Below are 57,671 nucleotides of genomic sequence, written 5' to 3'. Positions count from 1 at the left end.
ATCATGCCTTGGGATTAGCTTCTCCATTTTATTCGTTTCATCAAAATTAGCGTTTTTTTTTCATACTCTAAAATTTCATTTATTTTCTTTTTGCTTTCATTTTTAATTTATATATTTGAAAACGAAACATAAACGAAACATTTATGAAACGAAACGAAGAACTCAGTAAATTAACCAATGTAAAGGAATGGGACTTTATAGTCATAGGAGGAGGAGCCAGTGGTTTAGGTTCGGCACTAGATGCAGTAAGCAGAGGATTTAAAACCTTATTGCTTGAATCTCATGATTTTGCAAAAGCAACATCCAGCAGAAGTACAAAATTAGTACATGGTGGAGTAAGATATCTTGCACAGGGAGATGTAGGATTGGTAAAAGAAGCGCTAAAAGAAAGAGGCCTTCTTGCTAAAAATGCAGCCCATATTGTAAAAAATCAATCTTTTATTATTCCCAATTATACCTGGTGGGGAGGAATCTATTATAAAATAGGCTTATCAGTTTATGATTTCCTTGCAGGGAAACTAAGCCTGGGAAAAACGAGATACATCAGCAAATCAAAGACCGTAGAAAAACTTCCAACTATTGAACAAAATCACTTGATGAGTGGTGTTGTTTACCAGGACGGACAGTTTGACGACGCCAGACTTGCTGTGAATTTAACTCAGACCATTATCGAAAAGGGAGGAACCGCAGTCAATTATGTAAAGGTGATCAATCTTCTGAAAGATGGTGCTGATAAAGTAATTGGTGTTGTTGCAGAAGATCAACTGTCCAAGCAGCAATATCAGATTTACGCTAAGGTAGTCATTAATGCAACAGGTGTATTTACCAATGACATCCTTAATATGAATAACCCTAAGCATGGTAAACTTGTTGTTCCAAGCCAGGGAATCCATTTGGTGCTTGATAAATCATTCCTGAAAAGCGATGATGCGATCATGATTCCAAAAACATCAGACGGCAGGGTTTTATTTGTTGTTCCCTGGCACAACAGAGCTTTGGTAGGAACTACAGATACACTTTTAAAGGATGAAAGTTTTGAACCCCGTGCTCTGGAAGAAGAGATCAGCTTTGTTTTAAATACAGCAAGACAGTATTTAGCCAAGAAGCCAACCCGTGAAGATGTAAAATCTGTATTCGCAGGATTACGTCCTCTCGCAGCTCCTAAAGACGGAAGCAAAAGTACAAAAGAGGTTTCCAGAAGCCATAAAGTTATTGCTTCTGAAACAGGGCTTATTTCCATTATCGGTGGAAAATGGACAACTTACCGTAAAATGGCGGAAGATACTATAGATGAAGCAATGAAAGTTCACAGATTAGGAAACACTACATCTAAAACAGAACACCTTTCCATTCATGGTAATGTAAAACCGGAACAGGTAGACCGAAGTAACCATCTTTATGTTTACGGTTCTGATATTCCGGCTATAAAAGCTTTACAGGAAAGCAACCCGCGTTATTCTCAGAAAATACATCCGGATCACCCTTTTACTGTTGCAGAAATTGTATGGGCTATAAGAAACGAGATGGCAGAAACCATTGAGGATATATTATCCAGAAGGGTCCGTTTATTATTCTTAGATGCCAGAGCCGCGATAGACAGCGCTCACACTGTTGCAAAAATAATTGCTGAAGAAAAAGGATATTCTGAAGAATGGACGCAACAACACGAAAATGAATTTATTGATTTAGCAAGAGGATATTTATTAACGCCTTATTCACCTAAAGTTCAATCTTAACTAGTACACTTTTATGAATGAAAAATTAATTCTCGCTTTAGACCAGGGAACAACTTCCTCCAGAGCGATCTTATTCAACCACAGTGGAGAAATTAAATTTGTAGCACAGAAAGATTTCAGACAAATATTCCCGACACCAGGTTGGGTAGAACATGATCCGAATGAAATCTGGTCATCACAAATCTCCGTAGCAGCAGAAACGATAGCGAAAGCAGGTATCTCCGGACTGGAAGTTGCCGCCATCGGTATTACCAATCAACGTGAAACCACTGTTGTATGGGACAAAGAAACCGGCGAACCTATCTATAATGCCATTGTATGGCAGGACCGAAGAACTTCTAAATATTGTGACGAACTAAAAGAACAGGGTCACGCTGAAGTTATTAAAGAAAAAACAGGTCTTGTATTAGATGCTTACTTTTCTGCAACAAAACTAAAATGGATCCTTGATAACGTAGAGGGTGCAAGGGCTAAAGCAGAAGCAGGAAAACTATGTTTTGGAACTGTAGACACATGGCTTGTATGGAAACTTACCCGTGGTAAAATGTTTATCACTGATGTATCCAATGCCAGCAGAACAATGCTTCTGAATATTCATACCCTAGAATGGGATAATGATTTGCTGGAATTATTCAATATTCCCAGAGCTGTTCTTCCCGAAGTAAAACAGAGCAGTGAAATATACGGAGAAACGGCCACTACTTTATTTTCCACCAAAATTCCTATTGCAGGTATTGCAGGTGATCAGCAGGCAGCTTTATTCGGGCAAATGTGCATCACTCCGGGAATGGTAAAAAACACATACGGAACCGGCTGTTTTTTGTTAATGAATACAGGAAAAGAAGCTGTTTCCTCTAAAAACAACCTGCTAACAACCGTAGCCTGGAAAATCAATGGAGAAGTAAATTATGCATTGGAGGGAAGTGTATTTGTGGGAGGTGCAGCCATCCAATGGTTGAGAGACGGTCTTAAAATTATTCGTTCATCTGAAGAAGTGAATGAGCTGGCGGCATCTGTTCAGGACAATGGTGGTGTATATTTTGTTCCTGCCCTTACCGGATTAGGAGCACCACATTGGGATCAGTACGCCCGTGGAACTATTGCAGGCCTCACACGCGGAACAACGGACGGACATATTGCTAGAGCAACACTGGAAGGTATTGCTTTCCAGGTTTATGATATTGTAAAATCTATGGAAGCAGATTCCGGAAGAGCAAGTCTTGAGCTAAGAGTAGATGGAGGAGCCTCAGCAAGTGATCTTCTGATGCAGATTCAGTCTGACTTGTTTGGTTTTAAAATCACAAGACCTCAGACGCTTGAAACTACTGCATTGGGAGCTGCTTATCTGGCAGGCCTTGCTGTAGGATACTGGAAAGATATTGATGAAATACAGTCCCAATGGATCGTGGACAAAGATTTCCATCCCCAGTTGGATAAAGAAAGCGTTGATAAAATGATCCACTTGTGGAAGAAGGCCGTATCACGTTCTCAAAACTGGATAGAAGATTAACCCGCTGACCTTAAAAATACACATATGACACCATTTATCGCAGAATTAATAGGAACAATGCTTCTTATACTCTTGGGCAACGGCGTTGTCGCCAATGTTGTCTTAAAAGAAACTAAAGGAAATAATTCCGGTTGGATTGTAATTACAACAGCATGGGCATTAGCTGTCTTTATCGGCGTCACTGTAGCCGGACCTGTAAGCGGCGCCCATCTGAACCCGGCAGTCACCATTGGTCTTGCCACTGCAGGAAAATTCTCCTGGGATCTGGTTCCATCCTATATAGCCGCTCAAATGATCGGAGGAATGCTTGGAGCCTTCCTGGTTTGGCTGTTCCATAAGGATCATTTTGCTATAACAGAAGATGAACCGGGAATGCTTGCCTGTTTCAGTACAGGACCAGCTATCAGAAAGACTTCTTCCAATCTTATCAGTGAGATCATAGGAACGTTTGTACTGGTATTTGTCATCTTTCATTTTTCGGACCCCAGTATTTCGATTGCTACTGATCCTACAGCAAAAGTAGGCTTAGGTACTGTAGGAGCTCTTCCTGTTACATTTCTTGTCTGGGCAATAGGTTTGTCACTGGGCGGAACTACAGGATATGCGATTAACCCGGCAAGGGATCTTGCCCCAAGAATTATGCATGCTATTCTACCTGTAAAGGGAAGCAGTGATTGGGGATATGCATGGATACCTGTAGCAGGGCCTGTAATAGGAGCTGTGCTTGCCGCTGTTTTATATGGACTCTTAACTTAAAAAATACAGATGATGAAAATTTTAAAAGGAATCTTCCTTCTTGCGTTAGGCTCCGGAAGATTATTTTCTCAGGAAAACACTGAGGCTAAGGAAAGCAGGCTTGATTTCACTGCCAACATTCAGAATAACCATTTATGGAGAGGTTTAATCATTACTGATAAACCTGTTGTAATGGGGAATCTCTCCTATGCCCTGGATGCAGAAAAAAAATGGAAAATAGGAATCTGGGGGGCATCCGCTTTAGCAGATGATAAAGACAATACCCATTATAAAGAAATCAATTATTATGTTCAATATTCTGACGGACGTTTTTATATCGGGCTTTGGGATCTTTATAATTCCAGAAACATTAATACCGCAGTGGCTGCAGATGACATCTTCAGCTATTCACAAAGGAGAACGGCACATATTATCGATTTAAGAACCAACTATACGTTCGGGCCTTCATTCCCTATTAATATTGAAGCAGATATTATGCTTTATGGGGGTGCCAATGCAGGAGAGGTTGTTCTTGAGCCGGACGGAAGTTATAAAAAGAATAAATATTCTACCTATGTTCAGGCAAGTTATCCGGTAATAAAGTCCCAGAAAGTGAATCTGGACGCCTTTGTAGGGGCTGGCTTTGCTCTTAATGATAAAACCTTCCTGTATGGAAATGGTAAAAACAGTTTCGACATCGTTAATATAGGTGTAAAAGCCGGTAAGGTTGTTAAAATTACCGACCATTACAGCCTTCCTGTTTATATGATGGCCATGTGGAATCCTTCTAATAAGTTTGCAAGGATCCAGCTTGCTGCTACAGTTTTTTAACAGGATAGCTGCCACAATACTATAGAATCACTCCTTATGGGGTGATTCTTTGTTATGGATGACAATGACTATCCTGCCAAATTAAACCACCCCGTCAAATCTTTGATTTGCCGCCCTCCAGTGGAGGGGAATAGTTATAAGAATATTATACATAGTAGAAGCATAAGCCTGAGATTAATAATAGCTTTACCTCCAATCACCGGGATTTTACGGTTTATCATTTAAGTAAATATTTTTACTTTTGAAGAAAAAAGAACTATGAAAAAACTTTTCAGTATTATGATTTTGTGTATCAGCATTTTGTCTTTTGCACAGGTAAAAGTTCCTTTTACGGGACATAGAAGTTTTGATATTATGCAGGGCTACAGTGGCACCGGCACGCCTCATTATTATCTGGATGTGAAAAAAAACGGTGATGTCTTTTTTGGGTATGTTCAGGTGAATCAGGCTAACGGAAAGGAAACTACTGAAGAAATAAATGCAGGTAAATATGGGGCAAACAAAGTCATGAAAGTACATTTCAAAAAATTCAAGGAGACCTTCTTTGTGAAATTTGATAAAAATAAAATCTTTATGACCGATGAAAAGGGGAATATTCAGAATCTTGAAGGCTGCTGCTCTTCCAGTGAGAGTATGGATAAGGAAACCTGTACCTGTGAAAGTGAGCTGTATGAATAATGAGATCATATAGTACCACTCCTTTGCAGTGTTTTTTTTAATGGAATGAAAAAAGGCCACCCCGTCAAAAATTCTTTGCATTTTCGCCCCTCATCCAGTGGAGGAGAATGGCTATAAGAATTATTGGGATTTGTTGCGAAGGAAATTTGAGATTATGGCATTTGTCAGAAATAAGGAATCACCGGGGTTTTACGGCCTATTTATTGGTTAAATATCTTTAATTTTGAAAAAATTAACGAATGCTGTCCGGATTGCGGAATGGCTGAGTTGAATTGTGACTATGAAGGTATTTTACATCAATGAAAGTTTTAAAAATCTTATTTATATTTTTTCTTCTTGTTTCATGTAGCAAGAAGGAGCATCATCCTTATACGTTCTATTATTGGAAAACCAATTTGAAACTGAATCAGGAAGAGAAAAAAGTTTTGGAACATGCTTCTGTTCCTTATTTATATACCCGTTTTTTTGATGTTGATAAAATAGGAGGAAAGTTTCAGCCTGTGGCTGTCATCACCAAAGACCAGAGTTTCGAAACCGATAAACAGATTGTACCTACTGTTTTTCTCACGAATCAGACTTTACTGGATATTTCTTCGGAGGAGATAAAATTCCTGGCGGAAAGTATTCATCATTTAGTACAGAAGAAAGCAGAAGAATATCATTTAAAAATCAACAATGAGATTCAGATCGACTGTGACTGGACAGCCGGCACACGTAATGATTACTTTACATTTCTAAAAGAGCTGAAAAGGGTTTCCGGAAAGAATATCACCTGTACTCTGCGTCTTCATCAGGTTAAAGATAAAAAGAAAGCCGGAATTCCGCCGGTAGAAAAAGTATATCTGATGTGCTACTCCACTTCTTCCCCATTAGAAAAATCTGATAAAAACTCGATTCTGGATGTGGCTATATTAAAAAGTTATCTTTCCCGAATGGAAGATTACCCCATCAAAACTATTGAAGTAGCGCTCCCTATTTACTCATGGGGAATTGTTACCAATCATCTGGAAAAGCATAAGCTGATTAATGCACTATCGAAAAAGGATCTGCAAAATGAACATTTTAAAAAGATCTCTGAAAATGAAGCTGAAGTTTTAAAGGACGGTTTTTACTTTGGAAGCTACCTGAATAAAGGTTTTAAAATAAAGGTAGAGGAAATTTCAAGTGAGCAGCTGGAAGATGTCATCCGTTTTCTTGAGAAAAAAATACCTCATTTTAATATTATTTATTATCAATTAGATAGTAAATTTGTGATAGATCGAAAATTTTAAATCATTACCACCGATGAAGGCATTGCATGAGTGCCTGCAAGACTTAAATTATTAATCATTATAAAAAAATTAAAAACACCACTCTACATATGAAAAAGTATATTCTTTCGCTTGCAGTGGCCTCTCTTTTCTATACGAAATCTGATGCCTGCGCCTGGTCAGATCCTGACTATGAATACTTCAATCTTTTTACCCAGAGTATCATTAAAGATAAATCTTATCTACCCTTTCTGCACAACTATTCCAGCAGATTTTATACGGGCTATAAAACCTCATTGATTCCTGATGACAATCTGGAAACATGGAAGAAGTATTTTGGCAACCAGCTTAATCATGCTGAAGCTTATGACCTGGTTTATAAGATCAGTATGAATGACCTCAATGGTCTTAAAAATGGTAATCCTTCTAATCCTCTTCTCCAAAAGCTGGGTTCAGGATTTTACCAGAAGTACCGTGAGGGAATAGATTATTTAATTGAGGCCAAATATCTGGAGCCTTATATGAGCATCAATTATATTGAAAGTGAAAACTCATTTTACTATGACAGAAATGCCGACAGAAAGAATGCAACCGCTCTTGATTACAACAAAACCATTGCTGCTTTAACTTCTTTATACAATGCTGCCAGAAATCCGGAGATTAAACAGCGCTACGGATACCAACTGGTACGTCTCAATCATTATACGAGAAATTATGATGCTTCACTACAGGCATTCAAAACCTATATAGAGCCTATTAAGCTCAAAGGTGCTGTTTATTTTATGGCACTGGATCAAATGGCGGGCGCTCAAAGGGGACTGGAGATGAACAGTGATGCCAACTGGAACTTCTTCCAGGTATTCATGAACACTAAAGACCGTAAGGAATCTTCTTTTGTATCTATGAAGCTTTCGGATACGGCTTCTTTCAGCAATATTATGAAAAGAGCTAATACCAATGAGGAAAAAAACATGGCTTATTTTCTTTTAGGGTATGAGGATTTCAACAATCCTATTCCGGTTATGGAAAAAATGTATGACATCAATCCGGATTCTGAGATTCTGAAGGTAATGGCTGTAAGAAGTATCAATGAGCTGGAAAGAAGTTATCTTCCCACTTATTATTATACCGACGCTGCTTCCGGGAGAGTTTCTGTACAAAGAGGAAAAACAGACACCAAAGCTTCAAATGACAATACAGCAGGTACCACTGCCACAGAGGTAAAAGGGGAAAAGCTTTCTTTCTGGCAAAAGATTGTAAGATTCTTTAAAAACCTTTTCGGAGGTTCTAAGTCTGGGAAAACCGGTGACGAAGCTAAAGCTGGTCAAAGTGATGATGAGCTCTTCAGTAATCCGGACAGGATCCCTTTCTATACCCGGACAGGCTATTATTACGATCAGAAAACACAGGACTTCCTTGATAACCTGGAAAAATTCACAGATAAAACAAAGGAGAAATCTAAGGATGAATACTGGCAGATTGCCAATGCTTACCTTAAGTTTTTGAAAAAAGACTATAAAGCAAGTTCTGAAATTCTTAATGACATAAAAACTACCAATCCCGAGTATCAGGAGGAGATCAAGAGAATGAAAGTTCTGAATGATATTGTTTCCCAGCCCAAAATAGATGCAGCATATGAGGATCATTTAATGAAAGATTATCCTGAATACTTTGTGGAAAAACCAGTGAAGAAAGATACTGCCACCACGGATAATTTCGATTATTATGGGGAAGCACCATCTACTGCTGATTTCCTTAAAGACGTTCTGGCGAACCGCTATTTCCTTCAGGGTGAGGATGGAAAATCATTCCTGATGAATAATAAGCTTTCTGATCTTCAGTACAACCCGAACTCAACCTTGGTAAAAAGTGTGGAGGACTTTTACAGAAAGTCAGATAAAACACAGTTTGAGCAGCAGGTTATTGCCAAAAACATGGACAGTGTAGGTAATATTGATGCATTTTTCAATACCATCTATGGAGACAGAGCCATGAGGCTTGCCGATTTTGATAAGGCTAAATCCTATTACGAAAAAGCACAGAAATTTGCCGGAATCCCAAGAGTCAATTACGACTGGTCAGAAAAAAGCGGACCAACCACTACAGCCAAACAATATACACCTACTGAATATGACGGTTTTGATAATATTTCAAATCTTGTATTTGGCCACAATGTTTGGGAAAGTTTCCAAAGTTCTGATACTGAAAGCATGAAAGCTGAAAACTATACTGATTTTCCTTTCATCAAAACCAGTATGAATAAACTTGAACTTGCTGATGTACTGATTCAGCTTAAAAAGATCGGAAATGGTGCTGATGAAAAAGCTGCCAAAGCCAACCAGCTTATTGGAAATCTACTCTACAACACTTCTATTTTAGGATATTATAGAGAACTCTTCGTCATGGATATCGACAATAGTAATGGCGGAAAGTATAATTTCTGGAATACCGACAGAAAGAACCCTTATAAATATTATTACAAAAACTTTCTGGACACTTCTTATATTGAGCCTGACAATTTTGACCTGGCGATTAATTATTATCAAAAAGCACTGAAGCTTTCCAATAATAAAGAAGAAAAAGCAAGAGTTCTTTTCCAGATGGCTAGTGCTGAGCAAGGGAAATACTATCAATATGAAGCAAAAAACCAGATGGATTATGATTATTCTGATCCTAAGTGGTCTGAAAAATCTGATGCCCACCAAAAAGAACTGGACAATCTGAGAAATCAGAAATACAGAACCTATTTTGCACAATTGAAAACACAGTACTCAGATACTGAAACCTCAAAAGCGCTGATGGGAAGCTGTTCCTATTTCAGTTACTTTATGAGATAACATCACTGCATAAAAAAACCTCTGAATCATCAGAGGTTTTTATTTTATATCGTATGTTTATTTTTTAATAAGCTCACATCATCATTCATGGTCATGAAGTAGACTCCTTTAATTAAGCTGCTAACATTTATCTGACCTTCACCAATTATTCCTTTTGAAATTAGTTACTCCGGAACATTTAGATTCATAGAGTGATTTTTGGGGATACATTTTTTACATTCAGAACATTATCAACAGGATCGGATATATCTGAACTGATTTTATATTCCAGCTTTAGGCCTTACATATTAAAATTAAAAATCTCTAAAAAAATTCACAACATACAATTACTTTATAATCATTTTTATTATTATTTTCACAATATAATTACTAATAATGACTTATTAAACTAAAACCATTAATAAAAAAACCATGAAAGCAACAATTTCAGATAATGAATTTTACGCAGGATTACAACAATTACCCAAGCCCAAGTATCCTTTCCCCGATTCTATACATCCTGACTTTCAACTTCAGCGAGAAGAATATTATGATTGGATTGACAAGGAGTATATTTTTCACAGTAAAGAAGCCCGTGAAAAACACAAGCAACACAACCTGACTGATATTGCAGCACGTGGTTGTCCTTTTTTAAGGAACCTGGCGGAATTGAGGCCATTAGCCAGTTATGCTGCTGATGGGGCCATGATGGACGATTATTTTGATCGCTGCTCCCATGATGAAATGACAGAAATAGCGACTCGTATTATGGCTTTACTCACTGGTGATGATCCTAATGAACCAACTGACAATGGTATATTTCATCAATTCTGGATATTAAGACAGAACGTCATTGCATGTGAAATGCCGGAACGGCACTATAAAAAATTTCTAAAGTCACTGCACGAAGTGCTTATCGGATATGCAGACGAAAGAGTATACTACAGATCAAATACCATCCCTTCTCTGCCTGTTTATTTATTAATTCGCGAAGCGACAAGCGGAGTACAGCCTTTTTGTAAATATGTAGCTATGCAAAAAGATTATCGTCAGCTCCCTGACAGCGTATTGGAGCATTTACACATTCAACGCCTTCATACAATTTGTTCTCTGATGATCGGAATACATAATGATATTATTTCTTTACCAAAAGAACTGCATAGAGAAGAGGATACGATGAATCTGGTGAAAGTATTGCAGCAAGAGCATAAAACGTCAATAAAAGAGGCCTATATGATGGCTCTGGAAGTACATGATAATTATTTAAAGGAATTTTTGATATTGCAGGAACATTTGCCTTCTTTTGGCCAATGGCAGGATATGGTCCGAAATTACGTAGAGGATCTTGGCATTATGGTAGCCGGTGTATATGCCTGGCATACGAATGACACCTCCCGTTATATAAATGGAGGGTATGTAGAAGGTGAATATTCCAGCAAATAATATTATTAAAAAAGGGATCATTCTGATTCCTTTTTTTGCTCTTTCTTCTTCAGCCATTCTTCATGTTTATTTTTGAAAAATTCATGCTTGTAATTCTGATTTCTCTGTGCTGCATCAATAGAATGTGAGGTATGAATATCCGCATCCTTTTTTGCAAACTGAGCCAGATTTTCGTAATAATGGTGGAGCTGGTCCAGATCCACTTCTGTAAGGTCTTCGATATCTACAATTCTGTTGCTGGCTTTTTCGTGGGCAGCTATCAGCTCGTTCAGTTTTATCTGTATGGCTTTAGAATCTTTATTCTGGGCTTTTTGAATAAGGAATACCATTAAAAATGTAATGATAGTAGTTCCTGTGTTGATCACAAGCTGCCAGGTTTCCGAATAGTCGAAAAACGGACCTGTTAATGCCCAGACAATGACCAGAAGCATAGCACCTATAAATGCAACAGGGCTACCTGTAAATTTTACTGCCCCGTTTGAAAACTTTTCAAAAAAATTATTATTCTTGTGGCTCATGATAGAAGTTATTTTACATAATAAATGTATAAAATTAACATGAACCGGGATTAACAAAGTTGAGTTTTCAAATGAGAAGTGGTATCTTTTATTTTGTTTTCTTCAGCCTGTGCCACCAGATCAGAAATCCTGTAACCGGTAAAGAACATCCAATAAGAGATACTACAAAATATAGAATGATACTGGGCAACCCCATGATTTCTCCCGTATGTAAAGGTTTGGCAAGTGCCGTAAACTGTTTATTGAGAGGCTTGGCAGAGAATAATTCCCTGGTTTTAAAAACTCCGGTTTTATCAAATGTCACTTCATCCTGAAGCATCATTCCCAGCAGATTCTGCCTGTTTGTTTTTATGATCACATATCGGGGGTTATCCTTATTAGGCAACTCTACGCTTGTAACGGCAGTATAAGGAAGATACCGGTCCGAAAGCTGTAAAATTGTATCGATGGAAGCTGAAGCTGCATTTTTAAAATTTTTCTTTTCATCCTGCTTCTGAAGCATATCTTCCATAAGCCCGCTGAACGGATCATCCCCACCTTCGTTAGCATCTGAAATATGATCAATTGAAGATCCTCCCAGACTCACAATAAGACCATTTTTCACCCATGGATATGTGATATACAATCCTGTAACAGCAATAAAGAAAATCATCAGGAAGCTGTAAAATCCCAAGGTATTATGAAGGTCGTAATTCAGTCGCTGAAACTTTGCTTTCACCATGACAGTCAGGCCTTGCTTTAAAAACTTCAGCTTTTTGGGAAGCCAGAGGATGAATCCTGAAATCAGCAGCACACAAAATATAAGTACCGAAGCTCCTACCACCTGGCGTCCGGCATTTCCCATCATAAGGTTTCTGTGAATATCAAGTACCACTTCAAAGAAATGGCTCGCTCCTATATCTGCCGACCCAAGAATTTCTCCTGTATACTGATTGTAATAAGTACTTTTATCTAATTGATTCTCCCGATACCCAATAACATAGCTTCTTCCTTTATCATCCGGAATCAGAAGAGAGGTCAGTTCTTTGTTCTGCTGTAATAACTCTGACCGGATCAGATCAGGGCTTTTAATTTTTCCGGAAGCTGAGCTGATATATACTTTTTCTCTGTTCGTAAATTCTATAATCTGGTTTTTGAATGCATACAGACAACCGGTAAGACACATCACAAAAACGATGATACAAGATAAAAGTCCCAACCAAAGATGAATAAGCCACATCAGATATTTAGTGACCGATTCATTCTTTCTTTTTTTCCGGTAAAGGCTTTTAAACAATAACTTCATTTGGACTCATAACAAAAACATTAAGATGGTTGGGTCACCTTAATGTTTTTTAAATTAAAATTGATATGAATGATTGATAATTTTAAAGGGTGACCTGCAAATTAATGTAGCTCAATAACCAGCTATGATAACCTGTATAAGTCTTACAAAAAAGTTCTGTGATACGGGTAGAACTTAGTTCCCCTTCTCCGGACGGGATCCGGATCAAATTATTTTCTTCCTTTAAACTGAACCTCTTTTACGATCTCTTCGAATTTTGTGTAGTGTTCAGGAGTAAGTGTTTTTTGGATTGCTGCTTTTCTCTGTGCATCAAATTTTTCCCAGTATTCTTTAGCTAAATCATTGTTGCCATGATAGACATCGTGGGCATCGTTGAATGCTTTTTCAAATGCATCATTCGCTGCATTTACTACTTTGAATTCGTCTTCGGAAAGCTGTGCCTCTGTTTTTATTCTTTCTAAAAGGGCGTTGTCATATCTTGGTCTTTTTCTGGAGTTTTCATCAACAAATTTGTTGAACTGTTCCATTTGAGGGCCATCCAGAACTTTAGCCATCTCAAGAGACTGCTGTGCTCTCAGCTCTTCATTTTTTATTCCTAAAGCTACACGGTCCATATTTCCTCCCTGAGCTTTTGCAGCCTGGAAGTTCTGCTCCTGAAGATCCTGGTATTTTTTAGTGATCTCGTCAAAGCTTTTCGTCTGATCCGGTGTAAGCTGTATTTCAGTTTTAAACTGGTTGTAATCGATTCCTTTCTTTTTGTCTCCGGAGCATGAAGCCAAAACAGCTCCAATGCTAAGGACAAAAATTAATGATTTTATACTTTTCATAATAATGATTTTGTTGATTAGAATTTATAGTTTACCTGTACTGCAAAATTTCTTGGCTGGATCTGATCAATATATCCACCTCTGAAGTAAGAGCTGTATCCTACACTATCAAAAATATTGTTGAAGAATACTCTTACACCCACTCCATTTTTCAATGAATATCCTATCTGTGCATCTACCGTAGTATATTCCGGCATATCGAAAGGTTTCGTTCCTGCTTCAACACTATTAATATGACCTGCCGTGAATGTCTTTTGAGTCCATTCATCTACCGGACGTTTTCCCACATAGTAAATTCCTGCCCCTATATCTAGTCTCTCTAGTACACCCGTATTAAATTTATAATTCAGCCATGCATTAGCAGTATGCTTTGGTGCATTCATTGGTCTTGAACCATTGATATAAGCAGGGCTATCCTGATATTGAGCATCTAAATATGCCCATCCCGACATTACCTGAAGGTTTGGCAAGATTCTTCCGATAAGCTCTACTTCCAGCCCTTTTCTTCTTAGGTTACCAGCCATTCCATAAAGTATATTATTATCTTGATCTACTACTGGTCTGTAGTTTTTATCTAATATTTGGAAAGCCAAGTTATCAGTCTTAATATCAAATACGGTTACATTAAATCTTAAACGTTCATTAAACCAGTCTGACTTAATTCCTGCTTCCCATTGTTTTGTTTGTGATGCCTCTACGAATCCCCCAGCCTGAAGAATATTATTTACAGATCTTAATGAAGTTGTTGTGGTATAAGATCCAAAAACATTAATATTTTCAACAGGTGAAACAATTAATCCGAAAGATGGATTCCATGTATCAACCACTCTGCTCCCTGAACCATTTAGTCTGCTGTAACGGATTCCCAGGTGAGCTTTTACATATTTACCAATAGCCATTACATCTTGTGCCATAGCCCCTATACTTGGTGTCAATACAGAATTTGTACGTCCTAAACTTTTGTAAACAACATTTACAGGCAGTGTATTCGGAATAGCCCCGTTCACTACATCAAATATATCAAGGGGATTAGCTCCATATGTTGTGTTTCCTATTTTAGTAGGTCTTGCAGTAATTAAATTTTCCGGAGCAATAGAGTTTTTATATGCTTCATACGTTACAGAAGATGTTTCCGTTTCTCTCCAGTCAAATCCAACCTGGAATGTATGATTAATAAAGCCTGTTTTTATCTTTTCACCAATGAAATCCAACTGTAGAACGCGGTTGATATCTAATGATTCTGATTTACCGATTGTACGTTGTCTGATATTATAGTTTGTACCTCCTGTTGGCAATGATACTGATGATGCTTCTCCATCCGAATTACTTACAGAATTTACAAAGGCTGCTCTTACTTTTAGATGATTAGTAAGTTGACGAATTGCCGTAGTCGAAAAGTTGTAAGCTTCTGTCTTAGCATAATCTGACGTGTATCCTAAGAACTTGCCTTTTGGCATATGATATAACGCCTCTACATCTCCGGTAGCCAGATTAATAGTTCCTCGGTCTGGAGTTCGGTTATCATGCAGATAATCCATCTCAACATTGATGTATGTTTTATCATCCGGACGAAATGCTACTGATGGGTTTACATAGATTCTTTCTCCTTTTACATGACTTCTAAATGAATTATTGTTCTGATAAGCTCCATTGAATCTTACTGCAACTTTGCCCTGAGAATCTAGAACTCTTTGGAAATCTACTGTAGGTCTATAAAAATCCCAGCTACCATATCGGAATCCTACATTAGTTTGATCAATAAACTGAGGTCTTTTGGTAACAACATTGATAACTCCTCCTGCTGAACCTAAACCATTTCCTATTCCCTGGCTTACTGCTGCCGAACCTTTAATTACCTGAACATTTTCAACTCCCTGCATATCTGTCATCATTCCTCCAGTACGGAAATCAGAATCCATCTGAACACCATTTTTCAATACAGGAACTCCACGATATCCTCTGATAGACATACTTTCACTTCCTCCGCCATAGCTTGAAAATAAGGTTACACCCGGAACGTTCTTTGCAACATCAGTAACAGTAAGTGCTCCCAATTCTTCAATTGCTTTGTGAGAAATAACAGAAATACTCTGGATCTGATCTCTGGTTTTCAATGGCAATCTTGTGATTGCTTCGAGCCCCGCTGGTTGTTTCTTTTTTTCGCCAAATAATTCTACTTCATCAATTTCTTTTGATTTCTTTATAGAGTCATTCACTTGTTGTGCGCTTACAAAAACCCCACCTAGAACAAGCAGAGAACAGGATAGTACTTTATTCATCTGATAATTTTCTGCAAATTTATTGTTTTTATTCATTCTAAATAAAATGAATCACACTGACATATGTCACCTGCAGAAGACTAACCAATATCAGATCATTAACTAACGTTACACTATTCTTAGAATATACCATAAGATACATTCTATCTTTAATAGTATGACCTCAAATGTATTTTATGGCTATAAAAAATAAAACCTGAAAAAAAATATTTTTTTTTATAAAAGTGAGGTTATAGTATTGAGAGGTTAGCAGCAAAAAAAATCCGTCCCTAAAAAGGAACGGATTGTATAATCATTGCAAAGTATGCAGTTATCACACTTTAATTTCAACGTCTACACCTGAAGGAAGTTCTAATTTCATTAGAGCATCAACAGTTTTAGAAGAAGAAGAGTAGATATCCATCAGTCTCTTGTGAGCTGACAATTGGAACTGCTCTCTTGCTTTCTTGTTTACGTGCGGAGATCTCAACACAGTGAAGATTCTCTTATTCGTTGGCAATGGAATTGGACCGTTTACAACAGCACCAGTAGCCTTTACCGTTTTTACGATTTTCTCAGCAGACTTGTCTACCAAGTTGTAATCGTAAGATTTTAGTTTTATTCTGATTCTTTGTGACATTTCTTTAATTTAAAAATTAACCTTTTGCTTTAGCAATGATTTCTTCAGCAACGTTTTGTGGAGTTGCTTGGTACTTCTCTAATTCCATAGAAGAAGTAGCTCTTCCTGATGAAAGTGTTCTTAGAGTCGTTACATATCCAAACATTTCAGAAAGTGGAACTGAACCTTTGATTACAACGGCACCGTTCTTTTCTTCCTGACCACTGATCGTACCTCTCCTTTTGTTAAGGTCACCAATGATGTTACCCATATATTCTTCCGGAGTTACAACTTCCAGTTTCATAATAGGCTCCATGATTACTGGCTTAGCAGCACGTCCCGCTTCTTTAAATCCTAATTTAGCAGCCATTTCAAAAGAAAGAGCATCAGAATCCACTGCGTGGAAAGATCCGTCTTTAAGAATAACTTTAATACCTTCAACTTCGAAACCAGCCAAAGGACCGTTCTTCATTGCAGCTTTAAAGCCTTTTTCAATTGCAGGAACAAATTCTCTAGGAACGTTACCACCCTTGATCTCATTGATGAATTCTAAACCAATTTTACCTTCGTCTGCAGGTCCTAATTCAAATACGATATCAGCAAATTTACCTTTACCTCCAGATTGTTTTTTGTAAACCTCTCTGTGCTGGGCAACTTTTGTTAAGTTTTCTTTGTATTCTACCTGTGGTTGACCCTGGTTTACTTCAACTTTGAATTCTCTTCTCATACGATCAACAATGATATCCAGGTGAAGCTCACCCATACCAGAGATAATCGTTTGTCCTGAAGCCTCATCAGTTCTAACCGTAAACGTAGGATCTTCTTCAGCTAATTTAGCTAATGCGTTACCCATTTTATCTTGGTCAGCCTTAGTTTTAGGCTCAACAGCGATACCAATTACCGGATCAGGGAAAACCATCGATTCAAGAACGATTGGATTTTTCTCGTCACACATTGTATCACCAGTTTTGATAGATTTAAATCCTACCGCAGCACCAATATCACCAGCTTCAATATATTCTACCGGGTTTTGTTTGTTAGCGTGCATCTGATAGATTCTTGAGATTCTTTCTTTATCTCCTGAACGGGTGTTCAAGATATAAGAACCTGCATCTAGTCTTCCAGAGTATGCTCTGAAGAATGCTAATCTTCCCACGAATGGGTCAGTAGCAATCTTAAATGCTAAAGCCGAGAAAGGCTCGTTTACGTCTGGTTTTCTTGTAATTTCAGCGTCAGTTCTAGGGTCAGTACCTTTGATATCATCTTTATCCAATGGAGAAGGCAAATATTTACATACTGCATCCAACATAAACTGTACTCCTTTATTCTTGAATGAAGAACCACAAGTCATTGGGATAATAGATAAATCGATAGTAGCTTTTCTTAGAGCTTCGTTGATTTCCTCTTCAGAGATTGAATCCGGATCTTCGAAGAATTTCTCCATCAAAGTATCATCGTAGTCAGCAACAGCTTCTACTAATTTCTCTCTATATTCAAGAACTTCATCTTTCATATCTTCAGGAATTGGCACTACTTCGAAAGTAGCTCCTTGTCCTGCTTCATCCCAGATGATCGCTCTGTTTTTAATTAAGTCTACAACCCCTTTGAAATCTTCTTCAGCACCGATTGGTAAAACGATAGGAACTGCGTTTGATCCTAACATAGTCTTAACCTGGTTTACCACGTTAAGGAAGTCAGCACCTTGTCTGTCCATTTTGTTTACGAATCCCATTCTCGCTACTTTGTAGTTGTCAGCAAGTCTCCAGTTTGTTTCAGACTGAGGCTCTACTCCATCTACTGCTGAGAATAAGAATACCAAACCATCCAATACTCTTAAAGATCTGTTTACTTCTACTGTGAAGTCAACGTGTCCCGGTGTATCGATGATGTTGAAGTGATAAGGTTTAGTTTCAGGTAAAGTTTTTCCTTGATCAGTTGGAAAGTTCCAAGAACAAGTAGTAGCAGCAGAAGTAATTGTGATACCTCTTTCAGCTTCCTGCTCCATCCAGTCCATTGTAGAAGCACCATCGTGAACCTCTCCAATTTTGTGGTTTACCCCTGTATAGAATAAAATCCTTTCTGTAGTGGTAGTTTTACCGGCATCAATATGCGCAGCAATACCAATATTTCTTGTAAATTTAAGATCTCTTCCCATTTCAGATTAGAATTTAAAGTGTGAAAACGCTTTGTTAGCTTCCGCCATTTTGTGAGTATCACTCTTTTTCTTGTAAGCAGCACCTTCTTCTCTTGAAGCAGCTACCACTTCGTTAGCTAATTTCAAAGCCATAGACTTATCATTTCTAGCTTTAGAATATTTGATTAACCATTTCATTGCCATAGAAATTTTTCTGTCAGCTCTGATTGGCATAGGGATTTGGAAGTTAGCTCCACCTACTCTTCTAGAACGTACTTCTACGTGAGGCATTACATTTGTAAGTGCATCTTTCCAGATTTCAAGTGCAGTTTTTTCGTTATCTCCTTTTTTAGTTTCTACGATCTCTAATGCATCATAGAAAATTTTGAATGCGATTGACTTCTTACCGTCAAGCATTAAGTTGTTTACGAATCTAGTTACCAATTGATCATTAAATTTCGGATCTGGTAACAACGGTCTTTTTTTCGCTTTTGTCTTTCTCATTGCTTCTGTACCTTATTTAATGATTATTTTTTCTTTCCTTTTGCAGGAGCCGCAGCTGCTTGTCCTGGTTTAGGTCTCTTAGCTCCGTACTTAGATCTTCTCTGAGTTCTTCCATTTACACCAGCGGTGTCTAATGCACCTCTTACGATGTGGTAACGTACTCCCGGTAGGTCTTTCACCCTTCCGCCTCTAACCAATACTATCGAGTGCTCTTGAAGATTATGTCCTTCGCCCGGGATATAGGCATTCACTTCTTTACCGTTAGAAAGTCTTACCCTTGCTACTTTTCTAAGTGCAGAGTTAGGTTTCTTCGGTGTAGTAGTATATACTCTCGTACATACACCACGTCTTTGTGGACAAGAATCAAGGGCAGCCGATTTGCTCTTCTTGGCAAGCGTGGCTCTTCCTTTTCTTACTAATTGTTGAATAGTAGGCATTTAATTGCTTTTTATTTTAGGGTGCAAAAATACTAATATTTTTTTAATTGACAAGTAGTTATATATTTTTATTTGTTTAAAAAAACTTTTTATTTGTTTTTTATACCCCACGGCAACCCTATTGGTTTTCATGTTATTGCCTCATTGTTGAACCTTCAGGATTCACTCAAAAAAAATAAAATTTTATTTAAAAGCAACTTTTATTGCTTTTCCTTTTAAAGGATCAATCGCAGGACCTGCCATATCAGTTTTGGGGATAAAGCTAAAAAAACAATCTGCCAGTCCGGTTAACAAACTATTATCTATTCATTAAGAAAAACTACAGGAATGATTTTTTTTAGTTACTCAATAATTTTAACCTTAACATTTGTATTCCAATTAAAATTTCGAACATTTTGTTTTAAAGAATTATGAATTTCAGGGTTAATAGAATATATGAACAAGTGTTTTTCACCCAGCACTACATTCTTTCCTTCCACTTCCAGATAAGCAACCTTTTTCCAGTTCTTTGGGGTATGCCCATCCAGCCATTCTTCATAAGCGATAGCCAGCTGATACTTATTTTCAACAGCACTTCGTGTCAAAAAGTTTTCAAACTGATCATCAGGCCTTTTATCTTTCGTTCTGAAAGGAAGCATTTCTTTAGATCCTAATCCCATGAAGTCAAGTAAATGGATATCCGTAAAGTAGCAGATGGCACCAATATCATTAGCCACCACTTTAGAGGAATTATAGTATTTTTTCAAAAATCTTGCAGACTGAATCTGCTGTTCATATATATTGGCACTCCCATTGGTAATCAAAATATGAGCATGACCTGACTTATACAACAGCAGTAATACATTTGCCAGTATACATACTCCTATTATCCTTTCTTTTCTGAAAAACTGTAATGGCTGAGTGAAAAAATATCTCAGCTTTGGAATGAGAACCATTGCAAAAGCAACCAAAAGATAAGCTTCATATCTGAATTGCCCCTTTATTTCACCAAATAGACTATGCAGGATAAAAGTAAAATTCCAGGTTATAATGAGAAAGTTGTTTGCAATGATTTTTTGAAAGCTTACTTTTGTTTGACAATCCCTATATAATAAAACAATACTGATCACTAAGGGAAACAATCCAATTTTATAGAAACTGATATTTAAAACTACTTTTTTCAGTACGACATCAATGATCTGCATCGGTATACTGCCCGAGAAATCTATCAGTGATCCTTTGGCAATAACTGAATTGGGGAAAAAATACCCACTTTTAGGATAATTGAAGTAGCCGAAGAGAAAAATAGGAACGAAACCACAGACCAGTACAAGTGCAGAGTCCTTCCATTTCCTGATCAGCATAAAGACAAAAGCAAGAGAGACAAAATAAAACATGCTTTCAAATCTTATCAGGCCCAATAACAGAACCGTAAAATAGAAACCATATTGAGAAATCCTATCCTTAAAATCATTGTCAGCCCATTTTTTAAAGCAGTAAATATTGATGGTAATCATCAATGTCTGTAAAATATGTTCCATCCCGATTACAATCTGCACATGCAGCACCGCAAAGAAAAGACTAAACAAGCAGGCCCAAACTATAGATCTGTTCTGGCTGAAAAACAGCGAATAGTATGTAGTAAGAAAGGCGATAAGCAATCCGGCTGAAAACAGATTAAAAATTAATGGAATTAAAGTATGGTCTCCAAAAAGAGAAATCAAAGCACTTAAAATAACGGTAAAAACCGGAGAGGAAGAGGAAGAGGAGAAAGCATACTGGGTCATTCCCCAAACACCATGAACTGCAAAATTTTTAGCAATTGCCATGTGAATATAGGCATCATCCAACAGATAAGTAAAATAATTCCCGGTAGTAGAAAGCATAATCAGGATATAGATAAAACATATCCCAAAAAATACTGCTGCTGTGATCAGAAAACTTTTCATCTCTGCAATAATACTACTTTCAAACTATTTTTTTTAAAATTTTCTTATAGTTATCATCTATTAATAAAGAGGATAGTTCGGCACAATATTTCGTAAATTTGATAGATTCAAAAAGATAACTTATGAAACTGCCATTATGAACATCTCCTGGCCAAAACCGCAGTGAGGAAGACAGTTCCCTATGATCTCATAACAATTAAATATAAAATATATATATATGAAAAACGCCAGTATTATCGGTCTTAAAGAAGCCGACTGTAAAAAAATTTCAGAAAAATTAAATACACTTTTAGCCAACTATTCCATATTCTATCAAAACACCAGAGGGGCTCACTGGAATATTAAGGGAGATCAGTTTTTTACCCTTCACCCTAAATTTGAAGAGCTATACAATAGCCTGGTTTTAAAAATTGATGAGATTGCAGAAAGAATTCTGACTTTAGGAGCTACTCCTGCTCATAATTATTCGGACTATTTAAAAGTAGCTACCATTAAAGAGACAAAAGAAGTGACAGATGGTACAAAAAGTGTTGAATTGATTTTAAGCTCTTTCAAGGTGGTTATTGATCTTCAGAGAGACTTATTAGATATTACGGATGAAGCAGGTGATGAAGGTACAAACTCTCAAATGAGCGACTATATCACAGAACAGGAGAAAGAAGTTTGGATGTACAATTCTTACCTTGGAAAATAGCGCAATAGCAAGCATTGAAATATTTCAAAAAAATCGCCTTACATTTAGGCGATTTTATTTTTTATTTCTATATTTGCGTTAAAATTACACATATTATGAACGACGTAAGACTGAACTCAATTCTCGATAATGATTTTTATAAAATAACCATGCAAAATGCAGTGGTAAAACTTTTCCCAGGTTCTATTGTAAAATACGAATTTATCAATAGGGGGAAACATCACTTTCCGCCAGGTTTTGATGCTGCGTTAAGGGATGCTGTTAATAAGATGGCAGAACTTAAGCTTACCAAAGATGAGAAGAAATTCATGGCAAGAACCTGTCCTTATATCGACCTGCCCTACCTGGATTTTTTAGAAGGCTATCACTATGATCCTTCTGAAGTAAAAATTCATCAGGAAGGAGGCGATCTTTCTGTAATAGTTGAAGGACTTTGGTACAGAACGATTCTTTGGGAGGTTCCTTTACTGGCACTGATCAGCGAACTTCACTACGAAATGAATCATATGGAAAGGGATTCCAATGAAATAGTAATGAGCAAAACGCTGGAGAAGGCAGATTCATTGGGAGAACTTGGAGTAACTTTTGCAGAGTTCGGAACCAGAAGAAGACATTCTTATAAAGTACAGAACCTGGTAATGGAAGCTTTGACACAGAAAAAAGATTCTACTTTTATCGGTAGCTCCAATGTTCATTTCGCCATGAAGTATGGTGTAAAGCCAATTGGAACCCATGCTCACGAATGGTTTATGTTCCACGCTGCTGAATATGGTTTCAAAATGGCCAATGAACTCGCTTTGGAACATTGGGTAGATGTATACAGAGGAGACCTTGGAGTTGCTCTTTCAGATACGTATACCACAGATGTTTTCTTCCAGCAGTTTGATAAAAAATTCGCCAAGCTTTTTGACGGGGTACGTCATGATAGCGGTGATGCCCTTGAATTTGCCGATAAAACCATTGCGCATTATCAGAATAACGGCATCAATCCGATGTTTAAGTATATTATTTTCTCTGATGCCCTGAATCTTGAAAAGGTAGGGGAAATTACCAGCTACTGCAGAGGAAAAATAGGCATCTCTTTTGGAATAGGAACCAACCTTACCAATGATGTAGGGGTAAAACCAATGAATATTGTTATGAAACTTATTGGTGTACAGGCTCCTAACAAAGAATGGATCCCAACAGTAAAACTTTCTGATGAGCATGGAAAATACACGGGTGATCCTAAAATGATAGAGCTTGCCAAGGAGTTTTTAAGAATAAAAGATTAGGGTTTAGACAGCAGATGTCAGATTTGAGATATCCACATTATAATTAAAACATCTATGAAATTAAAAATTTTTATACCTTTTACTGTTTTGCTGACCACTTTATCCTTCGCCCAGGAGAATAAAAAGGAAAAAGTAAAATTCAATCAGGAACTGGCTGCCTCTCTTGGCGCAGATCAATATGGAATGAAAGCCTACACCATTGTGATGCTTACTTCCGGAAGCACAAAAATAGATGACAAAGCCAAAATGGGAGAAGTCATGAAAGGTCATATGACCAATATCGGAAAGCTGGCTGATGAAGGAAAAATTATTGTAGCAGGACCCTTTCTGGAAAAAAATAAAGAAAACTACCGCGGTATGTTCATCTTTAATACAAAATCTAAAGAAGAAGCAGAGCAGTGGGTAAAGACAGATCCCGCTGTACAAGCCGGAGTCTTTAGTTATGAAATTTTCCCATGGTATGGATCGGCGGCATTGCCTCTATATCTTAAACATCACGAAGAAATTTCGAAGGAAAATCCTTAGAAAATGGGATTTTATAGTAAATTTTCAGAACAGGATCTGATCGAATCTTATAAGAATCAGATAGATCATCAGGGTAAGCCAGATAAGGAAATCATAGACGAAATTGTAAGCAGGGGTACTCTGGAAGATTTTCAGAATAAAATTAAAGCTCAGAATTATTTTTAAATGAACAAAACAGATTGATAAGAGAGATTCATGGGCATTACATGAATAAATTATCAAAACAGGAATGTTTATCATTATTAAGCTCTGACTTGTTATTCGATAAAACCATTGGAATTCTTGTAGATATAAAATACAATCAGATCCATCAGAAAGTTGAAAATTTAAAAGTTGATTCAGATACTTTAATGCACAGCTTTCTCGGGACTATCATAGCCTCTGTTGTCAGTACCATTATTATCCTGGCCATTTTATACAAATTTACGTTCCTGTCAGTTTTCTCTTTTAGTTTACTCATACCTGCTTACATTATTAATTATTGGATCATAAGATTATTCACAGGAAAAACACATGATAATTTGGCTGTATTTATTGCTCATTTATAGCAACAGTCCTTAACTGTGTATATTTTGTTCTTTTCGTTAATTAAGAAAAAGTAATAACTTAAAAATAAACGTTTAATCACTTAAAAACGAAAACAAATGGGTCTATTATCAAACATTCTCTGGGCTTTTCAAAAGAAAGCTTACAACAGCAGTGAGGATTTTAATAAGGAAATCACAGACTACCAAACTCTGATTTTAAAAGAAAAAGCGTCCTGGGAGCCATATAAAACCGTAATAAACGCACCTGAAATATATGTTTTATATGAAGCGTGGATCAAAGGAAAAGAAGATATTGCCCCCAACGAAACATTGATGGGTGATGAAAATGATGTATTCAGCGAAGATAATAGTGACTATGGCATGTTTCAGGTAGAGTTTTGCGCTAAGCTGAAAGCAAGTAATGGTACCAACTTCACAGCTCTGGATTTACCGTATCAATTACAAAATCAAGTCAGTAATAAAGAACTTGGCGACCATATCTTTTTTGAAGGGCTTACTCCTCAAAGCAATGAAAAAAGAGAAAATGATCAACCATCATACTATATGTATTGTGGAAGCTGAATAAAACAATAAATTATGAATACTCCTTCAATCATAATTCATTCTCATTGTTAAACAAAATAAAAACAAATCACTATATCGTCATATAGTGATTTGTTTTTATTACTATATTAGAGACTCATTTTCAACATCATACAAATTAAAACTTATAAAAATTAATTCCATGAAAATAAGACTATTCGTATTGCTTTTTTTAGTATCAACAAAACTGCTCTTCGGACAAACTGTTTCTAAAGAATACACTGATAAAGTAAAAACGGCTGAATCACTTTACCGTGCCAAGGATTTCAAAAACTCTGCCAGCAACTATTCAGAAGCATTTAAATCTAACGGCTGGAAAGCGTCTCTAAATGATAGGTATAACGCAGCATGCTCTTGGGCAATGGCATCAGGGCCAGACAGTGCATTTTCCCAACTTGACAGGATTGCAGTAAAATTCAGTAATTATAACCATATAACAACGGATACAGACCTTAGCTCTTTACATAGTGATAAACGATGGAAGCCTCTAATGGAAAAAATCAAACAGAATCAGGAGAAAGCAGAAGCAAATTTGAATAAACCCTTGGCCGCAAAGCTTGATAACATTTATAATGAAGACCAAAAGTACAGAAAACAAATCGATGGTATTGAAAAAAAATACGGTGGGGAATCAAAAGAAATGAATGAGCACTGGCAGCTTATCAATAAAAAAGATTCACTAAATCTTATTGAGGTAAAAGCCATTCTTGATAAATATGGCTGGGTGGGTCCTGATATTGTGGGCGGACAGGGAAGTACTACATTATTTCTTGTTATCCAACATGCAGATCAGGCAACACAGGAAAAATATTTACCCATGATGAGAGATGCTGTAAAAAATGGTAAAGCACAAAGCAGCAGTCTGGCCCTTCTCGAAGACAGGGTGGCCCTGAGACAAGGTAAAAGACAAATTTACGGCAGCCAGATCGGACGTGATCCTGAAACACAAATATATTATGTATCCCCATTAGAAGATCCTGAGAATGTAGATAAAAGACGCGCAAATGTTGGACTTCCTCCATTGGCAGAGTATGTAAAGAATTGGCAAATTAAATGGGATGCTGAACAATATAAAAAAGACTTGCCTAAACTGGAGGTAAAAACAAAGCACAAATAAACAGAAATCACATCACTATACTATTCATAGTTAGATTTCAAATCTAATTGACATTCTTCTATTTTAAGCTTATTTGGCATTTTTAAAAAATCTAACCTTCATTTTAACATTTATCATAAATTAATTCAATTATCATAGAATAATTTACTATTTTAGTTCAATATTTTTAAGCTTACTTAATTAATTATAAGAGTGTTAAGAATAAATTAATTTACTAAACAAAAAAAATTAAACCATGAAAAAGAACGTATCAAAACTTTCAAGAACAGATTTGAAAGATGTCTTTGGAGGAACTTTGTATCCTGCACAATGTCCTGGAGGATGCCATGGTGAAGCCATGATCAGATGTCCTGACGGCTCCACCACTATGACTAATTTTATATGCATGGGGGGAACCTGCCAGCCGGCCGCAATGTGCAAACCATTGGTTCTTGAACCTTTTCCAGATCCCATTATAATTACTCCATAATCTAATGAACAACAAATAAAGTGGGCTTCCGGCTCACTTTTTTATTATTAAAAAGATCATTCTATTCATTTTCAAAGAAATATACCGCTGATCATAGGTTTTTATTACCTTTAAATAAACCAAAACCGATATGAAAATGATGTGGCAAAAAATATTGAAATATCAGAGTTTGCAAAAAGCACTTAATGGAATAAAAAACCGGGATCTCCCTCAAGAATCCCGGTTAACATAATGAACAAAAATGAAAGAAACTATATGGCTTCTTTGTGCTTTTTACGATAAGCATAATAGAATATAATCGGCAGTATGGTAAATGACAGAAACATACAGATAATCAGTCCTCCTACAATCATAATTGCTAACGGTTTTTGGATTTCAGACCCCATTCCATTGGACATTGCTGCCGGTAAAAGTCCCATAGACCCCATTAAGGCAATCATCACTACCGGACGGATCCTGCTTTGTACCCCTTGAGCAATGGCATGTTTAAGAGGCATCCTGTTTTGTAAGTTCTCCTTCATGACTCCAATCAGAACGATACCATCAATAGTTGCTACTCCAAAAAGGATAATAAAACCGATCCCTGCAGAGATTCCGAAAATGGTCCCCGTCAGCCAGAGGGATAAAAACCCTCCGATAAACGCAAACGCCAATGTAATGGAAGAGATCAGCGTATCTTTTACATTTCCAAAATTGAAATACAACAGCATCAGAATAAGAACTAAAGAAATAGGTACTACCATTGCCAGCTGTTTTGCTGCTCTTTCTTTGCTTTCAAACTCCCCGGCCCAGGTCATTCTATGACTTTTGGGAAGTTTTACTTCTTTTTCAACTTTGGCTTTGGCTTCTTTGATCGTACTTCCTAAATCACGGCCTTCGATATTAAATCCTACTCCAATGTACCTGCTGTTTCCTTCACGATAAATAAAAGACGGACCGGTATGATAATCAATCGTTGCAATTTCTTTCAACGGTACTTTTTTATTATCCTGGGTAGGAATCAGGATATCCCCCATTTTTTCAGGGGTATCGCGATATTGTTTTTCAAATCTCAGCATGACATCAAACATTCTTTCTTCTTCATAGAACTTGGTGGCAGCCTGCCCCCCAATGGTCATTTCAATAACGGCTTGTGCATCTGCTGTAGAAACACCGTATTTTGCCATTTTAGAATCATGAAGCTGTATCCTAAGCTCAGGAAGCCCAATATTTTTAAAGACATTTACGTCTGAAATTCCAGGAACCGTTCTGATAGAATTGGCTACTTGATTGGCATAGTTTTCAAGTTCAAATAAATTGTTCCCGAAAATCTTGATCACCAATGGGGCTTTTACTCCAGCCACATATTCTTCCACATTATCCTGAATCGGCTGGCTGAATCCGAAGTTAATACCCGGATATTTTTCAAGAGAGCCTCTCATTTCTTCCAGAAGTTCTTCTTTGGATATTTTTTTCTTCCATTCATTTTCCGGCTTCAGCTGAATATTAAATTCAATATTAAAAAATCCGGTAGGGTCTGTTCCATCGTTTGGACGGCCTGTCTGGGTCATCACAAATTTCACTTCATTATACTTCATTAGAATCCCTTTCATTTCTTTCGTCAGACGTACGGATTCATCAAGGTTTACACTATTGGGAAGTGTTGCACGTACATAGATTGCTCCTTCATTCAGCTTAGGTAAAAATTCAGATCCATAATTGGAGAATCTCCAGCCACAAATCGCTAATAAAGTAATAAACCCGATCATAAATCCTTTTTTATGACGGTCACTGAATTCATAAATTCTATAGATATTCACCCTGAAGAATCTTGATATAAAGTTCTCCTTTTCTTCTATATTTTTAGTCAGCAACAGTTTACACATTGCGGGCACATAGGTCAAACTCAAGATTAATGATCCCAACAAGGCATATCCCAATGTAAATGCTAAAGGAGAGAACATTTTTCCTTCCACTTTCTGGAAAGAGAAAATGGGCAGCAATGCCACAATAAGAATCAGCAATGCAAAGAAGATATAGCTTGCCACACTTCCGGCACTTCTTTTTATGATCCCGAGTTTTGAAATCTTATTGAACCTTCGGAGTCCTATTTTCCTGGCCTTGAGTTCGAGGGCTACAAATACATGTTCTACAATAACCAGCGTTCCCTCCAGCAATAATCCGAAATCCAATGCTCCCATAGAAATCAGGTTAGCAGGAAGCCCCTGAATTCTCAACATAATAATAGCAAAGAGGAAAGCCAGAGGAATCACCGAAGCCACTATGAATGTCGTTCTCCAGTTATACAGGAATATAAATACTATAATAGAGACCAAAATCACCCCTTCAATCAGGTTTTTGGAAACGGTATGAACGGTTGTGTTCACCAGCTCCGTACGGTCAATAATAGGAACAATCTGGATATCACCCGGAAGTTCTCCTCCGTTCAGCTGCTCTATCCTATCCTTCAGTTTCGCAATAACCTCACTTGGGTTTTCACCACGAAGCATTATCACAATTCCTTCTACTACATCATTCTCTTTATTGTATCCTACCTGTCCCAATCTTGGTTTTGCCGAAATTTTTACTTCTGCCACATGTTTCACCAAAATAGGCGTAGAACCTTTTACTTCAATCTGGATGTTTTCAATATCCTCCTTTTTTTCCAAAAGACCGATCCCCCGCACTACATAAGCCTGATCTCCCTTAGCCACTACATCTCCTCCTACATTGATGTTACTCTTCGAAACTGCTTCATACACATCCAGGGGGGAAAGGTCATAATTGTGTAATTCCGTAGGATTAATTTTTATTTCATATGTTTTTTCTTCACCACCAAAACTGACCACGTCAGCTACTCCCGGAACTGCCAGCAATTCTCTTTCGATGACCCAATCCTGAATCGCTGTGACTTCTTTGATCGGCAGCTTACTTTTGATAATGTACCGATAAATTTCACCGGTAGCTCCGGAAGGAGGCTCGATACTGTATTCTGCACCGTTGGGGAGCTCCACATTTCCCAGCTTATTAGAGGCATACTGCTGGGCATAAAAATCATCTACATGATCATCAAAAATTACAGTAACCACCGATAATCCGAACAGTGAAATAGACCGTACCGAGGTTTTATTCGGGATCGCATTCATTTCTTTCGAAATTGGCAGGGTAACAAATTTTTCTATTTCCTCGGCACTTCTTCCCGGCCATTGGGTAATCACCCTTACTCTGGTATTGGTAACATCCGGAAATGCTTCAATGGGGGTATGCATATAGGAATAGATTCCTCCAGCCAACAAAAGGAAAGTTCCCAGAAGAACAATCAATGAGTTTTTTAAAGAGAAGGAAACTATATTCTGTACAAATTTTCGCATTACTTGGTGGAGTTATTTAATTGGTTTTTCAGGTTTTCATAGATCAGTAACCCATTGGAAGCAATAACACTTTCACCAGGCTTTAAATTTCCTTCCACATAAATATATTGGCTGTTGGAAGTTATTTCCGTTACCGGCCTGATCTCCAGTTCACAGTCTTTTTTGTACACCACCACATAACTCTGATTATTATCAAAGATCATAGCCTTAGCAGGAATTGCCAGTGCACTTCTGTTTTGTGAATTGACCGGAAGAACAATATCCGCGGACATTCCGGGTCTTAGCTTCATTCCATTATTATCCATAATGATCTTCGCCTTAAGGACTCTTTCATTTTCGTTAAAAACCTGTGAAATATTGTTGATTTTCCCGGAAAAACTGTCATCAGGATACGCCAGGGTTTTCACCACTACCGGCTGATCTACATACACATGTCTCATATTGGTAGCATATACATTAGCCATTACCCAAACCTTATCCAGATTGGAAACGGTAAATAGCTGATCACCTCCAGCTGTAACCGGCATTCCTTTGGAAATATTTTTGGAAACAACATATCCGTCCGCGGGAGCTTTAATCTGAATCGTGTTCCCTCCTGCTGAATACAGCTGCATATTTTTTTGGGTCTTGGAAATATTAGACTGCAATATCGCCACTTCGGATCTGGCTTCCTGCAAATCTTTCTGAGAGGCAATATCATCTTTATACATCGCTTCTACAGAAGACAGCTTTCTTTTGGCCACTGCCAGCTGAGCCTGCAACGTTTGGGTATCATCCTGCATTTCATTGACAGCCGTACTTTTTACACTTGCTAAAACCTGCCCTTTTTTCACATAGTCTCCCAAAGAAAAGTACGTTTCTGTAACCACTCCATCTACAAGACTTACAAAAGGAACTGTTTTGTCTGAATTGCTTTCCACTTCTCCGGTAAGTGTAATGCTTTCTTCAATAGGGCGCATTTCTGCCTGAACAAGTTTAATATCCTTTTTAAGTTCTTTACTGATGCAATAGGGTTTCTGAATTTCGTTATCCTGTTTTTGATCCTTACAGCCAGTAAGGGAAACCAAAGCAGAAAGATAAATTGCAGCAATGTATCTGGTAATATTCATTTTCATATCTAAGTATTATAAATCTTGTCCTACAACATATTGCAGGTTTTCGTAGTATTGATTAAGCTCTTTTTTAGTATCCAGGATGATCATTTTATTACCAATGTAGGTATCCAGAAAATCCATGTATTCCAGCATACTGATATTTCTCAACCTGAAATTTTTCTCATGGCTCACCAACAAACCATCCAAAGTAGACTCATATGTATCATCTATTTCTTCTGAAATCTGCTGTGTCCGGATATAATTTCTGAAAACAGAAACAATTTCATTTTCAGACTTCAGCATATTTTTTCGGGTTTCAATTTTCATTTTCTGAACTTCCAGCTGGGCCTCCTGAATATTCCCTTTATTTCGGTCGAAAATGGGAAGATCAAAAGATAATCCCAATCCTATAAAATCTTTCATAATATTTCCACCGCGGTCATAGCCTATTGAAACGGCAATATCCGGAGTCTTCATGGCATTCTGTATTTCCAGATTTTTATCCGCCTGTTTTTCTTTATTTCTGGAAATCAGAATGTCCGGCCGGTTTTCTTTTGCCTTTTCTATCCATTGTACCATTTCCACTTCGGAAAGCTGTTTTTCCGGCATCGTAAAAGAATCAGAAATAACAAGATAAGACTGAGAGGGAATCATCAGTAAAGCTTTCAGTTCCACCTGCTGGTCTTCAATTTCCTGCTTCAATGAAATCAGCTTTTTCTTGAATTCAATTTCCTGTGCTTTTAAGCGGACGTACTCCGCTTTACTGATATTTCCAAGGTTCAATTGGTTGTTGTAAGATTTTGTCAGTTTCTCAATGGAAGAGATCTGACCCTGATAGATTTTCTGTTGTTCCTGGTTATAGAGAATTTCAGTAATTGTATTTCTCAATGTCTTTTTAAGCTCACGGAATACTTCCTGCAGCTCATACTTCTCCCCCTCTACTTCAATCTTTTGTAATTCTATATTTTTCCTCCTCTTACCGGCTGTCTGAATCACCTGCTCTATTTCAGCAGAAATCTGGGTATTCTTTCCCCAATTTCCAATAAGCGCAGGCTGCTCTTCAATGTCATAAGTTCTCCATAGATTGACTTCACTGATACTTAATGTAGGATTAGGCCAGTATTTTGCCTGAAGAGCACGGGCTTCTGCCTGGGAAATCTCCAGTTTCTGGGCAATAAGATCAAGGTTCTTAGCAAGAAAAACTGTTTCAGCTTCCTTTCTGCCGATCTTCACGGTATCGGAAATCTGTGCAGAAAAAAAACTAAAACAGTGAATATAAAATAGGGTAAAAATAATCTTCTTCAAAGGTCTTATATTTAAGACCACAAAGCTATCCCTCTAGTATTAGACCCAATTTCGAATCAAATTAAAATTCAATTAGCCCAACATTAGAATTTGATTAGAACAGGTAGAGATACTTTTTTAAGGCTCTCGCAGATCAGTGAGATTAAGCCTATTTTTTTAACACGAATAACGGCGGCTATTAATTAACAATGAGGATTCAAAAAATCCGTACATCTGTGGTAGATTTTAAACACAAATCCCACTAATGCGCTACACAAATAACACAATTTTATCATGTAAGTATTTCATATACAAACATCTGTAGAATCTGTAAAATCTGCATGAAATTAAGTAGTGGGAAACACAAGCAGAACGCTAGTTCCCATATTGACCGCAGAATCTATTTTCATAAGGATATTATGATGGTCAAAAATACTTTTGGATAATGACAACCCAATGCCACTCCCTTTAATATTGTCTACATTTTTACCTCTGTAAAATGTTTCCGTAATTTTTGCAAGATCCTGTGCCGGAATTCCTTTTCCCTGATCATTAACTTCAATATTCAGGCAGCTATCTTTCTCCGATAATGTAATAACGACAGGAGTATCATGAGAATATTTGACAGCATTTTCCACAATATTATATAAGGCTAGATAAAGCAAAGTTTCATTTCCCGGAATCTCCAATAAGGCAGGTTTTATTACCTGAAGCTGTATTTTAATAGATGAGTGTTTTTCTTTTGCTTTCGGCTCAAGTTTCTCATAAATTTTCCAGATCAGTTCGTCTACCCGTACCTGTTTATGGGACGTTTCAAGCTTCGTCATTCCGGACATCAGTAAAAGATTGTTGAGAATATTTTCAATCTCATATACATTATCTAAAGATTCCCGGACCACTGCTTTGTACTCTTCCGGAGTTCTGTCTTTCTGAGCAAATACCTCCAGGTTTCCGGAGATCGCCGCTAAAGGAGTTTTAAATTCATGAGAAACATAATTAATAAAGTTCTGCTGAAGCAACATGCTTTCAGAAATCCTTCCGAATAATTTATTATAAGATTTAATAAGGTCTTCAATTTCATCATTGGTATTGGTAGAGGTAATTGCTGTGGAAATATTGTTGTAATCTACATTATTAATACGCTCTACCACATTGGAAATCGGTTTATACACCACTTTTGAAAGATAGCGGCTGAGGAAATAAATAGCCAGCAAACCAAGCACAAGAACGGCAAGCATAATAACCGAAAGCCTGATCATCTGCGACTGGAATGAATCATTAGGTGATTTTACAAAAACAACGAAATCCCCCTGGTTATCAGGATAAAAAATCCCGTAATAAAAACTGTTATCCGACATGAACTGCACACCTTTGTTATTTCTTGCCGTCTGAATATGTTGCAGCTTAATATTAGTATCATCCAGGTTTTGACCGAATGTAACTTTATTATTTTGATTGTAAACAGCCACCCGGTTATTCTGGATAAGGTGATTGTACTCTTGCTTAATCTGGGCATGTCTGTCTTTCGGAAGTTCATCTTTTTCAAGATAATAGATCGCAGAAATAAGAGCCGTATTTCTAAGCTTTTCAAAATAAAAGATCTTGGTACTGTCATAATAAGCAAAGAATATCACCACAAATGTGACAATAGAAACAATGCCGAATGAAAGGCTTGAAATAAGAGTAAACCTGTTTCTGAGTGTCATCTTCAGTCTTTAATTAAATAACCTGTTCCTTTTACCGTATGAATAATTTTTTGATCGGTTTCATCAATCTTATTACGGACATAGGAAATATAAACATCCACCACATTCGTTGAATTATCAAAATCAATGCCCCACACATTATGTAAAATCTGGGTTCTGCTGACTACTTTATTCTTATTTTCCATCAGGAAAGTAAAAAGTTTATATTCGGTAGGAGAAAACTCAATTTCCTTATCGCCCTGTGACACTTTATGAAGATCTGTATCAATCACAATATTACCACAAGACAGGAGCTGATTTTCTTTCTGGTAACTTAGTTTATTTCGCCTGGTCAATGCTTTAATTCTTGAAATAAGCTCTTCAAAATGGAAAGGTTTGGATAAATAATCATCGGCCCCGAGATCCAGCATTTTTATTTTATCATCAGGACTGTTTAATGCACTTAGAATAATAATCGGGGTATAATTTCCTTTAAATCTTATCAACTGGGTAAGCTGTATTCCGTCTAAACCGGGAAGCATAATATCCATTAAAATAATATCAAAATTATACGTGGTAAGAAGCTCCCGGGCTTTTTCACCGGAATCAGCAAGTGTCATACTGTAGCCTGCTTCGGTAAGCCCTTTTATAAGAAAGTTACTGATTCTCTGATCATCTTCTACCAACAAAATATTCATATAGCCCTGAAATTTCCTATAAATATAAGTATTCTTTAGGGAAAAAGGCTAAAGATTGAAAGAGCAGCGCTTCCGGGAATTCATTATCCGGTAGCAACTTCCAGCCTTTTTTCATAATTTTGAAAAATGGAGATGATCTATTTAATTATTGGGTTTATTGCAGGCGGTTTATTGGGAGCCGTAGTTTTATATTTTGCTTTGAAATCGTCAATGGTTTCAAGGAGCTCTTATGATGAATTGAATAATTTATATATTAAAAATAATTCCGACCTTTCCAACAGTGGGTTGAAAATTCAGGAACTGGGCAAAGAGGTTGAAAAAGAAAAAGAACAACATCTTCTACATCAGGATCTTCTGAACGATCTGAAGAATGAATTCGCAAAAATCTCTGCCGAGTATTCGTCGCTGAACATGCAGTATCAGGAATTGAAGCAGCTTAGCATTAAACAGACTTCTTATATCGATACACTGGTTTTGGAAAAGCAGGATATTTTTGCTAAAAATGCTGAGCTTTCAGCAAAGAATGAGGGTCTTCAAAAATCATTGGCTACGCAGAAAGAAGAAATTACAAAAATTCAGGAAGAGTCAAAATTACAGTTTGAAAACCTTGCTAATAAAATTTTAGAGGAAAAGACAGAAAAATTCACTACCCTGAATCAAAATAACTTAAAAAATATTCTTGATCCCTTTCAGGAAAAAATTGCTGAGCTTAAAAATAAGGTCAATGAAGCCTATGAAAAGGAAAATAAAGAACGTTTCTCACTGGCCGAAAAAGTAAAAGAACTTGCCGAGCTTAATCAGCAGATTTCTGAGGATGCTAAAAAATTGACCAGGGCTCTGAAAGGGGAAAGTAAAACCCAGGGAAATTGGGGTGAAATGATTTTGGAAAGTATCCTTGAAAAATCAGGACTTGTAAAAGGAAGGGAATATTTTCTTGAACATGAACTTCGCGATGAAGATAACAATGCTCTGTTTTCCGAATTTTCAGGTAAGAAAATGCGTCCTGATGCCGTTATAAAATATCCTGATGAAAGAAATGTAATTATTGATTCTAAAGTTTCACTCACGGCTTTTACGGATCTGGTAGACGAAACCGATCAAGATGTATACGCCATAAAACTAAGCCAGCATCTGGGATCCATCAAAAACCATATTACACAGCTTAGTCAGAAAGCCTATGATGATTATGGAAAATCGTTAGACTTTGTAATGATGTTTATCCCCAGTGAACCCGCCTATATTGCAGCGATGCAGGCAGACCAGCACCTTTGGAATTACGCTTACGAAAGGAGAATCCTGTTACTGAATCCAAGTAATCTGATCACCTCTCTGAAGCTTATTGCTGATCTTTGGAAACGTGAATATCAAAACAGAAATTCCTTGGAAATTGCTGAACGGGGTGCTAAACTTTATGACAAGTTTGTAGGTTTTGTGGAGAATCTCGAGAAAGTAGGAAGGAATCTTGACCAGGCCAAAAATGTGTATAACGATGCCTACAAACAGCTTCACACGGGTAATGATAATCTTATTATTCAGACTCAAAAGCTTAAATCTCTGGGCATCAAAAACAAAAAAGATCTTCCACCAAGTCTTATTGATAACAGCAATATCTTAGACACGGAAAATTAAAAATTTAAGAATCATCCATGTAAGAACGGATACTAAAAATTTGATAAAATATCTGAAATGCTTTTTATTGTATCTTATTTATATCCAAGATCAAAATCTATAAAAGAGATACTGGTTTCCTCCATAGCCGCGGGAATTCTGGTTTATCTTTTTCTGATTATATTTCAACCTTTTGGTACGGAAAATTTTCATCATCCTTATAAATACATTATTCTTTTCCCTTACACTCTTATTTTTGGACTTGCCTTTTTTGTTTCAAGCCTTTTTGTTTCTCAATTCAAAGAATGGAATATTGGATATGAACTCTTAAAAGTCCTTGTCATCTTATTGTTAGGATCCATCTTTTCTTACTTTTACAATGCATTTTTTATAAGTCATGTAAAACTTAGCCTTGAAAATTATGGCTATATGTTTCTCTACTCTTTAGCAATAGGTATTCCCATTTCTGCTATCTATATTTTGTCGAGATATATTTATTTAAAAAACATTCCTGAAAATACGGCGTTGGATATTGCTCCTCAACTTATAAACAACTCTGAGGAAACTAAAGAAAAAGTCCTGAAAATTTCTGGTAACAATATCGAACTGGAAGTTGCTGAAGAAAATTTCCTGTATGTACAATCTATGGAAAACTATTGCAGCGTTTACTTTTTAGAAAATAATAAGGTAAAAAAACTTTTAATCAGAATAAGCTTATCCAATATATTAAAACAAGTGGAAACCCATTCCATTAAAAAATGCCACCGCTCCCACATTATCAATTTGGAAAAAGTAAAGGATCTTAAAGGAAATGCTCAGGGCTATAAACTAATTCTTCCGGAAATTGATTTTGAAATTCCGGTTTCCAGAAGTTTTATCTCTGACATTATTCCTCAATTACAACAGTCTAAGAGGTAAAAGCTTGCCATTGGTCACTATTCCTTGACACTCATCACATTAATTTGATACACGTTAATTAATAGTACATTTTTGCTCAAAATAACTGACATGAGTAAGAATATTGGCTTTTTTTCAATCTTTATCCTGGGATTTATCACCTATTATTTCTTTGACTTATTTTATTTCAAAAATATTCAACAATTCTTTAAAGAAATTTTTCACAGCAAAGCTATTGCTCATGTAATGGCTTACACAATTACTTTAATCCCATTGGTCATCACATCAAAGATTTTATCTCCTACAAAGAGTATTTCCAGTCTCTTTTCTCTGGATAAATCAATTATTAAAGGCTTTACCTTAGCATTTCTAGGTACTTCACCCATGCTGATCGGATATGGAATTCACTTTAAAATAAGCACGGCTATAAACATTGAATCCCTATTCATCAATACTATTTCCTCTGCATTCTTTGAAGAAATAATCTTCAGGGCTTTTCTCATTGGAACATTATACAGGTTCACCCGGCTCGGATTTTTATCATCTATACTACTGGGATCTTTACTATTTGCACAGGTTCATTTGTACCAAAGTCAGAATTCCATGGAACTTATTGAAATATTCGCCATTACATTTTTGGGGTCTGCATTTTTTGCCTGGATTTATATTGAACAGAGCTTTAATCTATGGTCTGCCATATTTCTCCATTTCTTCATGAATTTATATTGGGAAATCTTTACTGTTTCGGAAAATGTTGCCGGAAACCTTTATGGAAACCTCTATAAGCTCTTATCTATTTTTCTCATTATAGCTATCATTGTATATTATAAAAGGAAAAATAAAATACCTTTTCAGATTACGTGGAGAATGCTTTTTTCTAAAAGCACAGAAGCTCAATCATAAATTTTGCATAATTTTGCACTATGTTGATAGAAAGTTTTCAGAACGATAAAGTAAAAAACGTCACTAAGCTCCTTACTGACAATAGATTCCGTAAAAAATCCAATGTATTTGTTGTAGAGGGACAGCAGGAAAATGAAAGAGCTGTACACTATCATTTCGAGCCTTTAGAATATTTTATTTGTGAAAATATCTTTAAAGGAAAAACACCTGATGGAAAGATCTACTACGTCAGTGAGAAAGTATATGAAAAAATAGCATACAGAGGAAGCTCTGAAGGGATTATCGGTATTTATCAGGCTAAAGAAGCACTTTTATCATCATTTGTTCCAAAAGAAAACGCTACGGTTATTATTGTTGAAGGTGTAGAAAAACCTGGAAACCTGGGAGCAATTTTAAGAAGCTGTGAGGCATTTGGAATTGATGCCCTTATTGTAGCAGACGGAAAAACAGATTTCTATAACCCCAATGTCATCAGATCCAGTGTAGGCTGCCTTTTTGGTATGGAAGTCTATCAGGCTGAAAATGAAGAAACACTGAAATTTCTTCAGCAAAACAAATTCAACATCTATACTACTCTGATGGATGAAAGTGCGGAAGATCTTTATAAAAAAGATTTCAAACAGCGATCTGCGGTATTGTTTGGTACTGAACATTCAGGATTGAGTGATTTCTGGATGGGAAAAGGACAGAACACCCTGATTCCAATGGCTGGAAGTATTGATTCTTTAAACCTGAGCAATGCGGTAGCCATCACCTGTTATGAATCATTGAAACAGAAAAAAGGATAAAAGATTTACGCTATAAGTAATTCCGTATATTTTATATTCTGAAGTTGCTTTACCTTTGGGTTTACAATGACAGATTAAAACAAGACATAAAAAAACCGTTTCACTGGGTGAAACGGTTCTTTTATTGTTAAGCTTATGCTAGAATTATTTCTTAGCAGCATCTTTAGCAGCATCAGCAGCACCTTTAGCAGCATCAGCAGCTCCTTTAGCAGCGTCAGCAGCTCCTTTAGCAGCATCTTTAGCAACTTCAGCACCAGCAGCAGTAGTAGCAGCAGCAGCATCTTTAGTAGCATCTACAGCAGTAGTAGCAGCAGAATCAACAACTTTAGCAGCAGAATCAACTACAACAGCAGCTGAATCAGCAGTTACAGCAGCTGAATCAGTAGTACCTTCAGTAGCAGTAGCTTCAGTTTTTTTACAAGCAACTAGAGAGATTGCAGCGATAGCAGCTACGAATAATGACTTTTTCATAATAAATTAAATTTAATTTTGTTAATATTGTTTTATAAAATTTTCTTCTGTTCTGTTATTTGAACAAGACAAAGGTATAGCAGATAGAAAACTTGTTTATGAAAAATAATTGTAATAACTTTGTAAAATAGTTTTACAAAAAAACATAACTGATAATCAACAATTTAATTATTATTTTAAAAATTGGCAGATTTAGATTTATTACACTTTGAACAGTTAAAAAAGGATGTTCAGGGTCAATACTTAAAAGAATATACCCCTTCTCATGATGATATTTCAAAATGGAAGGGTATAGATATTATATATTTCCAGGAAGACCTGCGGAAAAAAGCCAAAGGCAACATCAGTGAAAAGTCATTTTACACTTACTTTAAAACTTCACCGGTTACAAAATTACCCAGAATTGACATGCTCAATTTGCTGAGCATTTATGCGGGTTACGACTCTTGGTATGAATTCAAAAAGCAACATCTTTTTGCTGGAGAATTACTGCAGGAAATTGAAAATCTGGAGGACGAAGAACTTAAAGAATTGGAAAAAACTGTTCAAATAGCTCCGGAACTCCCAAAAACTGAAATTCCTGTCCAAAAAACAGAAATTAAGACACCTGAAACTACTGATTTACAAAAAACAAATACTGACAATCAATCAGTTAATAAAATAACAACTATTTCTCAGGAACAGGTTCAATCACCAGATGTTCCCAAGAAAAATTTCTTCAAAAAAAATGCATGGGCACTTATCACTTCAGTATTGATAACAATAACGGGGGTGCTAGGCTTCAAGGATGTACTTTTTTCAAAAACTTATAAATATTGTTTTATTGACAAGGACCGCAGTGTGAATGTGATTAATACATTAGACATTATGGTGATTAAAGAAAATGAGTCTCCAATTATGTATAAAATAAAACCTGGCGACTGTTTTTTATATTCAACAAAGGATAAGAACCTGAAAATGCGGATCAGTGCTCCATTCTATGAACCTCTGGATGTTAACAGAAATCTTGAAAATGCACCCGAAGAGGAAAAAATAGAGCTAAAGCCCGATGATTATAAAATGGCTGCTTATTATTTTTCTATTAAAGATATTAAAGGCGGAAACCCCGAAGAGCAGGTAGCACTCATTAAGCAAAAAAGAAATCAGTTAGAAAACCTGATCAGCAGTAATGCGGTGATATATCAGGTATACGACAACGATACTTATGGTATAGAAAGACTGGACAAACAAAAATACATTACCCTGGTGACCACTCCCACTACTTCATTGAAAAACCTGAATGTTATAGAAATGAAAAAGGACAACAACGGTAAGATTATATCTATTAAATTTAAAATCGCATCCACAGATGAAAAAAATAAATAATTTTTTAATTTTTGCAGTGCTTTTTTTAGCAGTTATAGCCTGTAACAATAAAAAAACAGAAGTAAGCGATCTCGATAAGCTTCGAAACAGCAACAATGCCAAAAGTTATCCTGCCGTACAGATGGACAGCATGCAGGCTATCAATTCAATCACAAAACAAAAAGTTCAGGAGCTAATGGATCTGTCTACTCTCTATTTGTCAGGAAACAGAAATACGGAAATAGACACGGTGATCTATTCCCAGATGCAAAGTTATTTCCACAAGCCGGATTCTTTAACTTTTAAGAGGTTATTCAGGGAACTGGACAGCATGAAGGTAAGATCAATTAAAGTGAATAACCTCAGTGTTTATAAAGAATTTTATAAAAAGGATACCCTGGATTATGCCAAATTCAATGTAGAATACTTCGACAGTAAGAATAAATCTTTAGGGAATTTTGAAAAGAATGCACAGTATATCCTGCTATCAACACCTAAGCTAAAAAAAGAGTTTAAATTTTATTTCCTGGATTTTTATTCTAAACCGCTTAAGAAAGACAGCACCTCTGTAGGAGTTACCAAATAGTCTAAGGGAATATCATTTTCCCACACGTCATCAATATATTCATCGGGGTCAAAGTAATTGACTCCGATTTTTTTTGATTCTTTGCATGCACTTTCAAAAAAAGCATCATAGAATCCTTTGCCATAGCCTACTCTATTCCCCTTTTTATCACAATACAGTAAGGGAGCAATAACATAATCAAAACAGATTTCTCCGGAATCTTCATTGGAAACCGGCTCAGCAATCCCCCAGGCACTGGTTTCAAAAGCAGTATCTTTAAAAATTTCGACACTGATCAATTGATCACCTATTACTTTAGGCACATAAACATGTATATTCTGCTCTAAAAAATACTGGATGAAGATTTGGGTATCTATCTCATTAAACTTCTCAATTGGAATGAAAACATGTACTTTCTGGCCTTCATAAGGAGTAAAGAAGTTTAAAAACTGAGCCAGTATTTTTTCGGATAACAAGAAAGCCTCATCACGGGACAAGGCTTTTCTTTTTTGCATATATTTTTTTCTAAGATCTGCTTTCAGCATAATGATTATGCATTTTCAGAAGGTTGTACTATTTTATATAATTTGTCAGACAAACGAACTCTAAATGGAATTTCAAAAGTGATCTGATCTCCTTTTTTAGCCGTTTCACAAGGACCTCCATTGGCATAAATTTCTGTAATGGTAAGTTCCTGCTCTCCCGTGGTAGGTCCCGAAATTAATATTCTATCGCCTACGGAAAGTTCTTTATTCTCTATTAAAAACTGACCGATTTTTGATTTTGAATAATAATGCTCTGCTTTTCCAACCTGTACTTTTTTTACCGTAATTTTCTGACGGATATTTTTTGTTTCCGCTTTTGCTAAAGGTTTATGGGGCAGATCACCTGATTTTTTAAACTTCAGGGCGTCCGATTTTCCTTTTCTGAAAACCTTATTTCCTACCTGTAACCCTTTTCTTAACTTCACTTGCTCTTCCAAAGGTAGATGTATGGTTTCCAAGCATTCTGTAGAGCAACAATTTTCCATAGCAGCTTTACAGTCGTCACATTGAATAAACAATAAATGACAGGCATCATTAGAGCAGTTCGTATGGTTGTCACAAGGCTTACCACATTGGTGACACTGCGAAATAATATCGTCTGTAATTCGTTCTCCTAAACGGTGGTCAAATACAAAGTTTTTACCAATGAATTTACTTTTTATACCTTCTTCTTTAATCTGGCGGGTATATTCAATGATTCCGCCTTCTAATTGGAAAACATTTTTAAAACCCTGATGCTTGAAGTAAGCACTGGCTTTTTCGCAACGGATTCCACCGGTACAGTACATCAACAGTTTTTTATCTTCTTTAAAATCCTGTAACTGTTCGTTGATAATGGGCAAACTTTCTCTGAAATTTTCTACGTCCGGAGTAATTGCCCCTTCAAAGTGCCCAACTTCACTTTCGTAATGATTTCTGAAATCCACTACAATAGTGTCGGGATCTTCAAGCAGATCATTGAATTCCTGTGCTTTCAGGTGAATTCCTTTATTGGTAACATCAAAAGTAGCATCATTCAAACCATCAGCTACAATTTTATGTCTGACTTTTATGGTTAATTTTAAAAAAGAATGGTTATCCTGATCTACTGCTACATTTAATCGAATTCCCCTCATGAAATCATAGACTTCCAGCGTGTCCCGAAAAGCCTCAAATTGATCCGCGGGAACGCTCATCTGAGCATTAATTCCTTCATGGGCAACATAAATACGGCCAAGGGCATCAAGGGCATTCCAGGCTATAAACAGTTCGTCGCGAAATTTTTTGGGATCTTCAATGTTGGCATACGCATAGAAAGACAGTGTAAGACGATCCTTACCAGCTTCATCAATAAGTTGAGCTCTTTCTTCTGCGCTTAAGGTGTTATACAGTTGCATGCTATAAACGTTTTAAGTGAGAAAAATATTTTTGCAAAGATAATCATTTTTCAATAAAGTGTATGACCAGTGAGAACCAGACCTCTAAATGCTGAATAAGAAATTTCAGACAAATGGATACTGAAGATCTTTTTTAAATAAAAATATTGTATCTTAAAAAGGCATTATTTTTTCCGGACAGGTTACAAAATGTCACATTTTTTCTTTAATAATTTTTTAAGTTTTGTTAATAGAACGCCGAAGATTATGACATAATATATAAAATGACATAATACCCGTTAAATTTTAGTTAAAATTGAAACATAGCATACTAATTGCTTACTTATTTAACATTAAATTTGTTTACTCAAAAACAAAAAAAGGAAATTAATTAATAAACAAGAAAGATATACAATGAAGAGTACTTTAAAAAAACTATTACCATTTGCAGTAGTAGGAGTTGTCTCCGGTGCTACTACCGTTGGAGCAATACAATATTTTGGACATAACTCCAACAACGGAGATCAATCTTATTTCACTACATCAGCCCCTAACACTACATTTGCAGGGATGAACACTGGCGCAGTGGGAGATGACTTCGTAAAAGCAGCTAAAACAACTGTTCCAGCTGTAGTCACTATTAAAAATTATCAAAGCAGAACTTCCAGCAGAGCTTCAGAGCAGGATCTGTTTGACTTTTTCTTTGGAGATCCATTCGGAGGCGGAGGAAGAGGCCAGCAAAGACAGAAGCAGCAGGTTCCGGACAATATGCCTTCAGGAATGGGATCCGGTGTGATCATTTCTCCGGACGGTTATATTATTTCAAACAATCACGTAGTGGCAGGTGCTAACAAACTTGAAGTGGTATTAAGCAACAAGAAATCATATATAGCCACTTTAATAGGAACCGATCCCAATACAGATATTTCTTTATTAAAGATCGAAGAGAAAGGACTTCCTTACTTAAACTTTGCCAATTCAGATAATATAGATGTAGGACAATGGGTGCTTGCTGTAGGAAATCCACTGGGATTAAACTCTACCGTAACAGCAGGTATTGTTTCTGCTAAAGGAAGAGGAATCGGTATTTTAGGAAGCCAGGGTAAAGCAGCCAATCCTATTGAAAGCTTTATTCAGACCGATGCTGCCATTAACCCGGGAAACTCTGGAGGAGCGTTGGTCAATACCAATGGAGAACTGATTGGTATCAACTCAGCAATTCAGTCTACAACAGGGTATTATCAGGGATACGGATTTGCTGTACCGGCTAATCTTGCCAGAAAAATTGTTGAGGACATCAAAAAATTCGGAATTGTTCAGAGAGGATTCTTAGGAGTTCAGTCTTTAGACCTTTCCAATGACCAGCAGGTTTTATTGTATAATAAGCAAAACAAAACGGATCTGAAGGCAGGTGCCGGAGTGTATGTTACAGGATTTGGAGATAACAGCGGCGCAGAGAATGCAGGGCTGAAAAAGGGTGACATTATTACTAAAATAGATAATTATGCCATTACAGATTTTGCTGATCTTTCTATGTCTATTGGAAGCAAACGTCCTGGTGATAAAGTTCAGGTAACCTACATAAGAAATGGTAAAGAAAACACCAGTATGGTAACCCTTAGAGATCAAAAAGGAGGAACATCAACAAGAACCAAGGCAGATCTTAGTGTAACTGAAAAAATAGGTGCTGAATTCCAAAGCATTGATGAAAGAACGAAAGCATATTATGGCTTAAATAGTGGAGTGATTGCTAAAAATGTTTTAGAAGGAAGCGAAATGGCTAAAGCAGGAATTGTGGACGGTTATATCGTTACAGAAATCAATGGTAAGCCTGTAAATTCACAGAAAGATGTGGAAAGTTTACTAAATAAGTTCTCAGGAACTATACAGATAAAATATATGGACGACTACGGAAGAAATTACCAAAGAGGATTCAAAATGCCATAATGGAAAAAGACAATAGTCTTTTCATATCAACAAAAACGCTGCAGAAATCTGCAGCGTTTTTTTATTTTATTTGGGTTTATTCATTTTCTCAGCAATCTTTTTTTTCTTGTTCCGTTCATAAATTACTTCTACAATCTTACCGCCAATCCAGGAAAACGGAAAAAAAGTAAGAAAGATAGAAATCTTATAAAAGGTAGGATGATAAGGGAATATAATAATATCCAACATCGCTATAAACAGCATAATAAAGCCTATAAGGATAGCATAAGCCACTTTGGCATATTTAACAATGATTGCTGTTGCAACACCGCCTATGGTAGTTCCCAATCCGGAAACAAACAACAGGAATCCAAAGAAAGCCTTATCATCTTTCATGCTGAAAAGGAATCTTTGCCAATGCTCAAACGGAGCAAAAGCTTCAAAAGTAACCCATTGCGGAAAAGCTCTTATACCAAGAGTAATAATAAGCCCGGTTATCCCCAGACCTACCAACACCGCAATTGTATTTCTTATAAAATTCATTAATCCTGATGTGCAATCATAGAAATTTCAATATCCACATTTTTAGGCAGACAAGAAACCTGTACCGTTTCTCGTGCCGGGAAGCTTTCTGCATCTAAATAAGAAGCATAAATATCATTCATTACAGCAAAATCATCCATATTCTTAAGGAAGATTGTAGCCTTTACAACATTTTTGAAAGTCATTCCTGCTTCAGTAAGAATAGCTTCCAGGTTCTTCATTACCTGATGAGTTTCTTTTTCAATTCCCTCTACCAATTTACCAGTTGCAGGATCTACAGGAATCTGTCCGGAGATATATAATACTCCGTTTGCCATATTGGCTTGTGAATAAGGTCCGATTGCTGCAGGTGCATTAACTGTGTTTATTATTTGTTTCATAAGTGGATATTTATTTTTTTTAGATCATATTGCAATCACCATCTGCTGTATGTACTTGATTGAAAATTCTGTCAACAGCGATTTCATTAGAATATATTTTGGTTGCAAATATAAAATTTATATTCTCAAATGCCAATCTGATATTAGAAAGGTGCATTGGGCTGAGTAAAACTTCTGTCTTTATACTTCAGAGCATCGCTTAAGATATTGGCTTTTATCCCAATAAAGAAGTCGTATACCTTATACTGTCCGAAAGGAACCCAGTTAAAGTTAATGGTAAAACTTCGCTGATCCCTTGAGAATCCTATTCTCGTATACGCCAGTTCTTTAGTGACCATATCATAATGCGTGCTTCCATTGATATTCCAGTAAGGTGTCAGCTTAATACTACCGTCCAATCCTATGGATGCAATTTTACTTCCAAACCTGCTGAGACCTTTTGAATAAGCATAGTTTGCATTGACATTCAAAGTCCATGCCTGATCGAAATGAGCATAATTATCGTCATCAAAATAATAGTTTTCATTTCGGACTTCTCCTTTCGAGGAATATTTTTTACCATAATCAGTTTTCTCACCAAAAATTTCACTGCTTAGAGGATAAGACAATTGGATATTGAAGCCCTGTACACTAAAATGTCCGAATTCTTCTGTTCTGATCCCTGTGTCCTGCCCCGGAATAAATGCAATTCTATACGGATCAAGGGTAAGGCTTGTATTGACGGTAAGTTTACTGTTGAAGAAAGAAGACTGCCCGTTGATTGAAAGGATGGACCATGGGTGATCTTTAGCAGCAAAGTTATAGCTTCCTGAAAGATTTAAGGATTCAAAAATCTTAAGTTTTTTTACTCCTGTGGAATCTTTCTTAGACTTTACTTTCATCTCAATATTGTTCCCCACATTAAATCCTAAAGCTCCTACCAATCCGCTGGACGGGCTTCCTACAATTCCTTTTTCAAAGATAGAATAAGGAGTAATGGCCCCGGTTGCGTTATAATAGTTTTTGTAATATCCAAAGTTTGGACTTGAGAAATCCGGAGAATAGGTAAACCCGATACTTGGGGTCATCATATGCCTGATGGCTTCAACAGAAGATCCTTTTTTAAACTTAAGCATTCCGTACAGTGTTGTCTGAAGACTCGCAGTAGTAGAGAATGTAGAATATCCTGCAAGATTTTTGTCAATCTCATCTACTGTAACATTTTTTACAGGATCATAGTATCTGTTCAATGTTTTTGTTGTCAATGCATTGTCAATATTTGCACTTAAGCTGAATGTAAAATATTTTGCCAAAGTGGTATTTGTTGCCAGTGCGATATTGTTTTTAAGTCCTGTCTGCATTTTGTCCCACATTTCCTTCTTAAAGAGCTCATTCTCCTGTGTGTTCACAAAGTTTGTAAGGTTAAACCCTGTGTTTACCGTAATGTTTTCAAGAAGTCCCTGTCTTACTCCTGTTTTAGATTTAAATAAATAAAACTGGTTTATGGCAACGTTCATCTGCGGAAGACGGAGATCTGCCAGCCCTGTCGCAAAGTTTTGGGAATAAGATGCCGTTCCGGTGATGGTTACCGGAAGTTTCAGAAATCTCTTGGTAAGCGTTACCGTGGAGTTCTGCTGTGTATTCAATACATTTTGGTTAAAAATATAGTTGTTATTCAGCGGATTATTATAAAACTTTGTACTTACAATATCCACAGATGCACTAAAGGTGAGAAAAGGATTAGATTTTGCATCCTGCGAATGGGTCCAGTTGATTCTATAGGTACTATTCCTGTTATAATCATCCAGTCCTTTAATTCCTCTTACCATAGTTCCGATATCTGCATTAAAGCTACCTGAATACCTGTACTTCTTCTGATAATTCATCTGCGGACGCAGGTTCCAACTTCCTTTTGTATACACGTCGGCAAGCACTTTAAGGTCAAAATGTTCTCCAATAGGCTGATAATACCCAATTCCATTAAGGAAAAATCCTACATCCTCTCTTTCTCCAAAACTCGGGATCAAAATACCGGCTGCTCTTTTATCTGAAAACGGAAGAATGGCAAAAGGCATAATAAGAGGCGTAGGAACCCGCTCAATGTACATTTGAATCGGACCTGTCACAATCTGCGACTTGTTCTTTGTTTTAATCAGTTTGATATTGGAAGCGCGCATAAAGTAGTCTGCCGCAGTATCTTTTTTCTTAATAAAATAATCATCGGTAGTATAATCTGCTCTTTTCATTGCAAACACAGAGTCATTATACTTTTTTGTTTTTTGAGCTATGATTACCCCTTCGCTTTCCTCTGTTCTGGCATTGTAGGCAATAGCCTGTTTGGTTTTGGTATTATAGCTGAATTCGTTGGTTTCATACTTTTTCCCAGCCTGCGTAGTAATTACGGGTTCAATAATTTTTCCTAAAGAGTCTTGTTTTCCGCGGGCATAAATCAGATTTTTATTATCATCTATTGAAATATAATCTGCATCAATCTGCATATCCTGATATACTACCTGGGCATTTTTATTTAAAAAAGTCATCTTTTTAGGGATGTCTCTTCTCTGATCTTCTGCTTTTGTGCGGAGAATATCATCTAAAGATTCTTTTTTTACAACTATGGTATCCTTTTTGGAAATAGTATCATTAACCACATTTTTAGGCAATTTTTCGGGCGTTTCTTGTGCTAAAAAATTGTTAAAAATTAGGATAATTAAAATTTGTAATATATTTTTGAAGACGGTTTTGGCCAATTTTATTCTATATAATTAAGGCCCAAAATTAATATAATTTTTATAACTGTAAGATGCACAAACAAAATTTTAAAATAATTTTATCATTTCTCCTTATTCTAATCAGTAACCTTATTTTTGCTCAAAAGAAGCTTACAATCGTTCTGGATGCGGGACACGGAGGAAGTGATCATGGGGCAAACAGGTCCTATTCTGACATTGGAAGAGTCGCAGAAAAAGATGTTACCCTTGCCATTACCTTAAGATTAGGCGCAATGCTTGAAAAAAACAGAGATTTCAAAGTAATCTACACCCGTAAAATTGATGAATACCCATCTTTATCGGACAGGACTAATCTTGCCAACAGAAGCAAGGCCGATTTATTTGTGTCTATTCACTGTAATTCTTCACAGAGACCTACCGCTTACGGTACAGAAACTTATGTACAGGGACCTAACCAAAACAACGAAAACCTTGAAGTTGCCAAAAGGGAAAACGATGTGATTTTTCTTGATGAGAAAGATAAGCAGATCTTCGGCTCTTATAACGCTGATTCTCCGGAGTCTTTAATTGCGTTAAAACTTCAGCAGAGTAAATATCTGGAATCCAGTCTTCTTTTAGGAGGATTGGTGGAAGACAACTTTGTGAATAAAGACAAAAGATCTTCAAGAGGGGTTTTCCAGAAAAACCTTCACGTTCTGCGTATGAACGCTATGCCTTCTGTACTGATAGAAACCGGATTTATCAATCATCCGGAAGAAAGCCACTATATAGCTTCTGAAAAGGGGCAGGCTGAAATTGCAGAAAGTATTTACAATGCTATTATTGATTATAAAAAAGCAATCGACAGAAAAAGCGGAGGTACGTTCACCATTAAAAAGCAGGAACCTGAAAAACCGGCAGAAACACCGTTGAAAAATGATTTCAGGATATTACTGATGAGCTCTCCTACCAAATACAATGAGGGAGATCCTGCAATGAAAGGATTGGGTTATATTCTTACCATTAAAGAAAATGGCCAGTACAAATACTATTATGCAGTCACTAATATGGCTTCTGTGAAAGACATTAATCTGAAGTCTGCCAAGGATGCAGGATTTAGAAATGCCTTTGCTGTAGGGTTCATGCCTAACCAAAAAATAAGCATGGGATACTATACCATAGAGCTGTATGCCGGCGATAAACTGAACGGAAATTCTTATATTCTTCAGAACCTTAAAGATGTGGAAAGACAGAAAGACAATGGTGTTTTCTACTATACCTATGGAAAAGTAGCTACTTTGGAGGAAGCAGTGAAACTTCAGAAAGAACTTGAGAACAAAGGAATTAAGAATACAGTGATACAAAAAGTGTATAAATAGTTAAAAATAATTTTGAAGTTAAAAAGTTAATCGTTACTTTTGCAACCTCAAAATTTGGCCTATTCGTCTAGTGGTTAGGACTCAAGATTTTCATTCTTGCAACAGGGGTTCGATTCCCCTATAGGCTACCAAATTTGATATCATGCCGGATTTAAAAATACAAGAAGCGAAATTGCTTTTTAATAAAATCCACTCTAACCCAAAAAGTTATGATTTACAAATCTATGAAGACGGGATTACAGGCAGGGATGATAAAATAAGTTTCAGGCTTTACAGGACAGGAGAAAGGGTTGCTTTTGAAGTAACAATAGATGAACTTACTTTCACCAATACTACTGGGGAATGGAACAACGCGATGATTATGTTGGGAAACACAATCAAAAAAATAGAAAAGGAACAAGAAAATTTAAAAATAGAACAAGCAATAAATAAACTTAAAAAGTACCTTTCGGAAGAAAATTAAAAAATTCAGAAAATAAATTTGGTAGTTTAAAAAAAAGTTTATAGTTTTGCACTCACATTTGAACGATATGGCAAATCATAAATCAGCACTAAAGAGAATTAGACAAAACGAAACTAGAAAACTTCGTAACAGATATTACCACAAGACCGCTAGAACAGCGCTTAAAAGCTTGAGAAATGAAGAGAATAAAGCTGCTGCAACGGAACAACTGCCAAAGGTTATCGCTTTATTGGATAAATTAGCTAAGAAAAATATTATCCACAAAAACAAAGCGGCTAACTTGAAAAGCAAATTGACAAAGCACGTTAATAAGTTAGCGTAATAATATAGTAGGCCCGTTCGTCTATCGGTTAGGACCTCAGATTTTCATTCTGGTAAGAGGGGTTCGATTCCCCTACGGGCTACAAACTAAGAGTTGATACTTATAAAAACAAAAGCTAACACGTTACTTTGGTAATGGAAGATAGAGGGCCCGTTCGTCTATCGGTTAGGACCTCAGATTTTCATTCTGGTAAGAGGGGTTCGATTCCCCTACGGGCTACAAAGAGAAGACTTATATTATATGAAGTCTTCTCTTTTTTGTTGTCATCATTCTTTATTTTCATATTGCAGTGCCGGCTGAAAACCATTTACATAAAGCCTCGTGCAGGATTATTTTAGATCTGGTGCAAAAGGTGGGGGATTTACTATAAATTTACATCCATACAGTTTCTTTTGATGCAAATTTCTATTTTTAATACGCTTGATTTTAAGTGAGCCGAGAATGAATCGATTAGAAATCGATTTTGATGAAGCTAACTTTTTATATCGCTTATTCAGGTCTTCCTTTGCTTTCTTACAATAGGATATTCGGATTTTAGATTTAATCCAAACCTCCAAGTTATAACCTAATCTGTTTTTCACCACCTCTAAAAAGGTATACACATCAATTAACCCGATACTCCGCCAATCTTCTGTAGCCAAATTCTGTTCTACATCACTCGGTCTACCGGCAACCCATCTCTTTGTACAACTCCAATAAGAAATATACCTCTATACTCCATTTTCAGGCAATTATACTAGTTAAACATTAAATATCATTAAAAATCACCATAAATGGAAATATTATTTCTTACTTTTCTTTTTAATCGTTAAATTCGCTTAAATTTTTAATTTAAAAACCAATCCCATGAAATTTATTTTACTATCTAGAGGCCAATTCTCATTTAAAAAGGTTTTAATAGCGCTATTTCTAATTTCAACAAACGCTTTATCATTTGGACAAAACAGAATTTATGCTCACGCACAGAGCTCCGGTGTTTTTGGGGTTGCCTGTTTAGGCTGCCGTGTAGAAAATGCTCAAAATGCAATTGGGGATAATGAGGATGACTATTCTACAATGTCGCTGGGAACCGCATTATTAGGAGGAATCCAGCAAACTTTAATTTTCCCGGATCTTAGATCAGATACAAGGCTGGTAGTAGGCATCGGTACAGACAACATTCCTTTATCTGTACAATTGTTAAGCGGTGTAACATTGGAAACTATGAATGGAGGGACTTCAAATGAAGACCGCAGAACCATAGATATAAGTCTTCTTAAGCTGGGAGCAACGCCTAACAGAGGGACTGTAGAATTCAAGCCGACAAAAGCGTATGACGGCATACGAATCGGGCTGACAGGTGGTGTACTTAGCCTTGGTGGCGGATTCAGAATATATTACGCTTACCAGGATCCTTTAATCAGCCTGATGGCACATAGCCAGAGCGGACAGGTTACCCTTGATGGAAACATAGCATTAGAGGGGTCAGAAGTTGTCTTAACCAATACCTCCGGAAAAGAAGTATACCGCTCTACACTGAGATCTAAAACTTTTGAATCCGGACAACCCGGAGGCGTGTACATTATGACTCTGCAGACAAAAGACGGGAAAATGTATTCCAAGAAAATAATGATTAAATAAGTATATTTTTATATTTCAATCCGGCCGGGCAAATCCAGCCGGATTTTTTTTGTTTTATAATGATTATACATATTAAATAAAAAAACAAAAATTTATATTTATGTAAACAAATTATTACATAATCACCACAATATGAAATAAATTTACTAACATAATAATTTTATTTATAAATTTACATAAAGCTAAGAATCAAAATTTTTTACATATGAAAACTAATTTATTATTGAGACGACGTGCTATTAAAGCGGCTATGTCTGCAACATTTTTGTTCCTGATGAGTTCTATGTCTACTGCACAAATCGTAAAAACGTACGCGAGCAGCCAAACCAATTCGGTTACCGGACTCTGCATAGGATGCGGTGTAGTAAATCCACTGAACGCCATAGGAAGTAATGAAAACGATTATTCTACTTTACAGGTTTCAATAGGTCTATTGGCAAGGACGGAACAGACCCTGATCTTTCCCACCTCCAACATAGCCAATAACACCAATAAGCTTGTCATTGGAATCGGCTCAAACGGTACTCCGCTATCTGCTCAGGTATTGGGAGGTGTATCCATTGAAACATTTAATGGAGATGTATCTAACAATGACTATCAAAATATCAACAATGATATTCTCCAACTGGGAAGTGCAGACCCAAGCAAAGGTGAAATTGAACTTACCATGAACATTCCTTTTGACCGTGTTAAAATAAACGTCAATTCAGGGTTACTGAATCTTGGTGGTGAACTTCGTGTTTATTATACGTATCAATACAAAGATCCTTTTATCAACCTAATGGCTCATACAGAAGGTGGGCAGGTTACCCTTGATAAAAAACTTCCACTGGAAGGTTCGGAAATTACTTTAATCAACACTTCCGGAAAAGAAGTTTACCATTCTAAACTGACTTCCAATACCTTTGAATCAAGACAACCACAAGGCTTGTACATTATGACTTTGAAAACGAAGGAAGGAAAAACCTATACTCAAAAAATTATGATGAAGTAAAATTCATAAGAAATCATAACGGCAGGCTTTAAAGCCTGCCGTTTTATTTTAGAAAGTATATTTAAAACGTTAATCGCTAAAGATTAAATAAAATTCAGAATAACTATAACCATAAATCTCAAAGTATGAAAACACAAGTATTGACAAACCGCTGTCTGGTAAAAACAGTATTACTAGCCTTATTTCTGTTCATACTGAACACATCGGCTTTTGCACAGACCAAAACGTATGCAAGCAGTCAGACTAACCAAGTTCATGGTATTTGTATAGGCTGCAGCGTTCAGAATCCACAAAATGCAATAGGCAATAATGAAAGTGATTATTCTACTCTATCAACTCCACTTGGGGCTATTTCCCGAGTGGAGCAGACATTAGCCTTTCCTGCAACAATAACACAAACCAGTAAAGTTGTGATTGGCATTGGTACTGGAACAAATCAAGTTTTAACGGCTCAATTACTGAGTGGAGTATCTATTGAAACATTTAATGGAAATATCTCCAATGATGATTATAGATTTGTCAACAGTGAATTACTCAAAATCAGCTCAAATTCCAGCAATGGTACTATTGAATTTATTACATTCAAGCCTTATGACCGTATTGAAATAAATTATCACTCGGGAGTGCTAAATCTCAATGGCGGGCTGCGAATTTATTATGCTTATTGGATAGACAGGATCTATGCGACCCATGCATGGAATGATTATGGGGTAACAGATTCAGATAATGCAGCTGATAACGATGAAAATACTTATTCCATTTTAAAAGCGGCGAATGGAACCAATAACGCCAAGCAAACACTAACATTCTCACAACCTCCAATTAATAAACTGCCAAAAAAATTAGTTATTGGCATTGGTAAGCTATATAATAGTAACGGCTATCCTCATAATAACTATAGTCCAATATCTTTTGCAAGTTTAGGGAAACTCGTTGTAGAAATGGCATATAATGGCTTTGGAAATTATACACGAAAAGCTATTGTTGTGGATGACAGTATGTTTAGGAGCAGTCTATCAGATCCCACAAGGGCAACTATTGAAATTGACATTGATCCTACTGAGTTTTCTACTGCAACATTGATATGGAGTCATTCTCAACAGCTCTTCAATGATGGGCTTCGGATTTATTACGCCTATTATCTTTACACAGACATACCTGCTACAATGTGTCCTCCTGCTTTAAGCCCTATTCATTATTACTCATTGAATGAAAATATTCTGGATATGCCAGGCGGCAATCTCAATTTAACCCGCATCAGTGCAAACACTGAGATATTTCAGAATAGCCTGGTGTGCCAGCAAGGGCTTGGATATTCAACAACAGAACCGGAAACCAAGTATACATTTAAAGGGGCAGATTATTTAAATGTTCCTTCTCCGAGAGCACCAAGGACCGTTTCATTCTGGGCACGTGTAGATCAGGGCGGCTCCATCAATTTAACCCTGTATGGAGAAAAGATCAAAATTACCCAAGATAGCGTTATCATAAAGCCCATAAAAGAACACCCAGGTTTTGTTAAGCTAGTCAGCAGAATGTTCAGAAGAAATCCCGCTACCCCCGGAGCATTAAATCTGTATGTTATCAACTTTAATAATGATCCGACTCCGGATTATTACACTATTAATACTTTCTATACCAGCAATGCTAACACTAATCCACCTTATTATCCTGTAGATTTACGCATGACCGTCAATGGTGAAGGATTACCAGGGCCTTTTCCTTTTTTCACTCCTTCTGATCCTAACAACCGAGGAAACTATCCAGGCTTAATCGAAACTACTTATTGGGCCCCTTATTACACCAAGGGCGCAGACCTTTATAATAATGATTTTATCATTTCTTTTAATAAAGCGCAAATAGATGAATTTCTCATCTATGATAAAAAGGTTTCCCCAAAATTACTTTTCAATTCTTATTCGCAAATGATGCCTAATTCTAACAGTGTTGCAAGAATATCCCCTTCGGGAGAAAATGAAATATTTGCTATTTCTCCTAATCCTACTACCGGGCAGATTACCCTTGATGGAAATATCCTTTTACAGGATGCTAACATTACCATAAGAAATACTTTCGGAAGAGAAGTATACCAGGCAAAAGTACAATCTAAAACTATTGATCTTCCATCTACCCTTTCCGGAGGAGTTTACATTCTTACCCTGCAAACGAAAGATAAAAAAGTATATAGCCGTAAAATTATCTTAACACGGTAGAAAATAATATGGTAAGGCAGACAGCTTAGTTCTGCCTTATTTTTAATAAATTTTACTTAAACACAATAACCAAAATTCTCAAAGTATGAAAACACAAGTATTGACAAACCGCTGTCTGGTAAAAACAGTATTAGCCTTATTTCTGTTCATGATGAACACATCGGCTTTTGCACAGGCCAAAACGTATGCAAGCAGCCAGACTAACCAAGTCTATGGCATCTGTTTAAACTGTGGTATACAGAACCCAGAAAATGCCATTGGGAACAATGAAGATAACTTTGCTACCTTCCTTATTCCTTTGGGAGTTGCTGCAAGAATAGAACAGACATTAAGTTTTCCGGCTACAGATCCTAGTCTGAATAAAATTGTAATTGGTATTGGAACAAGCGAATCTCTTTTGTCTGTACAGCTTCTGGCAGGAGTTTCCGTAGAAACATTCAATGGAAATGTTTCCAACAATGATCACAGAATAGTAAACAATGAACTGCTAAAAGCAGGGTTTACCAATCCATCCAGAGGTACTATTGAAATCACCACTAACAAACCTTTTGACCGGGTAAGAATAAGCCTGAATGCAGGATTACTTAACCTCAATGGAGGTCTTAGAGTATATTATGCCTATAAAACAGTAAATGACAAGGTATACGTAAACAGTGAAAGCCATCTGGCATTTGGAGCATTATGCCCTGAATGTGTAGAAAATCCACAGAATGCCTTAGGCCCTAATGAAAATGATTATACGAAATTGAGAAAAAAACCGGGTGTTACCAATGTCCAACAGGAGCTGTATTTTCCAGCTGTAAAAACTTTTACAAAAGTAATGATTGGTATCGGAACAGACACGCCTCCTCTGTCCTCTTCTCTAAACGGGTTGGGCATAGATATATTAAAAAATGGCTTAAGCCATCATGATGAAAGAATAAAACCAGAAATAAAGACTGATCCATTAAACCCTGGCAGGGGAACCATCGAGTTCTGGACATCACTCCCCTATGACGGAATAAGATTAGAACTGTTGTCTGCCATGGATCATTTAAGGATTTATTATGCATACCAGGAGCCTATTCCTCTTAATGCCTGTTCTGATGTTCCGTTTAATCCTTTTTATTATTTTTCCTTTAATGGAAATACAAACAGTACGGTTCCCGGTTTTACACTTACTTCTTCTACTCCGGCCTACAAAAGCGATATGATCTGTAATCAGGGGCTGACTTCAATTTCATCTCCATACACTCTTGAAAGCCCTGAAATTTCGGCTTCACTGCTTACAGGTGATATCACTATTTCTTTTTGGGCCAGTATCAATGAAGGAGATAAAGATATTCCTAATCCTGATGATCCAGATGAAACCATTCCACCCACCGGACCACAGCCTTTTTTTACAATGGATGCATTCGGGCAAAAAATTAACATCAGTCCTAAAGTAATAAAGGTAGGTATGAATGCGGACGAACCTCAAATCGATAAACCAAACATCCCAAATCATTTTGTTCATTATGCTCTTGTATTAAAAGAAAATACTGATAATACAGATGGAGGAGCATGCTTATATATTGATAGTGTATTGGGAGGAGAAACTAGTGATGAAGATGCGGATTGTACCCCCTGGAACCAAACTGACCGAAGCAATCATAAAAAAATTAAACTTGCTCTGGACCGGGCACAAGTAGATGAGTTAATAATCTATAATTGGGCACTTGGCCCAGGAGAAATCCGTACTCTGGCCAATTCTTACGGAATATCTAATGTCTATCCTACAAATTCTGTTTCAAATACAGATACTATGAGAACAATTCCTGCAGAAGAATCATTTACAATTGCTCCCAATCCCACAAC

At 36.6% G+C, this 57,671-nt stretch carries 50 protein-coding genes and 3 tRNA genes (2 of these 53 cut by a window edge); 32 read left to right on the top strand and 21 right to left on the bottom strand.

All coding sequences use genetic code 11. The features are described 5' to 3' along the window. Positions 1 to 27, bottom strand: partial view of a DeoR/GlpR family DNA-binding transcription regulator gene (locus MP477_RS16360; RefSeq protein ID WP_257191227.1) — the 5' portion only. The gene continues 735 nt to the left of window position 1, outside the view; the window shows 27 of its 762 coding nt (coding positions 1-27); it begins with the start codon at positions 25 to 27; its stop codon lies off the left edge, out of view. A 116-nt stretch (positions 28 to 143) separates the two neighbouring features. Between MP477_RS16360 and MP477_RS16355 the strand changes: the two genes are divergently transcribed. From MP477_RS16355 to MP477_RS16320, 8 genes are all read left to right on the top strand, one after another. Then, positions 144 to 1,736, top strand: a complete 1,593-nt coding sequence (locus tag MP477_RS16355) for a glycerol-3-phosphate dehydrogenase/oxidase (RefSeq protein WP_257191226.1) — start codon at positions 144 to 146, stop codon at positions 1,734 to 1,736. A 13-nt stretch (positions 1,737 to 1,749) separates the two neighbouring features. Beyond that, positions 1,750 to 3,246: a glycerol kinase GlpK gene (glpK, locus tag MP477_RS16350; RefSeq protein ID WP_257191225.1), complete on the top strand. Its 1,497-nt coding sequence runs from the start codon at positions 1,750 to 1,752 to the stop codon at positions 3,244 to 3,246. A 24-nt stretch (positions 3,247 to 3,270) separates the two neighbouring features. Next, entirely contained in the window at positions 3,271 to 4,002 is a 732-nt protein-coding gene (locus MP477_RS16345; protein WP_257191224.1) for an MIP/aquaporin family protein, read from the top strand. 9 nt (positions 4,003 to 4,011) lie between these two features. Next, on the top strand, positions 4,012 to 4,812 hold the full coding sequence (locus MP477_RS16340; RefSeq protein WP_257191223.1) for a hypothetical protein: 801 nt from the start codon (positions 4,012 to 4,014) through the stop codon (positions 4,810 to 4,812). Positions 4,813 to 5,070: 258 nt separating this feature from the next. Next, entirely contained in the window at positions 5,071 to 5,490 is a 420-nt protein-coding gene (locus tag MP477_RS16335) for a hypothetical protein (RefSeq protein ID WP_257191222.1), read from the top strand. A gap of 299 nt (positions 5,491 to 5,789) precedes the next feature. Then, a complete protein-coding gene (locus MP477_RS16330) occupies positions 5,790 to 6,761 on the top strand; it encodes a hypothetical protein (protein ID WP_257191221.1) in 972 nt (323 codons plus the stop codon). Between the two features lie 89 nt (positions 6,762 to 6,850). Next, positions 6,851 to 9,577, top strand: coding sequence for a hypothetical protein (locus MP477_RS16325; RefSeq protein ID WP_257191220.1), 2,727 nt, complete (start codon positions 6,851 to 6,853; stop codon positions 9,575 to 9,577). 411 nt (positions 9,578 to 9,988) lie between these two features. Then, positions 9,989 to 10,999 (top strand): terpene synthase, encoded by a 1,011-nt coding sequence (locus MP477_RS16320; protein WP_257191219.1) that lies wholly within the window; start codon positions 9,989 to 9,991, stop codon positions 10,997 to 10,999. Positions 11,000 to 11,016: 17 nt separating this feature from the next. Here MP477_RS16320 and MP477_RS16315 read toward each other — a convergent pair whose 3' ends face one another. The 9 genes from MP477_RS16315 to MP477_RS16275 all read right to left on the bottom strand — a co-directional run bounded on the left by MP477_RS16315 (position 11,017) and on the right by MP477_RS16275 (position 21,509). After that, positions 11,017 to 11,517: a low affinity iron permease family protein gene (locus tag MP477_RS16315; RefSeq protein WP_257191218.1), complete on the bottom strand. Its 501-nt coding sequence runs from the start codon at positions 11,515 to 11,517 to the stop codon at positions 11,017 to 11,019. A gap of 88 nt (positions 11,518 to 11,605) precedes the next feature. Then, positions 11,606 to 12,802: a PepSY domain-containing protein gene (locus MP477_RS16310; RefSeq protein WP_257191217.1), complete on the bottom strand. Its 1,197-nt coding sequence runs from the start codon at positions 12,800 to 12,802 to the stop codon at positions 11,606 to 11,608. 209 nt (positions 12,803 to 13,011) lie between these two features. Further along, positions 13,012 to 13,629 (bottom strand): hypothetical protein, encoded by a 618-nt coding sequence (locus MP477_RS16305; RefSeq protein WP_257191216.1) that lies wholly within the window; start codon positions 13,627 to 13,629, stop codon positions 13,012 to 13,014. 17 nt (positions 13,630 to 13,646) lie between these two features. Next, on the bottom strand, positions 13,647 to 15,908 hold the full coding sequence (locus MP477_RS16300; RefSeq protein WP_257191215.1) for a TonB-dependent siderophore receptor: 2,262 nt from the start codon (positions 15,906 to 15,908) through the stop codon (positions 13,647 to 13,649). Positions 15,909 to 16,221: 313 nt separating this feature from the next. Further along, the gene (rpsJ, locus tag MP477_RS16295) at positions 16,222 to 16,527 is read right to left on the bottom strand and encodes a 30S ribosomal protein S10 (protein WP_002661363.1); all 306 of its coding nucleotides are present in this window, start codon (positions 16,525 to 16,527) and stop codon (positions 16,222 to 16,224) included. Positions 16,528 to 16,543: 16 nt separating this feature from the next. Next, entirely contained in the window at positions 16,544 to 18,661 is a 2,118-nt protein-coding gene (gene fusA / locus MP477_RS16290) for an elongation factor G (protein ID WP_257191214.1), read from the bottom strand. 6 nt (positions 18,662 to 18,667) lie between these two features. Next, on the bottom strand, positions 18,668 to 19,144 hold the full coding sequence (gene rpsG, locus MP477_RS16285) for a 30S ribosomal protein S7 (RefSeq protein WP_047491372.1): 477 nt from the start codon (positions 19,142 to 19,144) through the stop codon (positions 18,668 to 18,670). Positions 19,145 to 19,167: 23 nt separating this feature from the next. Beyond that, positions 19,168 to 19,581, bottom strand: coding sequence for a 30S ribosomal protein S12 (gene rpsL, locus MP477_RS16280; protein WP_002983146.1), 414 nt, complete (start codon positions 19,579 to 19,581; stop codon positions 19,168 to 19,170). A gap of 341 nt (positions 19,582 to 19,922) precedes the next feature. Beyond that, positions 19,923 to 21,509, bottom strand: coding sequence for a hypothetical protein (locus MP477_RS16275; protein ID WP_257191213.1), 1,587 nt, complete (start codon positions 21,507 to 21,509; stop codon positions 19,923 to 19,925). A 217-nt stretch (positions 21,510 to 21,726) separates the two neighbouring features. On the opposite strand from MP477_RS16275, the gene MP477_RS16270 reads away from it, so the two are divergent. The 7 genes from MP477_RS16270 to MP477_RS16240 all read left to right on the top strand — a co-directional run bounded on the left by MP477_RS16270 (position 21,727) and on the right by MP477_RS16240 (position 26,718). After that, positions 21,727 to 22,203 carry a Dps family protein gene (locus tag MP477_RS16270; protein WP_257191212.1) on the top strand — a complete coding sequence of 159 codons (477 nt, stop codon included), beginning with the start codon at positions 21,727 to 21,729 and terminating at the stop codon, positions 22,201 to 22,203. Between the two features lie 95 nt (positions 22,204 to 22,298). Continuing rightward, entirely contained in the window at positions 22,299 to 23,477 is a 1,179-nt protein-coding gene (pncB, locus tag MP477_RS16265) for a nicotinate phosphoribosyltransferase (RefSeq protein WP_257191211.1), read from the top strand. Positions 23,478 to 23,531: 54 nt separating this feature from the next. Next, positions 23,532 to 24,002 (top strand): YciI family protein, encoded by a 471-nt coding sequence (locus MP477_RS16260; RefSeq protein ID WP_257191210.1) that lies wholly within the window; start codon positions 23,532 to 23,534, stop codon positions 24,000 to 24,002. 3 nt (positions 24,003 to 24,005) lie between these two features. Continuing rightward, positions 24,006 to 24,167, top strand: coding sequence for a hypothetical protein (locus MP477_RS16255; protein ID WP_257191209.1), 162 nt, complete (start codon positions 24,006 to 24,008; stop codon positions 24,165 to 24,167). Positions 24,168 to 24,646: 479 nt separating this feature from the next. Next, positions 24,647 to 25,111 carry a hypothetical protein gene (locus MP477_RS16250; RefSeq protein WP_257191208.1) on the top strand — a complete coding sequence of 155 codons (465 nt, stop codon included), beginning with the start codon at positions 24,647 to 24,649 and terminating at the stop codon, positions 25,109 to 25,111. 163 nt (positions 25,112 to 25,274) lie between these two features. Next, positions 25,275 to 26,249, top strand: coding sequence for a DUF6624 domain-containing protein (locus tag MP477_RS16245; protein ID WP_257191207.1), 975 nt, complete (start codon positions 25,275 to 25,277; stop codon positions 26,247 to 26,249). A 235-nt stretch (positions 26,250 to 26,484) separates the two neighbouring features. After that, positions 26,485 to 26,718: a hypothetical protein gene (locus tag MP477_RS16240; protein WP_257191206.1), complete on the top strand. Its 234-nt coding sequence runs from the start codon at positions 26,485 to 26,487 to the stop codon at positions 26,716 to 26,718. Positions 26,719 to 26,969: 251 nt separating this feature from the next. Here the strand turns inward: MP477_RS16240 and MP477_RS16235 are convergent, their stop codons facing one another. From MP477_RS16235 to MP477_RS16215, 5 genes are all read right to left on the bottom strand, one after another. Next, positions 26,970 to 30,068, bottom strand: a complete 3,099-nt coding sequence (locus MP477_RS16235) for an efflux RND transporter permease subunit (RefSeq protein ID WP_257191205.1) — start codon at positions 30,066 to 30,068, stop codon at positions 26,970 to 26,972. Continuing rightward, complete coding sequence (locus MP477_RS16230) at positions 30,068 to 31,183, bottom strand: efflux RND transporter periplasmic adaptor subunit (RefSeq protein WP_257191204.1); 1,116 nt, start codon at positions 31,181 to 31,183, stop codon at positions 30,068 to 30,070. The genes MP477_RS16235 and MP477_RS16230 overlap by 1 nt, the downstream gene beginning before the upstream one ends. A gap of 9 nt (positions 31,184 to 31,192) precedes the next feature. Beyond that, positions 31,193 to 32,467 (bottom strand): TolC family protein, encoded by a 1,275-nt coding sequence (locus tag MP477_RS16225; RefSeq protein WP_257191203.1) that lies wholly within the window; start codon positions 32,465 to 32,467, stop codon positions 31,193 to 31,195. Between the two features lie 326 nt (positions 32,468 to 32,793). Beyond that, positions 32,794 to 34,152, bottom strand: coding sequence for a HAMP domain-containing sensor histidine kinase (locus MP477_RS16220; RefSeq protein WP_257191202.1), 1,359 nt, complete (start codon positions 34,150 to 34,152; stop codon positions 32,794 to 32,796). A 2-nt stretch (positions 34,153 to 34,154) separates the two neighbouring features. After that, positions 34,155 to 34,829: a response regulator transcription factor gene (locus MP477_RS16215; protein WP_257191201.1), complete on the bottom strand. Its 675-nt coding sequence runs from the start codon at positions 34,827 to 34,829 to the stop codon at positions 34,155 to 34,157. A gap of 126 nt (positions 34,830 to 34,955) precedes the next feature. Here MP477_RS16215 and rmuC point away from each other — a divergent pair, with 126 nt between their 5' ends. The 4 genes from rmuC to MP477_RS16195 all read left to right on the top strand — a co-directional run bounded on the left by rmuC (position 34,956) and on the right by MP477_RS16195 (position 39,025). Further along, positions 34,956 to 36,458 carry a DNA recombination protein RmuC gene (gene rmuC, locus MP477_RS16210; RefSeq protein WP_257191200.1) on the top strand — a complete coding sequence of 501 codons (1,503 nt, stop codon included), beginning with the start codon at positions 34,956 to 34,958 and terminating at the stop codon, positions 36,456 to 36,458. Between the two features lie 57 nt (positions 36,459 to 36,515). Next, positions 36,516 to 37,355 (top strand): LytTR family DNA-binding domain-containing protein, encoded by an 840-nt coding sequence (locus MP477_RS16205; protein WP_257191199.1) that lies wholly within the window; start codon positions 36,516 to 36,518, stop codon positions 37,353 to 37,355. A gap of 90 nt (positions 37,356 to 37,445) precedes the next feature. Continuing rightward, a complete protein-coding gene (locus tag MP477_RS16200) occupies positions 37,446 to 38,237 on the top strand; it encodes a CPBP family intramembrane glutamic endopeptidase (protein ID WP_257191198.1) in 792 nt (263 codons plus the stop codon). Between the two features lie 20 nt (positions 38,238 to 38,257). Beyond that, complete coding sequence (locus MP477_RS16195; protein ID WP_257191197.1) at positions 38,258 to 39,025, top strand: RNA methyltransferase; 768 nt, start codon at positions 38,258 to 38,260, stop codon at positions 39,023 to 39,025. Between the two features lie 144 nt (positions 39,026 to 39,169). Here the strand turns inward: MP477_RS16195 and MP477_RS16190 are convergent, their stop codons facing one another. Continuing rightward, on the bottom strand, positions 39,170 to 39,496 hold the full coding sequence (locus MP477_RS16190; protein WP_230034033.1) for a hypothetical protein: 327 nt from the start codon (positions 39,494 to 39,496) through the stop codon (positions 39,170 to 39,172). A 183-nt stretch (positions 39,497 to 39,679) separates the two neighbouring features. Between MP477_RS16190 and MP477_RS16185 the strand changes: the two genes are divergently transcribed. Both MP477_RS16185 and MP477_RS16180 read left to right on the top strand, forming a co-directional pair. Next, complete coding sequence (locus MP477_RS16185; RefSeq protein ID WP_230034032.1) at positions 39,680 to 40,861, top strand: hypothetical protein; 1,182 nt, start codon at positions 39,680 to 39,682, stop codon at positions 40,859 to 40,861. After that, positions 40,845 to 41,426: a hypothetical protein gene (locus tag MP477_RS16180; protein ID WP_257191196.1), complete on the top strand. Its 582-nt coding sequence runs from the start codon at positions 40,845 to 40,847 to the stop codon at positions 41,424 to 41,426. Before MP477_RS16185 ends, MP477_RS16180 begins: the two co-directional genes overlap by 17 nt. Here MP477_RS16180 and MP477_RS16175 read toward each other — a convergent pair. Together MP477_RS16175 and MP477_RS16170 are read right to left on the bottom strand one after the other, a co-directional pair. Then, on the bottom strand, positions 41,375 to 41,950 hold the full coding sequence (locus MP477_RS16175) for a 5-formyltetrahydrofolate cyclo-ligase (RefSeq protein WP_257191195.1): 576 nt from the start codon (positions 41,948 to 41,950) through the stop codon (positions 41,375 to 41,377). The genes MP477_RS16180 and MP477_RS16175 overlap by 52 nt on opposite strands. Before the next feature lie 5 nt (positions 41,951 to 41,955). Then, entirely contained in the window at positions 41,956 to 43,326 is a 1,371-nt protein-coding gene (locus MP477_RS16170) for a rhodanese-related sulfurtransferase (protein WP_257191194.1), read from the bottom strand. Between the two features lie 393 nt (positions 43,327 to 43,719). Between MP477_RS16170 and MP477_RS16165 the strand changes: the two genes are divergently transcribed. Beyond that, positions 43,720 to 45,252, top strand: a complete 1,533-nt coding sequence (locus MP477_RS16165) for a trypsin-like peptidase domain-containing protein (RefSeq protein ID WP_230034028.1) — start codon at positions 43,720 to 43,722, stop codon at positions 45,250 to 45,252. A gap of 66 nt (positions 45,253 to 45,318) precedes the next feature. On the opposite strand, the gene MP477_RS16160 is transcribed toward MP477_RS16165, so the two are convergent. The 3 genes from MP477_RS16160 to MP477_RS16150 all read right to left on the bottom strand — a co-directional run bounded on the left by MP477_RS16160 (position 45,319) and on the right by MP477_RS16150 (position 48,883). Next, positions 45,319 to 45,774 (bottom strand): hypothetical protein, encoded by a 456-nt coding sequence (locus MP477_RS16160; protein ID WP_230034026.1) that lies wholly within the window; start codon positions 45,772 to 45,774, stop codon positions 45,319 to 45,321. Next, on the bottom strand, positions 45,774 to 46,154 hold the full coding sequence (locus MP477_RS16155) for a RidA family protein (protein WP_047491629.1): 381 nt from the start codon (positions 46,152 to 46,154) through the stop codon (positions 45,774 to 45,776). The genes MP477_RS16160 and MP477_RS16155 overlap by 1 nt, the downstream gene beginning before the upstream one ends. A 143-nt stretch (positions 46,155 to 46,297) precedes the next feature. Continuing rightward, positions 46,298 to 48,883: a putative LPS assembly protein LptD gene (locus MP477_RS16150; RefSeq protein ID WP_230034024.1), complete on the bottom strand. Its 2,586-nt coding sequence runs from the start codon at positions 48,881 to 48,883 to the stop codon at positions 46,298 to 46,300. Between the two features lie 53 nt (positions 48,884 to 48,936). Between MP477_RS16150 and MP477_RS16145 the strand changes: the two genes are divergently transcribed. The 10 genes from MP477_RS16145 to MP477_RS16100 all read left to right on the top strand — a co-directional run. After that, positions 48,937 to 50,223, top strand: a complete 1,287-nt coding sequence (locus MP477_RS16145) for an N-acetylmuramoyl-L-alanine amidase (RefSeq protein ID WP_230034022.1) — start codon at positions 48,937 to 48,939, stop codon at positions 50,221 to 50,223. Between the two features lie 56 nt (positions 50,224 to 50,279). Next, positions 50,280 to 50,354 (top strand) — tRNA-Glu (locus MP477_RS16140). Positions 50,355 to 50,365: 11 nt separating this feature from the next. Beyond that, positions 50,366 to 50,686: a hypothetical protein gene (locus MP477_RS16135; protein ID WP_230034020.1), complete on the top strand. Its 321-nt coding sequence runs from the start codon at positions 50,366 to 50,368 to the stop codon at positions 50,684 to 50,686. 67 nt (positions 50,687 to 50,753) lie between these two features. Further along, positions 50,754 to 51,008 (top strand): 30S ribosomal protein S20, encoded by a 255-nt coding sequence (gene rpsT / locus MP477_RS16130; RefSeq protein ID WP_047491303.1) that lies wholly within the window; start codon positions 50,754 to 50,756, stop codon positions 51,006 to 51,008. Positions 51,009 to 51,018: 10 nt separating this feature from the next. Beyond that, positions 51,019 to 51,090, top strand: a tRNA-Glu gene (locus MP477_RS16125). A gap of 65 nt (positions 51,091 to 51,155) precedes the next feature. Beyond that, a tRNA-Glu gene (locus tag MP477_RS16120) sits at positions 51,156 to 51,227 on the top strand. A gap of 627 nt (positions 51,228 to 51,854) precedes the next feature. Further along, entirely contained in the window at positions 51,855 to 52,628 is a 774-nt protein-coding gene (locus MP477_RS16115; RefSeq protein ID WP_257191193.1) for a T9SS type A sorting domain-containing protein, read from the top strand. 205 nt (positions 52,629 to 52,833) lie between these two features. Then, complete coding sequence (locus tag MP477_RS16110; protein WP_257191192.1) at positions 52,834 to 53,622, top strand: T9SS type A sorting domain-containing protein; 789 nt, start codon at positions 52,834 to 52,836, stop codon at positions 53,620 to 53,622. Between the two features lie 125 nt (positions 53,623 to 53,747). After that, the gene (locus MP477_RS16105; RefSeq protein ID WP_257191191.1) at positions 53,748 to 55,835 is read left to right on the top strand and encodes a T9SS type A sorting domain-containing protein; all 2,088 of its coding nucleotides are present in this window, start codon (positions 53,748 to 53,750) and stop codon (positions 55,833 to 55,835) included. 85 nt (positions 55,836 to 55,920) lie between these two features. After that, positions 55,921 to 57,671: the 5' portion of a T9SS type A sorting domain-containing protein gene (locus MP477_RS16100; protein ID WP_257191190.1), read on the top strand. Its footprint extends 205 nt past the window's final position; only the first 1,751 of its 1,956 coding nucleotides appear in the window; the start codon lies at positions 55,921 to 55,923; its stop codon lies beyond the right edge, outside the window.

This window comes from Chryseobacterium sp. WG23 (assembly GCF_024586575.1).
Classification (GTDB): Bacteria; Bacteroidota; Bacteroidia; order Flavobacteriales; family Weeksellaceae; genus Chryseobacterium.
Note: the sequence above shows the minus strand (reverse complement) of the source record. Positions and strands in the feature narration are given on the sequence as shown.

Bases quoted from the DNA above. Each gene is read 5' to 3' on its own strand.
- rpsT (WP_047491303.1), top strand. From the start codon at position 50,754: ATGGCAAATCATAAATCAGCACTAAAGAGAATTAGACAAAACGAAACT.
- glpK (WP_257191225.1), top strand. From the start codon at position 1,750: ATGAATGAAAAATTAATTCTCGCTTTAGACCAGGGAACAACTTCCTCC.
- MP477_RS16330 (WP_257191221.1), top strand. From the start codon at position 5,790: ATGAAAGTTTTAAAAATCTTATTTATATTTTTTCTTCTTGTTTCATGT.
- MP477_RS16145 (WP_230034022.1), top strand. From the start codon at position 48,937: ATGCACAAACAAAATTTTAAAATAATTTTATCATTTCTCCTTATTCTA.
- MP477_RS16105 (WP_257191191.1), top strand. From the start codon at position 53,748: ATGAAAACACAAGTATTGACAAACCGCTGTCTGGTAAAAACAGTATTA.
- MP477_RS16200 (WP_257191198.1), top strand. From the start codon at position 37,446: ATGAGTAAGAATATTGGCTTTTTTTCAATCTTTATCCTGGGATTTATC.
- MP477_RS16205 (WP_257191199.1), top strand. From the start codon at position 36,516: ATGCTTTTTATTGTATCTTATTTATATCCAAGATCAAAATCTATAAAA.
- MP477_RS16215 (WP_257191201.1), bottom strand. From the start codon at position 34,829: ATGAATATTTTGTTGGTAGAAGATGATCAGAGAATCAGTAACTTTCTT.
- MP477_RS16355 (WP_257191226.1), top strand. From the start codon at position 144: ATGAAACGAAACGAAGAACTCAGTAAATTAACCAATGTAAAGGAATGG.
- MP477_RS16155 (WP_047491629.1), bottom strand. From the start codon at position 46,154: ATGAAACAAATAATAAACACAGTTAATGCACCTGCAGCAATCGGACCT.
- MP477_RS16255 (WP_257191209.1), top strand. From the start codon at position 24,006: ATGGGATTTTATAGTAAATTTTCAGAACAGGATCTGATCGAATCTTAT.
- rmuC (WP_257191200.1), top strand. From the start codon at position 34,956: ATGGAGATGATCTATTTAATTATTGGGTTTATTGCAGGCGGTTTATTG.
- rpsL (WP_002983146.1), bottom strand. From the start codon at position 19,581: ATGCCTACTATTCAACAATTAGTAAGAAAAGGAAGAGCCACGCTTGCC.
- MP477_RS16310 (WP_257191217.1), bottom strand. From the start codon at position 12,802: ATGAAGTTATTGTTTAAAAGCCTTTACCGGAAAAAAAGAAAGAATGAA.
- MP477_RS16345 (WP_257191224.1), top strand. From the start codon at position 3,271: ATGACACCATTTATCGCAGAATTAATAGGAACAATGCTTCTTATACTC.
- MP477_RS16220 (WP_257191202.1), bottom strand. From the start codon at position 34,152: ATGACACTCAGAAACAGGTTTACTCTTATTTCAAGCCTTTCATTCGGC.
- MP477_RS16315 (WP_257191218.1), bottom strand. From the start codon at position 11,517: ATGAGCCACAAGAATAATAATTTTTTTGAAAAGTTTTCAAACGGGGCA.
- MP477_RS16250 (WP_257191208.1), top strand. From the start codon at position 24,647: ATGGGTCTATTATCAAACATTCTCTGGGCTTTTCAAAAGAAAGCTTAC.
- MP477_RS16240 (WP_257191206.1), top strand. From the start codon at position 26,485: ATGAAAAAGAACGTATCAAAACTTTCAAGAACAGATTTGAAAGATGTC.
- MP477_RS16170 (WP_257191194.1), bottom strand. From the start codon at position 43,326: ATGCAACTGTATAACACCTTAAGCGCAGAAGAAAGAGCTCAACTTATT.
- MP477_RS16135 (WP_230034020.1), top strand. From the start codon at position 50,366: ATGCCGGATTTAAAAATACAAGAAGCGAAATTGCTTTTTAATAAAATC.
- MP477_RS16260 (WP_257191210.1), top strand. From the start codon at position 23,532: ATGAAATTAAAAATTTTTATACCTTTTACTGTTTTGCTGACCACTTTA.
- MP477_RS16245 (WP_257191207.1), top strand. From the start codon at position 25,275: ATGAAAATAAGACTATTCGTATTGCTTTTTTTAGTATCAACAAAACTG.
- pncB (WP_257191211.1), top strand. From the start codon at position 22,299: ATGAACGACGTAAGACTGAACTCAATTCTCGATAATGATTTTTATAAA.
- MP477_RS16115 (WP_257191193.1), top strand. From the start codon at position 51,855: ATGAAATTTATTTTACTATCTAGAGGCCAATTCTCATTTAAAAAGGTT.
- MP477_RS16320 (WP_257191219.1), top strand. From the start codon at position 9,989: ATGAAAGCAACAATTTCAGATAATGAATTTTACGCAGGATTACAACAA.
- MP477_RS16230 (WP_257191204.1), bottom strand. From the start codon at position 31,183: ATGAAAATGAATATTACCAGATACATTGCTGCAATTTATCTTTCTGCT.
- rpsG (WP_047491372.1), bottom strand. From the start codon at position 19,144: ATGAGAAAGACAAAAGCGAAAAAAAGACCGTTGTTACCAGATCCGAAA.
- MP477_RS16300 (WP_257191215.1), bottom strand. From the start codon at position 15,908: ATGAATAAAGTACTATCCTGTTCTCTGCTTGTTCTAGGTGGGGTTTTT.
- fusA (WP_257191214.1), bottom strand. From the start codon at position 18,661: ATGGGAAGAGATCTTAAATTTACAAGAAATATTGGTATTGCTGCGCAT.
- MP477_RS16175 (WP_257191195.1), bottom strand. From the start codon at position 41,950: ATGCTGAAAGCAGATCTTAGAAAAAAATATATGCAAAAAAGAAAAGCC.
- MP477_RS16275 (WP_257191213.1), bottom strand. From the start codon at position 21,509: ATGAAAAGTTTTCTGATCACAGCAGCAGTATTTTTTGGGATATGTTTT.
- MP477_RS16110 (WP_257191192.1), top strand. From the start codon at position 52,834: ATGAAAACTAATTTATTATTGAGACGACGTGCTATTAAAGCGGCTATG.
- MP477_RS16160 (WP_230034026.1), bottom strand. From the start codon at position 45,774: ATGAATTTTATAAGAAATACAATTGCGGTGTTGGTAGGTCTGGGGATA.
- rpsJ (WP_002661363.1), bottom strand. From the start codon at position 16,527: ATGTCACAAAGAATCAGAATAAAACTAAAATCTTACGATTACAACTTG.
- MP477_RS16235 (WP_257191205.1), bottom strand. From the start codon at position 30,068: ATGCGAAAATTTGTACAGAATATAGTTTCCTTCTCTTTAAAAAACTCA.
- MP477_RS16325 (WP_257191220.1), top strand. From the start codon at position 6,851: ATGAAAAAGTATATTCTTTCGCTTGCAGTGGCCTCTCTTTTCTATACG.
- MP477_RS16180 (WP_257191196.1), top strand. From the start codon at position 40,845: ATGAAAAAAATAAATAATTTTTTAATTTTTGCAGTGCTTTTTTTAGCA.
- MP477_RS16335 (WP_257191222.1), top strand. From the start codon at position 5,071: ATGAAAAAACTTTTCAGTATTATGATTTTGTGTATCAGCATTTTGTCT.
- MP477_RS16305 (WP_257191216.1), bottom strand. From the start codon at position 13,629: ATGAAAAGTATAAAATCATTAATTTTTGTCCTTAGCATTGGAGCTGTT.
- MP477_RS16195 (WP_257191197.1), top strand. From the start codon at position 38,258: ATGTTGATAGAAAGTTTTCAGAACGATAAAGTAAAAAACGTCACTAAG.
- MP477_RS16165 (WP_230034028.1), top strand. From the start codon at position 43,720: ATGAAGAGTACTTTAAAAAAACTATTACCATTTGCAGTAGTAGGAGTT.
- MP477_RS16270 (WP_257191212.1), top strand. From the start codon at position 21,727: ATGAAAAACGCCAGTATTATCGGTCTTAAAGAAGCCGACTGTAAAAAA.
- MP477_RS16340 (WP_257191223.1), top strand. From the start codon at position 4,012: ATGATGAAAATTTTAAAAGGAATCTTCCTTCTTGCGTTAGGCTCCGGA.
- MP477_RS16190 (WP_230034033.1), bottom strand. From the start codon at position 39,496: ATGAAAAAGTCATTATTCGTAGCTGCTATCGCTGCAATCTCTCTAGTT.